Annotated in this window: 53 protein-coding genes and 1 tRNA gene; 27 read left to right on the forward strand and 27 right to left on the reverse strand. The window is 62.5% G+C overall.

The features are described 5' to 3' along the window. Positions 1–153: 153 nt before the first annotated feature. Positions 154–819 carry a DUF4159 domain-containing protein gene (locus tag I2H31_RS06285; RefSeq protein WP_196292146.1) on the forward strand — a complete coding sequence of 222 codons (666 nt, stop codon included), beginning with the start codon at positions 154–156 and terminating at the stop codon, positions 817–819. 25 nt (positions 820–844) lie between these two features. On the opposite strand, the gene I2H31_RS06290 is transcribed toward I2H31_RS06285, so the two are convergent. The 5 genes from I2H31_RS06290 to I2H31_RS06310 form a co-directional block, all read right to left on the reverse strand. Further along, positions 845–1,399, reverse strand: coding sequence for a hypothetical protein (locus I2H31_RS06290; protein WP_196292147.1), 555 nt, complete (start codon positions 1,397–1,399; stop codon positions 845–847). 39 nt (positions 1,400–1,438) lie between these two features. After that, positions 1,439–2,011, reverse strand: coding sequence for a 1-acyl-sn-glycerol-3-phosphate acyltransferase (locus tag I2H31_RS06295; RefSeq protein ID WP_230687504.1), 573 nt, complete (start codon positions 2,009–2,011; stop codon positions 1,439–1,441). Positions 2,012–2,122: 111 nt separating this feature from the next. Then, a complete protein-coding gene (locus I2H31_RS06300; RefSeq protein WP_196292148.1) occupies positions 2,123–2,887 on the reverse strand; it encodes a patatin-like phospholipase family protein in 765 nt (254 codons plus the stop codon). 97 nt (positions 2,888–2,984) lie between these two features. Continuing rightward, complete coding sequence (locus I2H31_RS06305; RefSeq protein ID WP_196292149.1) at positions 2,985–3,833, reverse strand: MBL fold metallo-hydrolase; 849 nt, start codon at positions 3,831–3,833, stop codon at positions 2,985–2,987. Positions 3,834–4,020: 187 nt separating this feature from the next. Next, positions 4,021–4,968 (reverse strand): acetyl-CoA carboxylase carboxyltransferase subunit alpha, encoded by a 948-nt coding sequence (locus tag I2H31_RS06310; RefSeq protein ID WP_196292150.1) that lies wholly within the window; start codon positions 4,966–4,968, stop codon positions 4,021–4,023. 297 nt (positions 4,969–5,265) lie between these two features. Here I2H31_RS06310 and I2H31_RS06315 point away from each other — a divergent pair. Then, a tRNA-Asp gene (locus tag I2H31_RS06315) sits at positions 5,266–5,339 on the forward strand. Between the two features lie 165 nt (positions 5,340–5,504). Here the strand turns inward: I2H31_RS06315 and I2H31_RS06320 are convergent. Further along, a complete protein-coding gene (locus I2H31_RS06320) occupies positions 5,505–5,936 on the reverse strand; it encodes a recombinase family protein (protein WP_262895759.1) in 432 nt (143 codons plus the stop codon). 954 nt (positions 5,937–6,890) lie between these two features. Here I2H31_RS06320 and I2H31_RS06325 point away from each other — a divergent pair. Together I2H31_RS06325 and I2H31_RS06330 are read left to right on the forward strand one after the other, a co-directional pair. Next, positions 6,891–9,224, forward strand: a complete 2,334-nt coding sequence (locus I2H31_RS06325) for a T9SS type A sorting domain-containing protein (RefSeq protein WP_196292152.1) — start codon at positions 6,891–6,893, stop codon at positions 9,222–9,224. Between the two features lie 44 nt (positions 9,225–9,268). Beyond that, complete coding sequence (locus I2H31_RS06330; RefSeq protein WP_196292153.1) at positions 9,269–11,221, forward strand: IPT/TIG domain-containing protein; 1,953 nt, start codon at positions 9,269–9,271, stop codon at positions 11,219–11,221. Between the two features lie 59 nt (positions 11,222–11,280). On the opposite strand, the gene I2H31_RS06335 is transcribed toward I2H31_RS06330, so the two are convergent. Continuing rightward, positions 11,281–11,604, reverse strand: a complete 324-nt coding sequence (locus I2H31_RS06335; protein WP_230687506.1) for a MaoC/PaaZ C-terminal domain-containing protein — start codon at positions 11,602–11,604, stop codon at positions 11,281–11,283. Between the two features lie 163 nt (positions 11,605–11,767). Here I2H31_RS06335 and I2H31_RS06340 point away from each other — a divergent pair, with 163 nt between their 5' ends. Beyond that, on the forward strand, positions 11,768–12,253 hold the full coding sequence (locus tag I2H31_RS06340; protein WP_196292155.1) for a hypothetical protein: 486 nt from the start codon (positions 11,768–11,770) through the stop codon (positions 12,251–12,253). Between the two features lie 124 nt (positions 12,254–12,377). Here the strand turns inward: I2H31_RS06340 and I2H31_RS06345 are convergent, their stop codons facing one another. Beyond that, positions 12,378–12,728: a 4Fe-4S dicluster domain-containing protein gene (locus I2H31_RS06345; protein ID WP_196292156.1), complete on the reverse strand. Its 351-nt coding sequence runs from the start codon at positions 12,726–12,728 to the stop codon at positions 12,378–12,380. A 194-nt stretch (positions 12,729–12,922) separates the two neighbouring features. On the opposite strand from I2H31_RS06345, the gene I2H31_RS06350 reads away from it, so the two are divergent. Further along, positions 12,923–13,936, forward strand: a complete 1,014-nt coding sequence (locus tag I2H31_RS06350) for an acyl-CoA reductase (protein WP_196292157.1) — start codon at positions 12,923–12,925, stop codon at positions 13,934–13,936. Between the two features lie 370 nt (positions 13,937–14,306). Here I2H31_RS06350 and I2H31_RS06355 read toward each other — a convergent pair whose 3' ends face one another. From I2H31_RS06355 to I2H31_RS06375, 5 genes are all read right to left on the reverse strand, one after another. Further along, on the reverse strand, positions 14,307–15,179 hold the full coding sequence (locus tag I2H31_RS06355; protein ID WP_196292158.1) for a nucleoside phosphorylase: 873 nt from the start codon (positions 15,177–15,179) through the stop codon (positions 14,307–14,309). Between the two features lie 138 nt (positions 15,180–15,317). Next, entirely contained in the window at positions 15,318–16,262 is a 945-nt protein-coding gene (trhO, locus tag I2H31_RS06360; RefSeq protein ID WP_196292159.1) for an oxygen-dependent tRNA uridine(34) hydroxylase TrhO, read from the reverse strand. 107 nt (positions 16,263–16,369) lie between these two features. Next, positions 16,370–17,002 carry a NeuD/PglB/VioB family sugar acetyltransferase gene (locus I2H31_RS06365; protein WP_196292160.1) on the reverse strand — a complete coding sequence of 211 codons (633 nt, stop codon included), beginning with the start codon at positions 17,000–17,002 and terminating at the stop codon, positions 16,370–16,372. 66 nt (positions 17,003–17,068) lie between these two features. Beyond that, the gene (locus tag I2H31_RS06370) at positions 17,069–18,427 is read right to left on the reverse strand and encodes a hypothetical protein (RefSeq protein ID WP_196292161.1); all 1,359 of its coding nucleotides are present in this window, start codon (positions 18,425–18,427) and stop codon (positions 17,069–17,071) included. Continuing rightward, complete coding sequence (locus tag I2H31_RS06375) at positions 18,424–19,725, reverse strand: DUF2851 family protein (RefSeq protein ID WP_196292162.1); 1,302 nt, start codon at positions 19,723–19,725, stop codon at positions 18,424–18,426. The genes I2H31_RS06370 and I2H31_RS06375 overlap by 4 nt, the downstream gene beginning before the upstream one ends. A gap of 62 nt (positions 19,726–19,787) precedes the next feature. Between I2H31_RS06375 and I2H31_RS06380 the strand changes: the two genes are divergently transcribed. Next, positions 19,788–20,615, forward strand: coding sequence for an SEL1-like repeat protein (locus I2H31_RS06380; protein ID WP_196292163.1), 828 nt, complete (start codon positions 19,788–19,790; stop codon positions 20,613–20,615). A gap of 87 nt (positions 20,616–20,702) precedes the next feature. On the opposite strand, the gene I2H31_RS06385 is transcribed toward I2H31_RS06380, so the two are convergent. The 3 genes from I2H31_RS06385 to xerD form a co-directional block, all read right to left on the reverse strand. Beyond that, positions 20,703–21,347 carry a LolA family protein gene (locus tag I2H31_RS06385; protein WP_196292164.1) on the reverse strand — a complete coding sequence of 215 codons (645 nt, stop codon included), beginning with the start codon at positions 21,345–21,347 and terminating at the stop codon, positions 20,703–20,705. Positions 21,348–21,541: 194 nt separating this feature from the next. After that, on the reverse strand, positions 21,542–24,502 hold the full coding sequence (locus tag I2H31_RS25060) for an FtsK/SpoIIIE family DNA translocase (protein ID WP_230687507.1): 2,961 nt from the start codon (positions 24,500–24,502) through the stop codon (positions 21,542–21,544). Positions 24,503–24,723: 221 nt separating this feature from the next. Continuing rightward, a complete protein-coding gene (gene xerD, locus I2H31_RS06395; protein WP_196292165.1) occupies positions 24,724–25,623 on the reverse strand; it encodes a site-specific tyrosine recombinase XerD in 900 nt (299 codons plus the stop codon). A gap of 158 nt (positions 25,624–25,781) precedes the next feature. On the opposite strand from xerD, the gene aroQ reads away from it, so the two are divergent. From aroQ to I2H31_RS06425, 6 genes are all read left to right on the forward strand, one after another. Then, positions 25,782–26,228 carry a type II 3-dehydroquinate dehydratase gene (gene aroQ, locus I2H31_RS06400; RefSeq protein ID WP_196292166.1) on the forward strand — a complete coding sequence of 149 codons (447 nt, stop codon included), beginning with the start codon at positions 25,782–25,784 and terminating at the stop codon, positions 26,226–26,228. Positions 26,229–26,652: 424 nt separating this feature from the next. Continuing rightward, on the forward strand, positions 26,653–27,720 hold the full coding sequence (locus I2H31_RS06405; protein ID WP_196292167.1) for an aminotransferase class V-fold PLP-dependent enzyme: 1,068 nt from the start codon (positions 26,653–26,655) through the stop codon (positions 27,718–27,720). A 105-nt stretch (positions 27,721–27,825) separates the two neighbouring features. Next, a complete protein-coding gene (locus tag I2H31_RS06410; protein WP_196292168.1) occupies positions 27,826–28,386 on the forward strand; it encodes a MarC family protein in 561 nt (186 codons plus the stop codon). 156 nt (positions 28,387–28,542) lie between these two features. Further along, positions 28,543–29,013 carry a ribonuclease HI gene (gene rnhA / locus I2H31_RS06415; protein WP_196292169.1) on the forward strand — a complete coding sequence of 157 codons (471 nt, stop codon included), beginning with the start codon at positions 28,543–28,545 and terminating at the stop codon, positions 29,011–29,013. Positions 29,014–29,025: 12 nt separating this feature from the next. Continuing rightward, complete coding sequence (locus tag I2H31_RS06420; protein ID WP_196292170.1) at positions 29,026–29,502, forward strand: hypothetical protein; 477 nt, start codon at positions 29,026–29,028, stop codon at positions 29,500–29,502. 7 nt (positions 29,503–29,509) lie between these two features. Further along, positions 29,510–30,235: a tRNA1(Val) (adenine(37)-N6)-methyltransferase gene (locus tag I2H31_RS06425; RefSeq protein ID WP_317192186.1), complete on the forward strand. Its 726-nt coding sequence runs from the start codon at positions 29,510–29,512 to the stop codon at positions 30,233–30,235. Between the two features lie 84 nt (positions 30,236–30,319). Here the strand turns inward: I2H31_RS06425 and I2H31_RS06430 are convergent, their stop codons facing one another. The 3 genes from I2H31_RS06430 to I2H31_RS06440 form a co-directional block, all read right to left on the reverse strand. After that, on the reverse strand, positions 30,320–31,012 hold the full coding sequence (locus I2H31_RS06430; protein WP_196292171.1) for an ATP-binding cassette domain-containing protein: 693 nt from the start codon (positions 31,010–31,012) through the stop codon (positions 30,320–30,322). 61 nt (positions 31,013–31,073) lie between these two features. Further along, positions 31,074–32,027 (reverse strand): hypothetical protein, encoded by a 954-nt coding sequence (locus I2H31_RS06435; RefSeq protein ID WP_196292172.1) that lies wholly within the window; start codon positions 32,025–32,027, stop codon positions 31,074–31,076. A 63-nt stretch (positions 32,028–32,090) separates the two neighbouring features. After that, positions 32,091–33,437 carry a saccharopine dehydrogenase family protein gene (locus I2H31_RS06440; RefSeq protein WP_196292173.1) on the reverse strand — a complete coding sequence of 449 codons (1,347 nt, stop codon included), beginning with the start codon at positions 33,435–33,437 and terminating at the stop codon, positions 32,091–32,093. A 220-nt stretch (positions 33,438–33,657) separates the two neighbouring features. Between I2H31_RS06440 and I2H31_RS06445 the strand changes: the two genes are divergently transcribed. Both I2H31_RS06445 and I2H31_RS06450 read left to right on the forward strand, forming a co-directional pair. Next, positions 33,658–34,155, forward strand: coding sequence for a cytidine deaminase (locus I2H31_RS06445; RefSeq protein WP_196292174.1), 498 nt, complete (start codon positions 33,658–33,660; stop codon positions 34,153–34,155). 40 nt (positions 34,156–34,195) lie between these two features. Then, complete coding sequence (locus I2H31_RS06450) at positions 34,196–34,846, forward strand: alpha/beta hydrolase (RefSeq protein WP_196292175.1); 651 nt, start codon at positions 34,196–34,198, stop codon at positions 34,844–34,846. A gap of 8 nt (positions 34,847–34,854) precedes the next feature. Here I2H31_RS06450 and I2H31_RS06455 read toward each other — a convergent pair whose 3' ends face one another. The 4 genes from I2H31_RS06455 to I2H31_RS06470 all read right to left on the reverse strand — a co-directional run bounded on the left by I2H31_RS06455 (position 34,855) and on the right by I2H31_RS06470 (position 39,581). Then, on the reverse strand, positions 34,855–35,601 hold the full coding sequence (locus tag I2H31_RS06455) for an SDR family NAD(P)-dependent oxidoreductase (RefSeq protein ID WP_196292176.1): 747 nt from the start codon (positions 35,599–35,601) through the stop codon (positions 34,855–34,857). An 80-nt stretch (positions 35,602–35,681) separates the two neighbouring features. Then, positions 35,682–36,485, reverse strand: coding sequence for a type IX secretion/gliding motility protein PorT/SprT (porT, locus tag I2H31_RS06460; protein ID WP_196292177.1), 804 nt, complete (start codon positions 36,483–36,485; stop codon positions 35,682–35,684). Next, the gene (gene ubiE, locus I2H31_RS06465; RefSeq protein ID WP_196292178.1) at positions 36,434–37,162 is read right to left on the reverse strand and encodes a bifunctional demethylmenaquinone methyltransferase/2-methoxy-6-polyprenyl-1,4-benzoquinol methylase UbiE; all 729 of its coding nucleotides are present in this window, start codon (positions 37,160–37,162) and stop codon (positions 36,434–36,436) included. The genes porT and ubiE overlap by 52 nt, the downstream gene beginning before the upstream one ends. A gap of 175 nt (positions 37,163–37,337) precedes the next feature. Further along, positions 37,338–39,581 (reverse strand): OmpA family protein, encoded by a 2,244-nt coding sequence (locus I2H31_RS06470; RefSeq protein WP_196292179.1) that lies wholly within the window; start codon positions 39,579–39,581, stop codon positions 37,338–37,340. 434 nt (positions 39,582–40,015) lie between these two features. On the opposite strand from I2H31_RS06470, the gene yihA reads away from it, so the two are divergent. From yihA to I2H31_RS06485, 3 genes are all read left to right on the forward strand, one after another. Then, positions 40,016–40,636, forward strand: a complete 621-nt coding sequence (gene yihA / locus I2H31_RS06475) for a ribosome biogenesis GTP-binding protein YihA/YsxC (protein WP_196292180.1) — start codon at positions 40,016–40,018, stop codon at positions 40,634–40,636. Positions 40,637–40,717: 81 nt separating this feature from the next. Beyond that, entirely contained in the window at positions 40,718–41,179 is a 462-nt protein-coding gene (locus I2H31_RS06480; RefSeq protein ID WP_196292181.1) for an energy transducer TonB, read from the forward strand. Positions 41,180–41,302: 123 nt separating this feature from the next. Then, a complete protein-coding gene (locus I2H31_RS06485) occupies positions 41,303–41,938 on the forward strand; it encodes a DUF5606 family protein (RefSeq protein WP_196292182.1) in 636 nt (211 codons plus the stop codon). Positions 41,939–42,010: 72 nt separating this feature from the next. Here I2H31_RS06485 and fbp read toward each other — a convergent pair whose 3' ends face one another. Further along, positions 42,011–43,084 (reverse strand): class 1 fructose-bisphosphatase, encoded by a 1,074-nt coding sequence (gene fbp, locus I2H31_RS06490; RefSeq protein ID WP_196292183.1) that lies wholly within the window; start codon positions 43,082–43,084, stop codon positions 42,011–42,013. 410 nt (positions 43,085–43,494) lie between these two features. Here fbp and I2H31_RS06495 point away from each other — a divergent pair, with 410 nt between their 5' ends. The 5 genes from I2H31_RS06495 (at position 43,495) to rsgA (ending at position 48,601) form a co-directional block, all read left to right on the forward strand. Continuing rightward, positions 43,495–44,799, forward strand: coding sequence for an aspartate kinase (locus I2H31_RS06495; RefSeq protein WP_196292184.1), 1,305 nt, complete (start codon positions 43,495–43,497; stop codon positions 44,797–44,799). An 84-nt stretch (positions 44,800–44,883) separates the two neighbouring features. Beyond that, complete coding sequence (locus I2H31_RS06500; RefSeq protein ID WP_196292185.1) at positions 44,884–45,657, forward strand: enoyl-CoA hydratase-related protein; 774 nt, start codon at positions 44,884–44,886, stop codon at positions 45,655–45,657. A 103-nt stretch (positions 45,658–45,760) separates the two neighbouring features. After that, positions 45,761–46,345 carry a peroxiredoxin gene (locus I2H31_RS06505; protein WP_196292186.1) on the forward strand — a complete coding sequence of 195 codons (585 nt, stop codon included), beginning with the start codon at positions 45,761–45,763 and terminating at the stop codon, positions 46,343–46,345. A gap of 46 nt (positions 46,346–46,391) precedes the next feature. Further along, the gene (locus I2H31_RS06510) at positions 46,392–47,645 is read left to right on the forward strand and encodes a 3-deoxy-D-manno-octulosonic acid transferase (protein WP_196292187.1); all 1,254 of its coding nucleotides are present in this window, start codon (positions 46,392–46,394) and stop codon (positions 47,643–47,645) included. Then, complete coding sequence (gene rsgA / locus I2H31_RS06515; protein WP_196292188.1) at positions 47,642–48,601, forward strand: ribosome small subunit-dependent GTPase A; 960 nt, start codon at positions 47,642–47,644, stop codon at positions 48,599–48,601. The genes I2H31_RS06510 and rsgA overlap by 4 nt, the downstream gene beginning before the upstream one ends. A 194-nt stretch (positions 48,602–48,795) precedes the next feature. On the opposite strand, the gene I2H31_RS06520 is transcribed toward rsgA, so the two are convergent. Next, the gene (locus I2H31_RS06520; RefSeq protein ID WP_196292189.1) at positions 48,796–49,428 is read right to left on the reverse strand and encodes a fasciclin domain-containing protein; all 633 of its coding nucleotides are present in this window, start codon (positions 49,426–49,428) and stop codon (positions 48,796–48,798) included. A 175-nt stretch (positions 49,429–49,603) separates the two neighbouring features. Between I2H31_RS06520 and I2H31_RS06525 the strand changes: the two genes are divergently transcribed. Further along, positions 49,604–50,065, forward strand: a complete 462-nt coding sequence (locus tag I2H31_RS06525) for a peptidylprolyl isomerase (protein WP_196292190.1) — start codon at positions 49,604–49,606, stop codon at positions 50,063–50,065. 100 nt (positions 50,066–50,165) lie between these two features. Here the strand turns inward: I2H31_RS06525 and I2H31_RS06530 are convergent, their stop codons facing one another. Together I2H31_RS06530 and I2H31_RS06535 are read right to left on the reverse strand one after the other, a co-directional pair. Further along, a complete protein-coding gene (locus I2H31_RS06530) occupies positions 50,166–50,744 on the reverse strand; it encodes a DUF3109 family protein (protein ID WP_196292191.1) in 579 nt (192 codons plus the stop codon). 44 nt (positions 50,745–50,788) lie between these two features. Further along, positions 50,789–51,079, reverse strand: coding sequence for a hypothetical protein (locus tag I2H31_RS06535; RefSeq protein ID WP_196292192.1), 291 nt, complete (start codon positions 51,077–51,079; stop codon positions 50,789–50,791). Positions 51,080–51,235: 156 nt separating this feature from the next. Here I2H31_RS06535 and I2H31_RS06540 point away from each other — a divergent pair, with 156 nt between their 5' ends. The 3 genes from I2H31_RS06540 (at position 51,236) to murA (ending at position 55,883) form a co-directional block, all read left to right on the forward strand. Beyond that, positions 51,236–53,479: an ATP-dependent helicase gene (locus I2H31_RS06540; RefSeq protein ID WP_196292193.1), complete on the forward strand. Its 2,244-nt coding sequence runs from the start codon at positions 51,236–51,238 to the stop codon at positions 53,477–53,479. Positions 53,480–53,694: 215 nt separating this feature from the next. Further along, a complete protein-coding gene (locus I2H31_RS06545) occupies positions 53,695–54,429 on the forward strand; it encodes a DUF4290 domain-containing protein (protein WP_196292194.1) in 735 nt (244 codons plus the stop codon). 149 nt (positions 54,430–54,578) lie between these two features. Further along, the gene (murA, locus tag I2H31_RS06550) at positions 54,579–55,883 is read left to right on the forward strand and encodes a UDP-N-acetylglucosamine 1-carboxyvinyltransferase (RefSeq protein ID WP_196292195.1); all 1,305 of its coding nucleotides are present in this window, start codon (positions 54,579–54,581) and stop codon (positions 55,881–55,883) included. Positions 55,884–55,923 lie beyond the last annotated feature (40 nt).

The raw sequence follows: 55,923 nt of genomic DNA on the forward strand, positions 1-55,923 counted from the left end.
GCTAAAAGTACCAGCTGGCGCGCCAATTGCCGTCGGCGCCGCGTCCGCAACTCGCCCAGCCGGCGGGCCGTCCTTTCCGCGCCGTTTGCCCTGAACTTTCCCGTTCGGCCGTTACTTTATAGCCCCGGCGGGTTTGGCCTGCCGCCAACATTCATGCTGAAACAACTGCTTCTCACCGCGGCCCTGCTGCTCACGCTCACCGCCGCCGGCCCTTCGTCCTACAGCTTCCGCATCGCCAAGCTGCACTACGGCGGGGGCGGCGACTGGTACGCCAACAAAACCTCGCTGCCCAACCTCATCAGCTTCTGCAACCAGGCGCTGAAAACCAACATCGCGCCCGACGAAGCCTCCGTGGAACTCGACGCCCCCGAGCTCCTCACCTACCCCTTCGTGCACATGACCGGGCACGGCAACGTGAGCTTCACCGCCGCCGAGGCCCGGAACCTGCGCCGCTACCTCACCGGCGGCGGTTTTCTGCACATCGACGACAACTACGGGCTCGATAAATTCATCCGGCCCGAGATGAAGAAAGTATTTCCCGAGCTGGAATTCGTGGAGTTGCCCTACTCTCACCCGATTTATCATCAGAAATACCAATTTCCCAAGGGGCTGCCCAAAGTGCACGAGCACGACGGCAAGCGCGCCCAGGGCTTTGGGCTGGTGTACAAAGGCCGCCTGGTGTGCTTCTACAGCTACGAATGCGACCTCGGCAACGGCTGGGAAGACGTGGGCACCTACCCCGAAGACTCGCCCGCTACCCACGAAGCCGCCCTGCGCATGGGCGCCAACCTCGTGGCCTACGCCCTGACGCAGGACTGATTCCGCGGCGGCTGCCACGGGCGGCTTACTCGTATTTGCGGGTAAAAATTTCGCTCAAAATGAAGGCGGCCCGTACGCTTTCGGGCCGACGCAGCATTTCGCGCACCACGTCGGTGGTGGCAGGGGGTGTTGGCTCGGATTTTAGCTGCAGGGGCCGTTGCCTGTCAGCCCTTGTCAGGCCGGAGGAGCGCTTGGCCGGTGGCGCGGGGGCGTTGTGCGGGCGGGCCGTAGTGGGTGCTTCCAGGGAGCGTTGCGGCACCGAAGTGCGCTCCTGCGAGCGAGTCGGGCGGGCCACTTCGTGCGGCATGGGGCGGCCGCCCAGCGTACGGGGCGCCGCCGGTCGGGGCACATCAGGCACCACCACGGGCCGGCCGGTGTCGGGCTCGGCGGCGTTGCGGGCCTGCATTTGCCGCAGCATTTCCTGGAAGGTGGCCGTGGGCAGGGCCGGGCTGGAGGCCTGAGGGCGGCGCGGGCGTTCCTGCGTTTCGCGGGCGGTGGTTTCCTGGGCCTTTTTTATCAGCCGAAACACAAAGGCGCCGAGCGCGAAGAGAATCCAGAGGAGTGTGGCCAGCTTTTCCATGGCCAAAAGGTACGGGCCCGCGCCCGATTCCGCACGCGCCTAGCGCACGCCCTTCTCGGGGAAGCGGCCCGTCACGTTGCGGTAGAAGGCCTTGATTTTGGCTTCGTCGGCTTCGTAGTCGCCGGTGGGCCACACGGCCTCGCCGATGCCGGCTTCCTTCTTCTTATAGTCCAGATAGCCCAGCCGAATAGGCACCTGGGCACCTAGGGCCGCGAAATAGTAGCCCTTGCGCCAGCGCGGCTGGTAGGCGCGCGTGCCCTCCGGGGTGATGAGGATGACGAGTTCGTCGTGCTCGTTAAACAGCTTTACCATGCCGTCGACGAGGCTGTTGTTGCGGCTGCGGTCCACGGCCAGCCCGCCAATGGCCTTCACCAGCCAGCCGAGGGCCCAGTTATCGGTCCACTCCTTTTTCACGGTGAAGCGCACGGGCACGCCCATCAGGTAGAAGGCCGCGCGGGCCAGAATGATGTCCCAGTTGCTGGTGTGCGGCGCCGCAATCATCATGCTCTTCCGGATGTCCGGGTTATGTATCTCGCCCAGGTGCCAGCCCGCTACTTTAAAAACGAGCGTGGCCATGGTGTACCAGAAAGGGGATTTTTCGCGGGGAGTCATGCAGGGCAACGTAGTGGTAAGAGATGCCGACGGGCCAGAAAACACAATAATCCGCCAAGCGTTGGGGTACAAAGATGGGCAGCCGGCCCGAATGCTGCGCCACCCGCGCCGCTACAGCAGCGCCGCCAGCGCCCCCGCCTGCGCCAGTGTGTAGCGGTAGCCGATGTCGAACAGTTCGGCGCCGCTTTTGTAGCTCAGGGGGCGGTAGTGGCGCAGGTCGGGCGGTTCCAGCAGCAGGTCGCATTGCGCTTTGCGGCTGGTGGTGTTGGCGTTGATGGCCAGGTGCAGGGTCCGCTCGATGAGCCGGCGGAAGTTGGGAATGCGCGCCTCGGAGTTGATGGGGTTGCAGTTGACGCCCACCACGCGCAGGTCGGCCTGGCCCAGCAGCGGCTCCACGGGCAGGTTGTTGAGCAGGCCGCCGTCCACCAGTTGCCGCCCCTGGTACTCCACCGGCCGGTACACTATCGGCACGGCCGACGAAGCCAGCAGTGGCGGCAGCAAGGGCCCCGAATTGAAATACACCGACTCGCCGGCCATCAAATCAGTGGCCACCAACGTCACGGGCATCCGCAAATCCTCGAAGGCGGCCGTGGTGCCCAGGTGCCGGGCCAGTAGCTGCGCCACGGCATCTAGGTGCAGCAGGCCAAACCGGCTGAAGGCCGGCCGCGTCAGCCGCACCACGTTGGTTTCCTGGAGCAGCCGCAGTATTTCCCGGGGCGGAAAGCCGGCGGCGTAAAACACGGCCGCAATGGCCCCCGAACTCACGCCCGCCAGCTGCGCCACCGGCAGTTGCAATTCTTCCAAAGCCGCCAACACCCCCAAATGCGCAATGCCGCGCGCCCCGCCCCCGGACAAAGCCAAACCCAGTTGGGCCATTTCGTTCTTTGTTGTTAATGAAAAGAAACCGCTGAGCAACCAGCACCCCTTGTTTCTACCGATACGCAAAACCGGTCCTCAACAACTATTTGGCTGCCTACAAATCCGCCAGCCGCAGGGTTTCGGCCAGGCGCACGCCTTTGTCGGTGTGCTGCACGGTGCAGGCTTCGTGGGTGGGGTCGTGCTCCAGCAGCAGCACCCAGTTTTCGTCGGCGGCGCGGCGCAGCATGGCTTCTTTTTCGGTCATGGTCACCAGCGGGCGCATGTCGTAGCTCATCACGTAGGGCAGCGGAACGTGGCCCACGCTGGGCAGCAAATCAGCCATGAAGGCCAGCGTGCGCCCCTTGTACTCCATCACTGGCACCATCATCTTTTCGGTGTGCCCGTCGGCCATGATGATTTCGCGGAATTGCGGCAGTGCATCCGGCACGCCCGCGCTCAGGTCCACAAATTTCAAGTGCCCGCTTTCCTGAATGGGCAGAATGTTCTCCCGCAGGAAGCTGGCCTTTTCGCGCGGGTTGGGCGCCACGGCCCAGTTCCAGTGCGCCTCGTTGCTCCAGTAGGTGGCATTGGGAAAGGCCAGTTGCAAGGCGCCGTCGGGCCGGCGCTGCACCGAGCCGCCGCAGTGGTCGAAGTGCAGATGCGTCAGGAACACGTCGGTGATGTCGGCGCTGCTAAAGCCCAGCTTGCGCAGGGACTTCTCCAGCGTGTCGTCGCCATGTAAGTAAAAGTGCCCCCGAAACTTCTCGTCCTGTTTCTCCCCGATGCCGTTGTCAATCAGCAGCAGGCGGCCACCGTCTTCAATCAGCAGGCAGCGCATGGCCCAGGTGCACATGTTGTTGGCATCGGCCGGATTCAGCTTCTGCCACATGCTTTTGGGCACCACGCCAAACATGGCGCCGCCATCAAGTTTGAAGAGGCCGGTATCGAGGGTATGGATGGTCATGCTTTTTAGGGTATGAGGGTGGGAAGACATGGGGTAAGCAGGGCTCAGCAGCAAAAAGAACGTCATGCCGAGCGCAGCGCAGCATCTTGCCCGCCCTCACTAACTCAATCGTAGAAATTAGTCACGGCGGGCAAGATGCTTCGCTGCGCTCTGCATAACGTTCCAAGTGGTCGTTCCTGAGAAAATCCTACTCCACCACCACACCCATCGCCGAGAACTTATCAATGCGCTGCGAAATGCGCTCCTCGGCCGGGATGGCGGCCAGTTCCTTCAGCGTCTTGAGCAGCGTGGCTTTTAGGGTGTCAATCATTTGCTCGGGGGCGGTGTGGGCGCCGCCCAGGGGTTCTTTCACAATGCCGTCGACCAGGCCGGCCTTCTGCATGTCGGTGGCCGTGAGCTTAAGGGCTTCGGCGGCCTGCTCCTTATAGTCCCAGGAGCGCCACAGGATGCTGCTGCACGACTCCGGCGAAATCACCGAGTACCACGTGTTTTCCAGCATCAGCACCCGGTCGCCAATGGCGATGCCCAGGGCGCCGCCACTGGCCCCTTCACCGATGATGACGCACACCACCGGCACCTTCAGCATGAACATCTCCTTGAGGTTGCGGGCAATGGCCTCGCCCTGCCCCCGTTCTTCCGCTTCCAATCCGGGAAAGGCGCCGGGCGTGTCGATGAGCGTCACCACGGGCACGTTGAATTTCTCGGCCAGCTTCATCAGGCGCAGGGCCTTGCGGTAGCCCTCGGGGTTGGGCATGCCGAAGTTGCGGAACTGGCGCTGCTTGGTGTTGTGGCCCTTCTGCTGGCCGATGAACATGACCGTTTGGCCGTTAATCTCGCCGAAGCCGCCCACCATGGCCTTGTCGTCGCCCACGGTGCGGTCGCCGTGCAGCTCCACAAACTTCTCGGCCATGCCCTCAATGTAGTCGAGGGTGTAAGGCCGGTCGGGGTGGCGCGAGAGTTGCACGCGCTGCCAGCGGGTGAGGTTGGCGTAGGTTTCTTTCTTGAGGTCTTTGATGCGCTTTTCCAGCGCCGCCACGGCGGCGCCTACTTCCACGTCGCTGTCGGCAGCGAGCTTTTGCATTTCGAGGAGCTTGCCTTCGAGGGCAGCAATGGGTTGTTCAAAGTCGAGGAGCATGTGGCGCGAAGAGAATTGCGGGGAGTGGGAAGGCGAAAATAGCGGGCGGCGGGGTCCGGACGGGGCACGAACCCGCGACCTCCGCCCCCACCGGCCGCCACGAAAGCGGGGGGCAAAGGTAAAACATCCACCGTTGGGGCCGGGACGAAAAATTAATCCCCTTGAAAAACAACCCTCAAGCTCGCCAAGCCTGCCTTTTCGCAAAAAAACTTGGGCCCTGGCTTGCAGGCCGCAATTTTTCTCCCCTACCTTTGCAGCACCAAAACGGAAAACAGTCGCGTTTTCTGTCCGGCAAACGGTTTGGTAGTTCAGTTGGTTAGAATGCCGCCCTGTCACGGCGGAGGTCGCGGGTTCGAGTCCCGTCCAGACCGCTACCGTTTGCATAAAGGCCATTTCCAGCAAGGAAATGGCCTTTTTTTATTGCCCAGATAGAAAAGGGTGGCAGTCAAGCATTAGTTCGTGACATACTTGGCGACCATGCTAGGGAAAATTTTAAAGGTTCGGGCAATGAATCCGTTTGTTTTGCCCTCCCCCTTCTAACGTCCGGGCTGCTCTATAATGGCGGCTGATTTGGTCGGCGCACCAAGCTTGACGCCCGCGGCCTTCTTCCGGGCCAAAGCCAGCTTGGTATTTTCCGAAATCTTCACCAAGTCCTGAGCGGCGAGGGTGGACACGAGCGAAATCACCACGTCGCGGAAGGGGCCGGGCGTATCGAACCAGGGCTTGGAATACGACTTAGAGCCGGCCTTATAATCATCGAGCTTTTTCAGCTGCTCCAGCGTGGCCAGCGTCCCCTCGCGGCTGAAGCGGTCAAGTTTCCAGAACAACACCAGGCCGAAGCGCTTCTGGTATGCCTCCAGCATCAGTTCCTTGAATCCGCGGCGCTTGGAACTCTTGCCCGACTCGTCATCTTGGAATACCTTGTACAAGGTACCCACCTGAGCAGCGTGGTCCCGGAGCAGGTGCAACTGGTTCTACGCGTCCTGGCCTTTGTCGCGCGGTGACACGCGGGCACAAATGGCGACTCTCATGTCCGAATTTACCATCCAAAAAAGGCATCAAAAAACGACCCGGAAAACCTGCGTTTCCGGGCCGTTTGCGCGGCCGTCGAAAGGCTCCAGAAAACGAGCGTTTTTTTGGAGAGCTTGGAGTTTACGAAACTCATCACCCTCGTGCGTTTCTTAAACTTTGATTCGTAAACGAGTTTCTTAAACTTCGCCAGTGCCGTGGCGGCCAGCTAGCCACTTTTTGCCGAGGTGCTGGAGTGGTTTGATAAGCCGAGGTTTCATCCAGACAGTCTTCTGCTAGGGTAAACGGAGCAAAAACCAGAAGTGCTGGCCCGTGGTATGGTCGATTACTTCCACCCGGCTGCCGTTTTGAACCGGCTTGGACGGGTAGTCTGTGCTGCCGTATTCATACAAGGTCTGCTCCTGCGAAGCTACGTATTGCCGAATTGGTTGAACAGTGTGGCTAAACCGCTCGCGTACGCGGCCGCGTGGGGAGTACACCACCGGGGCGCAGTTGCCCCGCTTGGCGAGCGCCGCAGTTGTCGGTCGGGTCCACGCCACAACTAGGATGCCCCCGCTGGTGCAAGTTGCAATTGGCGTTTGTACCAGTGCACCGTGCGCCCCTTTTGCTCGTCTAGGGAGTTTATCCCGGTTACTCGTTCCTGGCAGGAGTCGTAATTCACGAGCGTTCAGCGAAGCGGCTTGGCTACCGAAATTATAGTCTGGATATACTTTTACATTTCGGCAAGCTGCTGATTCACTTATTGCACTTATATGACAATTTCTACCCTTATCCGCCTAGCTGGCTGCTTTCGCAGTCTCAGTGCACTTACGGTCCTGGTGCTGGTGATGGCACTCGTGGATACGCCCCTTGCCCTGGGCCGGCCCCAAGCCCCGTCTTCCCTAACCGACGCTTTGAACCCGGACGGAACTCTGCGGCCCGGCCTTGGCGGCTCGTTCGATGCCAAGGGCTACCACTTGTGCACCGCGCCGGATGGCCGCCCTGTGTTTCGGCCGGCCGGCACCCGGGGCGCCGGCGACGAGAAATGGCAGGACGGATTTGATTTCCCTGGGGCCAACGGTCCGGTTTGGGCGGTGGTCTTCAACGGCGCGGATATGTACATCGGCGGCGATTTTTCTGTGGTGGGCAACGCGACGGCCAGCAACGTGGCCAAGTGGAACGGCACGACGTGGAGCGCCCTGGGCAGCGGCGTCAACAACCGCGTGAACGCCCTGGCCGTGGATGGGAACGGCAACGTGTACGCCGGCGGCGACTTCACCCAGGCGGGCGGCGCGGCGGCCAGCCGCGTAGCCAAATGGAACGGCACCGCGTGGAGCCCGCTGGGCACGGGCATGAGCGGTTCGGTGACGGCCCTGGCGGCCCAGGGCACAACCGTCTATGCCGGCGGAGTCATTGCCCAATCCGGCGCTCTGACAACCAGTGCCGTAGCCCAATGGAATGGTACTGCCTGGCAGGCCTTGGGCACCGACATCAATGGCCCGGTGTTGGCGCTGGCCGTGCTGGGCGCCGACGTGTACGTGGGCGGCGCTTTTACTACTGCGGGGGGCGTGGCCGCCAGCAATGTGGCCCGCTGGAGCGGCAGTACCTGGGGCTCCCTGGGCCAAGGCACCAACAATAGGGTGTACGCGCTGGCGGTGAGCGGCGCCGACCTCTACGTGGGTGGGGCCTTCACCTCGGCCGGCACCACCGCGGCCCACTACGTGGCCAAGTGGAGCGGCGGGGCGTGGGCTACGCTGGGCCTGGGCACCGATTATGCCGTCTCGTCCCTGGCTGCTTCCGGTTCGGACTTGTACGTGGGCGGCGGCTTTCTGACTGCCGGCACCACCCCGGCCAGGTACGTGGCCAAGTGGAACGGCAGCGCCTGGAGCAGCCTGGGCAGCGGCGCCGACGACCCGGTGAACGTGGTGGCGGCGTCCGGCACCACGGTGTACGTGGCCGTTAGAGGCCCTAACAACACCGCCACGAGCCTGGTCACGAACATCGCCCGGTGGAACGGCACGACGTGGCGGGCCGTGTCCGAGGGGCTCAACGGCTGGGTAACGTCGGTGGCCCTGGTGGGCACCGACGTGTACGTGGCCGGCTTCTTTTACGACGTCGGCCACGTGGCCGGCACCTGCGCCATTGCCAAATGGAACGGCCGCACCTGGAGCAGCGTGGGCGGTGGCGCCGACCCCTACGGCTACGTATGGGCGCTGGCCGTGTCGGGCACCACCGTGTACGCCGGCGGGGTCTTCACGAGCATGGGCGGGGTGCCCACCCGCAACGTGGCCCGGTGGAACGGCACGGCATGGAGCGCCGTGGGCGGCGGGTTGTCGGGCGAGGTGCGCGCGTTGGCTGTGTCCGGCACCGACCTGTACGCCGGCGCCAACGGGGTGCTGAAATGGAACGGAGCCACGTGGACCACCTTGGGCCAAGTGCCCAACAGCTACGTGTTTGCCCTGGCCGTGCAGGGCGGCAACGTGTACGCCGGCGGGCAATTCGAATACATCGGCTCCCTAGTCGTCAACGGGGTGGCTCGTTGGAACGGCAGCGCCTGGAGCGCCTTGGGCACGGGCGTCGACGGCCCGGTGAACGCCCTGACCTTCTCCGGCTCCGATTTGTACGTAGGCGGCAACTTCCGAACGGCCGGCGGAATTACCACCCGGAGCATTGCGGTATGGAGTGGCACCTCGTGGCGGGCCTTTGGCACGGGAGGACCAGGGTTTGACAGCTCCGTTTCGGCCATTGCGGTGCAGGGAACCAACGTGTACGTGGGCGGGGCATTCTTCTCGGCCGATGGAATGCCGGCTTACCGCATCGCGGCGTGGAATGGCGCGGCGTGGAGCAGCCTGGGCACCGGGCTCGATGCCGCCGTGCAGGCCCTGGCCGTGACAACCACCGGAGACGTGGTGGCGGGCGGTATTTTCCGCGCCGTAAACGACGGGTCCAAGGTGAGTTCGAGCTTTGGCATCTACCGGCCCAACTTCGTGGTGAGCAGTGCCACCGGCGCTTCCGCGCGCAACGCGCTGACGCTGTACCCGAACCCGGCGGGCGGCGAAACCACCCTGACGCTGGCGCAGGAGCCGCAGCCCCGCCTGGCGCAGGTGCTCGACGGGCTCGGCAAGGTGGTTCGCGTGCAGCGCGTGCCCGGCAATGCGTCGTCGGTGTCGCTCCACCTCACGGGCCTGCCCGCCGGCGCCTACACCGTGCGTTGCGGAACCGCCTCGACGCGTTTAATTATCAATTAAACCAGCGCATTGCGAAGCGCCCCTTCACCTAACTTGCTGCCCTTATGCGCCCACCTCTCCACTCGTTTGCGCCGGCCCTAGCTGGCTGGCTGTTCCTCCTTCTAGTTGCCGGCCTCGGCTCAACGCCCGCCCAGGCCCAGGCCCCGCCCTACACGTGGGCCGCCGGCGTGGGCACCACCACCCTCGGGCAAGTTGGCACGGTGGACCGCCACGACTGCGATGTCGTCGCCATTGCCACCACCGCGGGCGGGCAAACCTACGTGACCGGCAGCTTTAAACGGTCCGTGGAGTTTGGCGCCACCACCCTGACCAGCGCCGGCGACCAGGACATTTTTCTGGCCAAGCTCGACGCCGCCGGGCAGCCCCTCTGGGCCGTGCGCGCCGGGGACCGGGGCGATGACGCGGGCTTCACCGTGACCGTGGACCCGGCCGGCAACGTGTACGTGGCGGGGTACTTCCGGTATTCGGCCACGTTCGGCTCTTTCACGCTCAGCAGCGCCAGCACCTTCGGAAGTTTTATCGCCAAATATGACCCCCAAGGCGTGTGCCTCTGGGCGACGGCCGTCCCGCAAGCGGCTAACATCGGGGCCCTGGCAGTGGACGCCGCCGACAACTTAGTGGTTGGGGGCACCCTGGTGGGTGGCACGGTTCAGTTTGGGGCCATCACCGTGCAGGGGGTGCCCCAGGTTGAAAATGCATTTGTGGCCAAACGGAGCGCGCAGGGGGCGTGGCTGTGGGCCGTCCGCACCGGGAACCGTAGCGGCCGATTGGCGCAGGATGCGGCCGGCAACGTGTATTGCACCGGCAATTTTGGCGCGACGAATGCGTTCGGAAGCTTCACCCTCACGGCCAACGGCTTGCAGGACGGCTACATTGGCAAGCTGGACCCGGCGGGCAATTGGCTCTGGGTGCGCAGCGCGGGCGGGCCCGGCTATGACTACGCCGCCGGCGTGGGCGTGGACTACGACGGCAACGTGTTGGTTGCCGGGGGGTACGGCCAGCCTTCCGCCACTTTCGGTTCCATCACCATTCCCAACCGGGGCAACGGCAATTTTGATGGGTACGTGGTCAAACTCGACCCCAACGGCAACTACCTCTGGGCGCAGGGAATCGGCGGTACCGATAACGACGTGACCAGTGATTTGGTCGTTGATGACGACGGCAGTGCCTACGTGGTGGGGGAGTATCAAGACTACGGCATCGGGGCCACATTCGGCAGCATCCTGATGCCCAACCTGGGGCGGCGGTTTGGCCAATTCTTCGTGACCAAGCTGAGCCCCACCGGGGCCTTCAACTGGGTGGCGACCACCAGCAGCGGCACCTACGACGAGTTTGGTCAGGCCTTGGCCCTGGACCACCGGGGCGGGGTCTACGCGGCGGGTTATTACACCGGGCCCAGCATCGGGTTCGGCGGCACCACGCAGGTGGGCAACCCCGGCGCCCACACCGGATTTCTGGTCAAGATTGGCGACAGCCCCCTCCCCATCGTGGCGGGCTTATCGCCGGCGCAAGGGGCGGCCGGCACCCCCGTTGTCGTTCGCGGGGCGCGTTTGGCTGGCGCCACGGCGGTGTATTTCAATGGCGTCCCCGCAGCTTCGTTCACGGTGACTTCACCCACCACGCTCACCGCCGTCGCGCCACCTGGGGTCACGACAGGTCCCGTGAGCGTGCAAACGGCATCCGGTGCGGGTCCCGCAGGCTTGGTTTTTCAAGTGGGCATGGCGACGAGTGCCGTTGCCACCAGCACGTCCGGGCAAGGGTTCTGGCCAAATCCCGTTCCGGTCGGGGGGCGGTTGCAGTTGGGGGGCTACGGTGCCGGAAGGCCCTGTTTCCCGGCGCAGGCGACGCTGTACACGCTGTTGGGGCAACGACAGGCGACCTGCCCTGTTTCCCTCACTGGGGAAGTAGCCGTGGGAGGAGTGCCCCCGGGAAGTTACGTTTTGGTGGTGGGCACGCCCGGTCACCCGGTGTCCCGGTACCCGCTACGGGTGCAATAAAGCGCCGATTCCTGTGAGGAGACGGCGCCTTTCCGCAGTCAAAACACTTGGACAAGCCACTAGCACCAGCAAAGCCATGCGCCGCGCTGTTTATTAAAACGGTAGCTGCACCTGCTTGCGCTCGTCCGTCGCGCGCCGGGGCCCTGCCTGTCGAGCACCCGTGTCCTCACCGTCAGTGTCACCCCGATGGTCATGCCGGGGTACACGGGCTTGGTGAAGCGGCACTCGTCGGGGCCGTAGTTGAGCAGCACGGGGCCTTTGCGCGGGTCCACGAACATACCGGCGGCCTCGCTCAGGATACAGTAGCCGTGAGCCACGCGCTCAGTGAAGAGCGTGCCCTCCAGCGAGGTGGCGTCGACGTGGGCGTGGAAATTGTCGCCCAACACTGGGCAAAGGCCGTGATGCCAGCCTCCGTATCAGGCCTGGAAGGCAAAGCCGGGCTACGCCGACGAATCAGCTGTATAAATTTAGAAATCGACGCGTTATCCTCGGCTTACGATTCAGCTTTTCCGTATTACTGCCTCAGCCTTCACCAAAACTGACCGTATGCGCTACTGCCTGCTGCTGCCCCTGGCCCTTCTGCTGGGGTGCGCCTCCACCGACCGGCCCGCCACCGAAGCCCCCAACGTGCCCCCGGCCCTCACCATGAACCGCGCCTTCGACGTGCCGGCCCTGCTGGGCATGAACGCCGACCAGATTGCCCAGCCCCTCACCGGCCAAAGCATCCGGCCCGACCACGACCGCACGCCCCGCGTGGGGCCCTCCGGCGCCACCGAAGCCCTCTACACCTACTGGCGCGACACGACGGCGCTGGAAGTGAGCTACAACCCCGAAACGCTGCGCGTCAACAGCTTTTTTGTCACCACCAAGTCCGGGCACACGGCCAGCTACGAAACCCTGCTCAAGCTGGCCAACGTGAGCCGCTTCGACAAGCGAATGAGCATCGAGCCCATAGCTTCGGTGAGCAACCCGCAGCAATTCACGGGCGTGAAGCTGACGCCGCAGCAGGCCTCGGCTGAGGCGTCGCAATAATTTGTAAAAAGTCGATGAACGGGATAGAGACGCAAAATACTGCGTCTCTATCCTTTTTTATCACTTCCTACGAAAAAGGCCGCTCCATTGGGAGCGGCCTTTATTCTTTAATCCAGTAGAGCGCCTAAGCGGCGATGTGCAGCCACTCTTTCTTTTCGAGCAGGCGCTCGCGGGTTTCGCGCAGGTCGGGGTCGTCCACGCAGCAGTCAACGGGGCACACGGCGGCGCACTGGGGCTCTTCGTGGAAGCCCACGCACTCGGTGCATTTATCCGATACGATGTAGTAGTATTCGTCGGAAACCGGGGTTTGCGGGGCCGTGCCCGACACCACGGCGCCGTCGGCGGTGGTCACTTCTTTCAGGGTGGTGCCATCGGCCCAGCGCCACTGGGCGCCGCCTTCGTAAATGGCGTTGTTGGGGCATTCCGGCTCGCAGGCACCGCAGTTGATGCACTCGTCGGTTATCATGATGGCCATGGGGCGTCGGGGGTCAAAGTTGTGGGAGGAAACCAAAGCAATTCGCGCAGGCTTTACGTAAAAAAGCGGGCCCGCGCCGGGCTTCGGCGGCACAAAATTAGCCTACGCCGGCCGGGTTTGTATGGTTTGACCCAATTTTGCCGACAATTCTCCCGCCCGCGTGCCGCATCGGCCCGCCGGGCCATCCCTTTTGCATGAACCACTCCGAACGACTGGCCGCTTTTGTGGCCCTGGGCCAGCGCCTGGCCGCCCTCTCCCCCGACGAGCTCACGACCCTGGCCGCCCGCGCCCGCAACCAAAACGCCTGGTTCGACACCCCCAACGTGACGGCCGCCTTCGCCGGCCTCGCTCATATGCTGGCCGAAGAGCCCCTGCGCCGCTGGGCCGGCCGCTACCCGCCCGAGCCCACCGCCGTGCGAAAAATCGGCGTGGTGATGGCCGGCAACATCCCCATGGTGGGCTTCCACGACCTGCTCTGCGTGCTCATCAGCGGCCACGTGCTGCTGGCCAAGCTCAGCGCCGACGATACCGTGCTGATGATGTGGCTGCTGGAAGAGCTGACCCGCATCGAGCCGCGCTTCACGGGGTTCATCCAGGTGCTGCCGCGCCTCAATGCCGCCGACGCCTTCATCGCGACCGGCTCCGACAATACGGCGCGCTACTTCGAGTATTATTTCGGCAAGAAGCCCCACATCATTCGCCGCAACCGCACCAGCGTGGCCGTGCTCACGGGGCAGGAAACCAGCGAGGAACTGGCCAGACTCGGCCCCGACATCTTCCAGTACTATGGCCTGGGCTGCCGCAACGTGAGCAAGCTCTTCGTGCCCAAGGATTACAGCTTCGTGCCCCTGCTCGATGCCCTGCAACCCTACGAGGGCGTGCTGCACCATCACAAATACAACAACAACTACGACTACAACAAGAGCATCCTGCTGGTAAACCGCGTGCCGCACTTCGACAGCGGCTTTTTCCTCATTCGGGCCGGTGAGGGGCTGGTTTCGCCCATTTCCATGGTGTTCTATTCTGAATACACCAGCGAAATCGACCTCGTGGACCAGCTCACCGACATCGCCGCCCAAACGCAGTGCGTGGTGTCGGCCGGCGCCCGGTTTGCGGGCAGCCACCCGTTTGGGCAGGCCCAATCCCCGCCCGTGGACGAGTACGCCGACCGCGTGGACACCATGGAATTCCTGGCCGAGCTCCTCTGAAACAAGGATTTCGGCCGATTTTTCGGATTGCACGCATTTTGGGGGCACCTACCAAACCGGCTCCCGGCCAGTGCTTCATCAACAGAAAGGCCACCCGCTTGGGTGGCCTTTCTGGCTAATGCCCTTTTCACCCGTGCAACCTGAGCTTACACGGTGGCGAGTTCGTCAAACCGGTCTGCGAGTTGCCCGAACGGGTGTGCAACTTCGTCAACCGAGTTTGCGAGTCACCCGAACGGGTGTGCGAGGTCGCCAAATGGGTATGCGACCTTGTCAAACGAGTGTGCGACTTCGTCAAACGGGTGTGCGAGTTCGACGACACGGCCTGCGACGCCAGTTTACACGCCTGCTAGCCCACGGCAACCGCCGGGCCTCACACCAGGCGTTGCAGGGTTTGCTCAATCATAGCATCGACCACGGCGCCGGCGTTTTCGGCGAACTCGCCGGTGGCGCGGTTGGCCACGATGGCGTTTAGGGAAAGCACTTCGTGGTTCAGCAGGCGGCCCAGCGAGTAGTAGCCGGCCGTTTCCATCTCGAAGTTGCTGAGGCGGAACTCGCCCTCGGCGCTTTGGTGACGGAAGTTTTGCAGGCGCGCAATGTAGTCCGGAATGCGCAACTCGATGCGCAGGCTGCGGCCCTGCGGACCGTAGAAACCGGGGCAGGTGAGCGTGTTGCCCATCACCATGCCGGCGCCCAGCTGCTCGCGCAGCAGGTCGGAGCCGCGCACCACGTAGGGCGCGTAGGGCAGGCCGAGGGACTTTTGCAGCTCGGTGGCCACTTCGGTTTCCAGCCCGGTTTCCATCAAGGGGTAAAACTGGGCCAGGCTGTCGAGGCCCACGGCGTGCTCGGTGGCCAGTATGGCGCCGAGGGGCACGTCGGCCTGCAGGCTGCCGCTGGTGCCCAGCCGGATGATGCGCAGGCTCATGCGCTCCTCCTGGGGCCGCACCGTGCGCGACACAAAGTCGATGTTGACCAGCGCGTCGAGCTCGTTCATCACGATGTCGATGTTGTCGGTGCCCATGCCGGTGCTGAGCACCGTGATGCGCTTGCCGCGGTAGTAGCCCACGTGGGTCACGAACTCGCGGTGCGCGGTTTCAAACTCCACCGAGTCGAAATGCCGGCTCACCTGGGCCACCCGGCCGGGGTCGCCCACGGTGAGGATGGTGTCAGAAATGTGGTCGGGCAGCAAGTTGAGGTGGTAAATGCTGCCGTCGGGGTTCAGGATGAGTTCGGAGGAGGGAATCATATTTTTAATGAGGAATGAAGAATGAAGTCGTCTGTCATCCTGAGCGCAGCGAAGGACCTTATCAAGCAGAAACAAGTCGTTCAAACGTGAGAAGGTCCTTCGCTGCGCTCAGGATGACAGACGCCTAGGCGATTAAGCCTATGACTTGGCGTAGGACGCAAGGCCTTGCGCAGGGTTGTAGTGGTTGCTGAGCTTGGGGTAGGAGCCGGTGCCGTCGTAAGCGCGCTTGTCGGGGTGGGCAGCGCAGGCTTCGGAGCAGGCGCCCTGCAGCTGTTCGCCACAGGCTTCGCACAGGGGCAGGTGGGCGTTGCAGTGCGGGTTGGCGCAGTTGATGAGGCGGTTGCTGGGCTGCTGGCAGTGCTGGCAGCGCGAAATCACGGTGGGGTTCACGCGGTTCACGTCCACGGCCACGCGGTTGTCGAACACGTAGCACTGGCCGTCGAAATCCTCGCCCCCGGCCTCAATGCCGTACTTGATGATGCCGCCGTGCAGCTGGTACACGTTTTCGAAACCCTGCTCCAGCAGGTAGGCGCTGGCTTTTTCGCACTTCACGCCGCCGGTGCAGTACGTCAGAATTTTCTTGTCTTTGAACTCCTTGAGGCGCTCCACGCGCTCCGGGAAGTCGCGGAAATTCTCGATGTCCAGGGTCACCGCGTTTTTGAAGCGGCCCAGGTTGTACTCGTAGTCTGAGCGCACGTCGACCACCACCACGTCGTCGCGGTCCTTCAGCGCCTTGAATTCTTCGGGCGAGAGGTGCTGGCCGGTTTTCTCGTGGGGCCGCACGTGGCGCAGGCTGCTGTGCACTATTTCGGGCTTCACGCGCACGTGCAGCTTCTGAAACGTGTGGGCCGCCACGTCGTCAACTTTAAATTCCAACGCGGCGAAGCGTGGGTCGGCTTTCACGGCGGCCATGTAGCGGGCGCAGCTTTCGCGCGTGCCCGACACCGTGCCGTTCAGCCCCTCCGCCGCCACGATGATGCGCCCGCGCAGGTCCAACTCCAGGCACAGGCGGTGGTGTTCTTCCCGAAATTGCTCCGGGTTTTCGAGGGGCGTATAGCAGTAATAAAGAAGAACCTGATACATTTTTAATTATGAATTATAAATTATGAATCATGAATTACTTGCCTGGCGAGGTCAGCAGGTCGTTTTCCTGAACAGCCAATTTCTAATTCATAATTCATAATTTTTAATTAAACCTTCACCGCGGGGTTGCCGAAAACGGTCTGGCCGTTGGGCACATCGGCCACCACTACCGAGCCGGCGCCTACCCGGGCCTTGTCGCCGATTTTGACGCCGGCCACCACCACGGCACCGGCGCCCACAAAGGCCTGCTCGCCCACCTGCACGTCGGCCCCGATGAGGGCGCCGCTGCCCAGTTGGGCAAAGCTGCCCACGGTGGCGCGGGCTTCCACCACGGCGTTGCCGCTCACCAGGCAGCCATCGCCGAGGGTGGCGATGGCAGCTACCACGGCGTTGGGGCCCACGTAGTTGCCGTGGCCCAGCGTGGCGTGGTTTGAGACGCTGGCGCGCTGGTGAATGGCATTCACGGGCACGGCCTCGTACTCGTTGCGCAGCATCTCGGTGAGGCTGCGGCGGCTGGCGGTGTCGTCGGTGGCCACGAAGACTTCGCACTTTTTGCCGAGCAGCTTCAGCAGCTCGCCGTCGTCGGTGTTACCCATCACGGGCACGTCGAGGAGTTCGGTGCCTTGCAGCTTTTTGTCGTCGTCGAGCAGGCAGTACACCACCACGTCGTTGGAGAGAAAGGCGTCGAGGGCAGCGGTGCCCACGGTTTGGGCACCAAGAATGATAACGGGATTTTCCATTGAGGGAGTTGCGAATGACGGGGCGAAGCGCGGCGCCACGGCTGGGTGCGGCAGCTTCGCCAGGATTTACAAAGGTACGGCAGCCGTTGCGGGAGCTGCCACCGAGGGCGGCGACTCTGCCAGGGTGTCATCGGAGCGGCGTTCCAAGCCCAGCCGACGCAACGCCAGCGCGGCATAGTCGTTCTGCAGCAGCAGAAACACGAGGTACGGCAGCACGGCGCTCCGGTAGCGGTTCAAGGAGCCAAAGTTGGGTGTGCTCAGCCCCAGCAGCACGGCCAGCACGAAGCAGAAAATGCTCAGAGCCGCCACTAGCCCAAAAGGCAAGTGCCCCCAACGGCGGCGCCAGCCAGCAAAGAAGGTGGTGGCAAAAAGGCTGACAAGCACTAGGTTTTCCAAGGCGGCGGCCACGTATAACGGCTGCCACGACTCCCCTAGCCAAGGCCGGGTGAAGGCGTTCAGGGCCGCCTCCGGCGAATGGCGCAGAAAGCTTTCGGCCGTGGGCCGCAGCGCCGGGTATTCAATGTGCGCCTTTGCAGCCGACATTTCCAGGGAGTGCGCGTAGATGCGCATGGTTTGGTTCGTGAATTTATTGAGCCGGAACGCCACGCTTACTTCGGTGGCTACCCACCCTCCCGCGGCCAGCACCGCCACCATCACCAACACCTGCGCCCAGCGGCTGCGCGCCCAGCCCAACTGCTGAAACACGCGCACCACCACTAGGCCCACTAACGCGCCTAACAACGGTGCAGCGAAAAAATAGCGCATAAAAAAATGAACATACGCCAACACCAGCAAGCCCACCACCGTGGCAACGCGCGCCCTGGTCGTCGACGAATCAGGCCCGTACAAGAGTTGCAGGTACAGCGCCACCAGCCACGTCCCGCTGCCCAGCAGCAAGGGCTCTTTGGCCACCCCGGCGGCCCAGAACACCACCGTTGGCCACGCCACAAAAGCCACCGTGGCGGCAGCGGGCGGTGTGGCCGGAAACAGTTTCAGGCAAGTTTTCGCCAACTGCCAACACCCCACGAAGCTAAACAAGCTCAGGTACACGCCGTTTAGCCAACCGCTGTTCATCGAAGCCAGGTTGACCCACGCCAGGATTTTGGCCATGAACAGGGTGTTGGACATCCCGTAATACGTAATGATTTGGTGGCGCCAGCCGACCTCATCCGTGAACAGCGCCTGCCAGAAATGGCTGGGCCCCGCCAGTATCATCCGCGTGACAGAATTGGCCTGCTGGCTGATGAAGTCGGCGTCGTCGGCGAGGCGCCAGCCGCGCCACGCCCCCACCAACAACCGGCCGCCGAGGCCCCACGCCAGCATGGCACGCGCCCACGTCGGTGCTTCGCGCCACTGCCGAAGCACCCACGGCAGGAGCACAGCCAGCAGCACGCCGTTCAACAGCAAAGCAATAACTATTCTCATCGAATAACGCGGGGTTGGTGCACCAGGCGGCTGCCGATGGCGCAGTGCAGGCAGCGCCGCGGCGCGCAGTAATTCTTGTGCAGGGCCAGCAGGCCCTGCGAGTCGGCCGCGGTGCGGTGGGCAAAGCCCAGGGCCTCGTACGCGTCGGTGTACTGGTTGTGCTCGGCGGGCAGCTGGCTGAGCAGGGCTACGCTGCTTTCCACCACCGCCGGCTGGCCCACGTGGCGGGCGTAGGCCACGCGCAACGGCACCACCACGTTGGTGATGAGCAAATCGGTACTGCTTTTGCCCAGGGCCGGCACCTTGCCGGGGCGGCCGGGGCGGAAGTGGGTGCGCCAGTACAGCGGTACCGGCGCCTGAAAAAACTCGGTAAGGGCCGCCACGCTCTGCGCCGTCAGCAGGGCATCGAACAGGGCGGGGCGCGCGTGCAGCAGGCCAGCCAGTTGCCCCAGGCGCACCGGCGGAAAGTTGGCCGGCCGCAGGCGCAGGTAGTTCCACTCGTGGGCATGCAGAGCAGCTTCGCCCAGCCCGTATTTGTGGCTCAGAAACGCATGCTCCTGCCTCAAGTCCCGGATGTAGTCGTCGGCCACTGTTTCCTCATTTTCAACCAGAAATCCGGCCTGCCCAAACAACAACGCTTCGAGCTGGCGCTGGTCGTGCCGGTGCCGACGCAGCACGGCCACGGGTACCGATTTGGCCAACCGGGCCAGCGGCTCACTGTTTTTCTGGAAGCCGAATGCGGCCATCAGCGCGTGGTAGGCGGTGGCTTCCCAGTCCTGCCCCAGGCCCTCGTGCAGCGTCATAATGGCGTCGGCCTTGCGCTCCACGCGTTCCAGCAGGGCGCGCTCGGTCATCATCGTTTTCGTGATTTCGGGCACCAGCGGCAGCAGCGGGGCGCAGGGCAAGGGCGCGGCCGCGGGCGCTTCCACCAGCGCCTGGTAGCGGGCCAGCAGCTCGGGCGCCACCCGGGCCTGCAGGGCCAGCGCGGGAATGAGGCTGCCGTTGGTGCGCGTCACGTCGGCGTCGGCACTGCCCACTACGTGCAGAATCACCTGGTCGTATTTCGGGTCAATCTGGTGGTGGTGGCGGGCCCAGTCGGAGGCGCGCAGGTGGATTTCCACCGCACCGTTCCACTCCACTTCGCCCAGGCGCAGGCGCGCGTTCAGGAAGTCGGGGCCGGCGTCGGCGTTGCGGTGGCCGGGGCGCAGCACCTGGATTTCCTCGCCCGCCGTGGTGCGCAGGTCCAGCTTGTCGAAGTACTGGTGCTGCCAAACGTAGTGGAGGAAATCTTCTTTCATAACTTGCGTTTACGCCCGTAAACTTACTCCGATTCCGCTCAGACTTTATAAAGCGCCCGTTATTGCCCATAGCAGCTACCCACCCCGCCACCAAGCGGCTGATACAAATAATTAACCGCGCCAACTTCGGCCGCTACGCCACCAATCGGTTCATCGGCCAGGTGGCTCAGCTGCTCAGCCAGCCCACCGACGCGGGCGATGCCGTGGCCACCTACTGGCTGGGCATGCTGCACTGGGACGGCTGGGGCATTCCCCAAAACCGGACGCAGGCCCTGGTGCTGCTGCGGGCCGCCGCCGAAAGTGGCCACCGCACGGCTCAATTCAACCTCGGCGTGGCCCACGACAACGGCTACGAAGTAGTGAAAACCCGTTACGAGGCCTTTCGCTACTTTTCGCAAGCGGCCCGGGGCGGCTGCAAAGAGGCCATGCACTGCGTTGGCAGTATGTATTACCACGGCCAGGGCACCGCCCAGAACTACGCCCGGGCCCGGCACTGGTACCGCAAAAGCGCCAAGCTCGGCTACGTCGAGGCCATGTGCGACCTGGCCCGGTGCTACCAGCGCGGCGTTGGCGGCCGCCGCAACCACCACCGGGCGCTGTTCTGGTTCAGGCGGGCCGTTGACGCCGGCAACGCCCGCGCCATGACCTGGCTGGGTTTGGAATACGCCCAGGAACCCACCGAAAACTGGGAGCAGGCACACTACTGGCTGGAGCAGGCCGCCGAGCGCCGGCAGGCCCACGCCATGTACCTGCTGGGCGTGTGGGCCGAATCGGGCTGGACGGGCGCTGAAAACCTGGCCGATGCCCTGTTCTGGTTCAAAATGGCGGCCGACCAAGGCCATGCGAAAGCAGCGCTGTGCTGGGCGGAGCTACAAGGCGAGCAGTTCTGACGGAACGTAAAACGGCCCGCCTCTCTCGAAGCGGGCCGTTCTGCCGCCGGCCTAACGACCGGCAACGAGCAGCTGACGCCTAAGCCATTAGCGCAGGTCGACTACTTTCACGCCTTTGTACTTGGCTTTGTCGAAGGCAAAGGTGTTGGCGTCGACCGGCGGGTTGGGCTTGAAATTTTTGATGAGGAAGGTGTACTGGTTGCCGTTTTTCTTGAACATCTGCCAGCTTTTCACCGAAGCGTCCTTCTTGCGCACTTTCAGCCGCACCTTGAATACGTCATTCTGGCGGTTTTCGGGGGCCAACTCGATGACGTCGAGGGGTTCGCCGCCTTCCGTCACTTGCTGCACGTAGGTGTACTTGTAGCCCTTTTTGTACATCGTGTAAATCTGCGAGGGCGACATATCCTGCGAATCCGGGTCCGAATCGGAGATATTGACTTCGTTCTCGTTCTTAAGGTAAGTCCAGGTGGTGGTGCCGTTGTTGATGACTTCCTGGCCGCTGATTTTCAGGCGGAACTTCTGGCCGCTCACCACAATGTCACCGTTGATGTTCTGCTTCACCTTGGCGCCGGGGTTTTCCAGCGTCTGGGTGAAAGTGGCCTGGAAGGCTTTCAGCGCCTGGTACTTGGCGCTCATCTGGTCGAGGATTTTACCAGCTTTGGGGTCCTGCTGCGCGGCGGCGGGCAGCGCCAGCGTGGCCGAGAGCAGCAGAAAAGAGAGGTATTTTTTCATTAGAAGGGGGAAACTGAGCGTGTAACGAATACGCTCTGATGGCCTGATACGGATTCCGTTTAACAAACGACCGGCCAAAATGCGGATGAAGCCGCGATGAAGGGAAAAAAGTTGGAGCCGGCCGCGTGTACCCCGGAGTTGCGCTTCGGCCCGCCTGGACTGTTCGCGCGGCCGAAACGCAGCTTCGGGATGCATTATTTCATCGAATTCAGCAGTTGCTCCAGCTGGTACTCGTCGGGAATAAGCACGTCGCGGGCCTTGCTGCCCTCAAACGGCCCCACGATGCCGGCGTGCTGGAGCTGGTCGATGAGTCGTCCTGCCCGGTTGTAGCCGAGCTTGAGCTTGCGTTGCAGCAGCGAGGTGCTGCCCTGCTGGTGCAACACAATGCAGCGCGCGGCTTCCTCAAACATGGTGTCGCGCTCGGAGGGGTCCATTTCTTCGTTGCCCCCGCCGTCGCCGTCGGCCCCGGCCACTTCGGGCAGCAAATAGGCGTCGGAGTAGCCCTGCTGCTCGCCGATGTAGTCGCAGACGCGGTCCACTTCCGGCGTGTCGATGAAAGCGCACTGCACCCGAATCAGGTCCGAGCCGGCCGAGAAGAGCATGTCGCCCTGGCCGATGAGCTGGTCGGCCCCGCCGGTGTCCAAAATGGTGCGCGAGTCGATTTTGCTCGTCACTTTAAAGGAGATACGGCAGGGGAAGTTAGCCTTGATGATGCCGGTAATCACGTTCACGCTCGGGCGCTGCGTGGCCACGATGAGGTGGATGCCGATGGCGCGGGCCAGCTGCGCAAGGCGCGCAATGGGCGTTTCCACTTCCTTGCCGGCCGTCATCATCAGGTCGGCCAGCTCGTCAATCACCAGCACGATGAAGGGCAGGAAGCGGTGGCCTTTCTTGGGATTGAGGCGGCGCTCGATGAACTTGGCGTTGTACTCCTTGAGATTGCGGCAGCCGGCTTCTTTCAGCAGGTCGTAGCGTCGGTCCATCTCCATGCACAGCGAGTTGAGCGTGTTCACCACCTTCTTGGTATCGGTGATGATGGGCTCTTCGGTGTCGGGCAGCTTAGCCAGGTAGTGGCGCTCAATCTTGTTGAAGATGCTCAGTTCCACCTTTTTGGGGTCGACGAGCACAAACTTCAGCTGCGCGGGGTGGCGCTTGTAGAGCAGCGAAGCCAGAATCACGTTCAAGCCCACCGACTTGCCCTGGCCCGTGGCGCCGGCCATGAGCAGGTGGGGCATTTTGGCCAGGTCGGCCACGAACACCTCGTTGGTGATGGTGCGGCCGAAGGCAATGGGCAGGTCCATTTCGGTTTTGGCAAACTTCTCCGAACCCAGCACCGAGCGGATGCTCACCATCTCCTTTTTGGTGTTTGGCACCTCGATGCCGATGGTGCCCTTGCCCGGAATGGGCGCGATGATGCGGATGCCCAACGCGGCCAGGCTCAGGGCAATGTCGTCTTCCAGGCTCTTGATTTTGGAGATGCGCACGCCCACTTCGGGCACGATTTCATAGAGCGTGACCGTAGGCCCGATGGTGGCCTTGATGCTGGCGATGCCGATGCCGTAGTGGCCCAGCGTTTCCACGATGCGGTCCTTGTTGGCTTCCAGCTCCTCCTTGGTGACCTGGGCTTTGGGGGTACCGTAGTCGTTGAGCAGCTCCAGCGTGGGAAACTGGTAGCGGGACAGGTCCAGCGTGGGGTCGTAGTTGACGTTGGGCATGGCGTCGGCGTCTTCGTCCTCATCGGCCACGGCGGCGATGTCGGCGCCGGCGTTGGGGTCAAGGTCGTCGCGGCCGGGCACGGTGATTTCGAGCGGACGGGTTGCGGCGGTAGCGGCCACGGGCACCGCGGCGGGCATGTCGCCATCGGCCAAATCGGCCAGCGAGAGCGGCGTGGGAATGGTAGCTACCGGCGCACTGGGCGCCACTGCCACGGGCTCTTCGACGGGCATTTCAATGGAAAAAGCCGGGCCGGAAGCCACCAGCGGCACGGCCGCTGCAACGGCCGCAGCCCCCGTAGCCACTGCCGTAGCCGCGGGCGCCACGGCTGCGCTGGCCACGCTCAATGCCACGCCGGCGCCGATGCGCGGCGCGGGCTCGAACTCTACGGGCGCGGCTTCGGGCTCGTCGGCGTCCAGCTCTAAATCCAGATTCTGCGCGCCGGCGGCGGCGTTGGTGGCGGCCGAAGCCACGGCCACTTCCGGCGCGGAGGGGCGCGTTTTGAGCGTCATTTGGGGCACGGCCGGCGCGGGGGCCACGGGCACCGTAGCAGCGGCTTGCTCGGCTGCGATTTCGGCTTCCAGCTCGGCGTCTTCGTCGGCGTCGTCCTCGGTGCTGAGGCGGCGGAAGCTGCCCAGGTTGAGGCTGGTGACGTTGAAGAAGAACACCACGAACGAAATTAAGGCGAAGGCCAGCAGCAGCACCGTGCCCCAGCCGATGAGGCTGTCGAGCCAAGAGGCGGCCTCGAAGCCCACGCCACCGCACAGGAAATCGAGGCGGTGGGCCAGCACCGGGTCGGCGCCGGGCGCGGCCAGCGTCACCACCACGTAGCCGAGCAGCACGCTCAGCCAGGCCATGCTGAACAGGCCCAGCGCCAGCACGTAGCTCACCGAGACCTTGGCGGTGCGAAACACGATTTTCGCCCCCAGAAAAAACACGATGGGAATGAGCGCAAACGCCGCCACCCCAAACAGCTTGTAGATGAACAGCTGCGCGGCCCAGGCCCCCAGCAAGCCCAGCCAGTTGCCGGACTCCTGCCCGGCATCTTTCACCGGCACGGTGCCCAGCGCGGCCACCACGCTCTGGTCGGCGTGGCCCGTGAAGAGGAACGAGGCAAAGGCAATGGTGAGGTACAGGCTGGCCAGCAGCAGCCCGAACCCGATGAACAGGTGGAAGCGCCGGTCGCGCAGCAGTTCCAGGAGCTTGCCCACGCCGGGCAGCGGGCCGTGGGGCTCGCGGGGCGGTTTAACGGGTTTGGGGGGCGCGGCCGGGCGGGCGGCTTTGGGCACGTTGGCGGCGGCCGGCCGGGGCTCGGCGCGGGCCGGGGCGGGCTCGGGAGCCGGTCCGTTGGGGCGCGGCTCGTTGCGCCGCGTGGGCCGGGGCTCGGCGGGGCGGTTAGCCGAGGGGCCGGCGGGAGTATTCTTATAACGGTTATCGGCCATTCGACGGAAGCATAAAGGCCAAATTTACGCACTGCGGGCGGGAGTTAGGGCATGAGGATATGGGAGCAAGCGGGTAGGCGTCCGTCATCCTGAGCGCAGCGAAGGACCTTGTCACGCCCGGAGGTTTGAATTTATTGCAAGCCGTTCAAACCTGATAAGGTCCTTCGCTGCGCTCAGGATGACAGACGTTTCCCTTCCCTACACCCTCCATCCCTCCTCCCCTAGCTGCGCGGGTGAAACTCGGTGATGACCTGCCGCAGGTAATCGCGGTCCAGATGGGTGTAAATCTCGGTGGTGGTGATGCTGGCGTGGCCCAGCATTTCCTGCACGGCGCGCAGGTCGGCGCCGCCCTCAATCAAATGCGTGGCGAAGGAATGCCGCAGGGTGTGCGGGCTGATGGTTTTGCGCAGGCCCGCCTGCTCGGCCAGCTTTTTGAGCGTGGTGAAGACGGTGATGCGCGAGAGCGGCCGGCCGCGCTGGCTCAGAAACACAAAGTCTTCGGCTCCGCTTTTGATGTCGAGGTGCCCGCGCACGCCGCTGAGGTAGAAATTGAGGTGCTTGAGGGCTTCGCGGCCGATGGGCACGAGGCGTTCCTTATTGCCCTTGCCCACCACTTTGATAAAGCCCTGGTCGGCGTACAGGTTACTCAGGCGCAGGTCGCAGAGCTCGCTCACGCGCAGACCGGAGGAGTACATCACTTCGAGCAGGGCGCGGGCGCGCAGGCCGTCGTCGGTGCTCAGGTCGATGGCGGCCAGCAGCTGCTCAATCTCGGGGTAGCTGAGGGTATCGGGCAGGTGGCGGCCGGTTTTGGGGGCTTCCAGGGTGTCGGTGGGGTCGAGCTTCAGCAGGTCTTCCATGATGAGGAAGTTGAAGAAAGCCTTGAGGCCGGACAGCGTGCGGGCCTGCGAGGTGGCGCCCAGGCCCAGCCCTTGCAGCGTGGTCAGGAACTCGCGCAGGATTTCGGTGGTGACTTGCAGCGGGCCCACGGGCAGCTTCTGAAACACCAGAAACTGCTGCAGCTTGGTGGCGTCGCGCACGTAGGCCTCCACCGAGTTGGGCGAGAGGGATTTTTCGAGGCGCAGGTAGCCGTCGAATTGTTTGAGGGCTTGGGACCAAGTCATGGGAAAGGCAGATTGATTACTCAAAGAACGTCATGTCGAGCCTGTCGAGACATCTCGCCTGCCGTAGCAACTAAATCGATTGGATTAGTGGTGGCAGGCGAGATGTCTCGACAAGCTCGACATGACGTTCTTTGGACTTTGTACTACCAGCTTCAACAATGGACCTTCTCATCATCAACGGCCCCAACCTCAACCTGCTCGGCCGCCGCGAGCCCGGCATCTACGGCACCCGCTCGTTTGAGGACTTTTTCCCCGAGCTCGAAGCCGCTTTTCCCGAGCACGCGCTCACGCAGTTTCAGAGCAACCACGAGGGCGGGCTCATCGACAAGCTGCACGAAGTGGGGTTCACGCACCACGGCATCGTGCTCAACGCCGGCGGCTACACCCACACCAGCGTGGCCCTGGCCGATGCCGTGGCCGCCATTGCCACGCCCGTGGTGGAGGTGCACCTGAGCAACCTGCACGCCCGCGAAGATTTCCGCCAACGCAGCCTGCTGGGCCGCCACTGCGCCGGCAGCATCAGCGGCTTCGGGCTGGAAAGCTACCGGCTGGCCGTGCAGTGGTTCGTGAACCAGCAGCCCAAGCGCGTCGGGTTTCGGGTGTGAGTGGGCTCGCCTAGCACGGGTTTCCGGTCCGGACGAAAGGTTTGTGGTTCCGGCCGAAGGTTTCCTGTCCAGGCAGAAGGTTTGTGGTCCGGTCCGAAGGTTTCCTGTCCCGAAGCCTTAAGCGGGGCTCCGGAGGCAAGGTTTGTGGTCCCGAAACGGTTGGCGGGCGTCCGGAAGCGGCTGGCGGGCGTCCGGAAGCGGTTGGCGGGCGTCCGGAAGCGGTTGGCGGGCGTCCGGAAGCGGTTGGCGGGCGTCCGGAAGCGGCTGGCGGGCGTGCGGAAAGGTGAAAACGTGCGGCGGAGCAATGGAACCGGGTTCGGCGCGTTTGGACGCCCGCGCGGTTGGTGCAAAATCCTTCCGCGGGCGGTTTGCGTAGCCGCTACCTTTGCGCCGGCGGCGCCCCACTTCCTTGACGTTCCTCCCCATGTATACCTTCAATCCCGGCCCTTCGGCCGTATATCCGGCCGTGCGCCAGTACCTCACCGATGCGTTTGACGAGGGCTGGCTCTCGGCCCCGCACCGCTCCGAAAAAGTGACCTCGCTGGTGCGCCAGACCGTGGCCGACCTCAAAGCCAAGCTCAACGTGCCGCAGGACTACACCGTCCTGTTCACCGGCTCGGCCACCGAGTGCTGGGAAATCCTGGCCCAGAGCCTCACGCCCCGCCGCTCGTTTCACCTCTACAACGGCGACTTCGGCGAGAAGTGGCTGAAGTACGCCCAGGCCGTGCGGCCGGCCAGCGCCGGCAAGTCGTTTGGGCTGGACGAGGTGCCCGACCTGGCGGCCCTCCCCTTCTCGGCCGAAGACACCGACCTGGTGTGCATCACCCAGAACGAAACCAGCACCGCCACCCAGCTGCGCGAGGGCTTTATCCTGAACCTGTTCAACCGCCTCAACGGCACCCTGCTGGCCGTGGACGCCACCAGCTCGCTGGCCGGCCTGAACCTGAAATACATCAAGGCCGACGTCTGGTTTGGCTCGGTGCAGAAGTGCTTCGGCCTGCCCGCCGGCCTGGGCGTGATGATTTTGTCGCCCCGCGCCGTGGCCCAGGCCAAAGCCGTGAACGACCGGGCCCACTACAACGCCCTGCCCGCCATGCTCAGCCAGATGCTGAACTACCAGACCAACTACACCCCCAACGTGCTGGGCATCTACCTGCTCAGCCGCATGCTGGCCGACCGCGAGCCCATCAAAGCCGTGCACCAGCACCTCGTGGACCGCGCCGAGAAGCTCTACGCCTTCTTCGACCAGGCCACCCCGCTCCAGCCCTTCGTCACGAACCCCGAAACCCGCTCCACCACCGTCGTGGGCCTGAAAGGCGACGCCGCGCTCATCGAAGAAATCAAGCAGAAAGCCAAGGAGGCTGGCCTGCACCTGGGCAGCGGCTACGGCCCGCTGAAAAACACCACCGTGCGCATCGCCAACTTCCCCGCCGTGCCCGACGCCGCCTTTGAGGCCCTGGTGCAGTTTTTCGCAAAGGAATACCCGGGGTAATGGTTAATTATGAATTAGAAATTATGAATGATGAATTGGGCCAACGCCTTGCCCATCCTCAACCGAATTCATGATTTCTAATTCATAATTCATAATTAAAACGCCGTGTTCAATTTCCAGCACATTCTGTCCGTCACGCTCACCCTGTTTGCCGTCATCGACATCCTGGGCTCCATCCCGATTATCATCCAGATTCGGCAGCGCGAGGGCGAAATCAAGGCCGAGCTGGCCACGGTGGTGGCGGGCTGCCTCATGGTCACGTTCCTGTTCGTGGGGCAGAGCCTGCTGGGGCTGCTGGGCGTCGACAACCAGAGTTTTGCCCTGGCCGGCGCGGTGGTCATCTTCCTGATTGGCCTGGAAATGATACTCGGCATCGAGCTGTTCAAGTCCGACATGTCGGGCAGCACGGGCTCCATTGTGCCGCTGGCGTTTCCGCTCATCGTGGGGGCGGGCACCATGACCACGCTGCTCTCGCTGCGCGCCGCCTACTCGGTGCCCAACATCCTGGTCGGCATCCTGCTGAACCTGGTGTTTGTGTACGTGGTGCTCAGAACCAGCCCCTGGCTGGAGCGCAAGCTCGGCAAGGGCGGCGAAGACATTCTGCGCCGCGTGTTCGGGGTGATATTGCTGGCCATTGCCATCAAGCTGTTCAAAACCAATTTTTAACTCTCTTGACCGTCCTTGAACGTCATGTCGAGCTTGTCGAGACATCTCGCCTGCCGTAGTATTCCAATCGCATGTAATTAGCGGTGGCACGCGAGATGTCTCGACAAGCTCGACATGACCGTTCTTTTCCATCCGTCTCTATTTCCCTCTGTCCCCTTGATACACCTCTTCACCGACGGCTCGGCCCGCGGCAACCCCGGGCCCGGCGGCTACGGCGCCATCCTGCGCTACGGTCCCCACGAAAAGGAGCTCACCCAGGGCTTCCGCCTCACCACCAACAACCGCATGGAGCTGCTGGCCGTCATCGTGGGCCTCGAAGCCGTGACCCGGCCCGAGTTGCCCATCCGCGTGGTGTCCGATTCGAAATACGTGGTCGACGCCGTGGAGAAAAAATGGGTGTTCGGCTGGGCCAATAAGCCCGATTTCGGCAAGAAGGCCAACGAGGACCTATGGCGCCGCTTCCTGCGCATCTACCAGCAGCGCAAAGTATCTTTCCACTGGATAAAAGGCCACGCCGGCCACCCCGAAAACGAGCGTTGCGACGTGCTGGCCGTGCAAAGCGCGCTGGGCAAAGGCCTGCTCGTGGACGAAGGCTACGAGGCCATCAGCGCAAAGTCGGTCCTGTAAGCTGCCCTGGCCATGCGACGCTGTTTCCTTCCGCTGCTGCTGGCTTTGGGCCTTTCATCGGCTGCTTTCGGCCAGTCGCCCGCCCCCCGGTTCCAGGATTATCCCGTTTCTGAGCGGTACCACGGCCCCCAGGCGGCGCCCAGGCTGATGCCGGGCACGCCGGCCTGGTATTTCCGCACGCGCATCCGGGAAGCGGCCCGGCAAAAGCCCAATTTCGCCGGGCGCTACGTGCTGGCCGCCTGGGGCTGCGGGGCCGAATGCCTCAGCAGCGCCATCATTGACGTGAAAACCGGCGCCGTGTTTTTTGATGACACGAGCGTTTGCTGCTGGTTCAGCCCGGCCCTTCCGGAAAAGCCCGAGAACTTTGAGCCGGTGGATTTCAGACTGAACAGCCGACTCGTCATCATGACCGGGATGCTGAACGAAGCGGGCCGCAACGCGCCGCACTTTTTCAAATTCGAGCGGGGCAAACTCGTCGCCATCCGCTAAAAAGAACGTGCCCAACGACTACTTCCGGTTCCAGCAGTTCCGCATCGAGCAAAGCCAGTGCGCCATGAAAGTGAGCACCGATGCCTGCCTGCTGGGCGCCGCGGCCGACCTCACCGGCGCCACCCGCCTGCTCGACATCGGCACTGGCACCGGCCTGCTGGCCCTCATGGCCGCCCAGCGCCACCCCACCGTCGAAATAGAAGCCGTGGAAATTGATGCGGCCGCGGCAGCCCAGGCGGCAGCCAACGCGGCGGCCAGCCCGTGGGCGGGGCGCATTCGGGTGCACGCCCTCAGCCTGGCCGAATTTGCGGCCACGCAGCCGGCGCCCTTTAGCCACATCATCTGCAACCCCCCGTTTTTCCGGGAGTCGCTGCGCTCGCCCGATGCGGCGCGCAGCACCGCGCGCCACACGGCCGCCGACACGCTTTCCTTCGACGCTTTGGCAGCTTTTGTGGCCGGGTTTCTACAGTCAGACGGCTTGTTCACGGTGCTGCTGCCGCCGCTGGAAATGCAGGCCTTGGCCGCTGAGATGGCGACCGTGGACCTGTTGCCCGCCACCCAACTGGTAGTCCGGCACCGGCCGGGAAGCCGCGTGCTCCGGCACATCACCGGCTTTCGGCGCGAAGTAGGCAGCACCTGGGAAACCGGGATTACCATTCGCGAAGCGGGAAATAACGAAGATTATTCAACCGAGTTTAAAGAGCTGCTGGCGGGCTTTTATCTGGCGCTGTAAAGACGCATCCTTGCGTCTCGCCGTTGAACGAGGCGCCTGCAAAGGCTGAACTGCGCGGACGACGAGACGCAAAATTTTGCGTCTCTACAGCAGCGCATCCAGCAGCCCCAGCTTCTCGCGGTGCAGGCTGTCGAGCAGGTCTTGCTCCAGGGTGCCGAATTCGGCCGCGGCGTAGTGACGCTGAATCCGGCCGGCCATGAGCACCGAGATTTCATCGGCCGTTTCGGTGAGGGCGCCCAGCAGGTGCGACGTCATCAGGATGCCGGTGCCGCGGTCGCGCAGCCGCTTCAGCACGGCCTTGAGCAGCAGGTTGGCTTCAAGGTCGAGGCCGTTAAAGGGCTCGTCGAGAATCAGGTAATCGAAATCCTGCACCAGCAGCGCGAGCAGGGCCAGCTTCTTGCGCATGCCGGCCGAATATTCGTCGGCGTACTGGTCGAGGGGCAGCTCCAGCAGCTGGTTCCAGCCCGTGAAATCCACCACCGGCCGGCCCCGCGCCTGCAGGCAGAACTCCAGGTACTCGCGCCCCGTCAGGCGCGGGTAGAAGTAAGGCTCGTAAGGCAGCAAGCCGGTGCTCTGGCGCACGGGCACGCCCGCCGTGTCGCGCACAGTGCCACGAAAACCCTTTTCCAGGCCGTACAAGCAAGTTATCAGCGTGGTTTTGCCGGCGCCATTGGCCCCCACCAGCCCGTGAATGGTGCCGGGTCGCAGGGTCAGGTCGACGCCGCGCAGCACCTCGTGGGCGCCGAAAGCTTTGTGGAGGTTCAGGACTTCGAGCACAGCTTGTTCAGTTAACTGGTTAAAAGTGAAGAAGCCAAAGGACCGGTTGAGCTTTTGGCTTTTACTGCTCAACCTTCTGCTCATCTTCCCCCAGCACCGCCCGCATTCGGCGCTGGCTTTGCCAGATGAGGCCGCCCACCGCCACCAGCAGCAGCACGGGGTATACCGGGTGGCCGGGCAGCAGCAGCGCCACGCCCACCACCAGCGCCTGAATGCTGCGAATGTGCGTAGCATTGGGGTAGAAGGCGTATTTGGTCAGAATAATCAGCCCCACCAGCCCCAGCCAAAACACCCCCACCGCCACCGCGCCGCCCGGCCCCGCCGGCCCGCTGCCCAGCAGCCACAAAAACGGCGCCGCCGAAAGCGCCGCATAGCCCAGGCCCAACGCCAGCTGCCGCCGCAGCAGCTGCCGGGGCGTGCGGGCCAGCAGCACCAGCATGGTCACCGGCTCGGGAGTGCCGTAGAAAGCCAGCAGCACCAACAGCCATAGCACCAGCGCCACCACCGGCCCCAGCGGCGAGCTGTGGCCCCACATCGCGCCGGCCAGCAGCACCGGCCACGCCCACAGCCCGCCCGTTCGCATGCCGCTCACCCACTCGAAGGCTTCGCTGCGAAACAGGCTGCGGGCCTTGTGGCGCGAGCTGCGGCGTTCCTGCTTCGGGGGTAACACGGCGGCCCCGGGTGCCAACCCCAGCACAAGCAGGGCGGCGCCCCAGTCCTGAAACAGCATCAGCACCAACGCCACGGGCAATGCCAGCAGCGCATATTCCACCGCCAGCCACCGCCGATAGTGCGGCGCACTGATGGCCAGAAAACGCAAATCGGCCCGCTGCCGGTGGGCCGAAGCCAGCAGCAACGCCACCAGGACCGGAACGGCCCATTGGCCCTGCGGGTGCGGCGCCGCCAGCACCAGCGCCCGGCTCGTCACTATCAGCACCACCGGCGCCAGTATGGCCATTCGCACCCAGCCTACCTCCACCAGCAGGCGCCAACCCAAGCGAAGTCGAAGACGCAAATAAGCCCGAAGAGGAAGCATAGGAACGCCTAACGTGGGCGCTGACCGTCAGATTGCACCAGCTTACTTTTCCGCTTCTAGGAAATGAATCCCGTACTCCGCCGCCAGTTCGTCCAAAATGGGTTCGTACAAGTCCGCCTCCACCGGAATTACTACGCCGCGCTGGGCCAGCTCACCGCGCACCAGCCGGCGCACGGCCATGCCCAGGGGCAGGCCCACGGTTTTGGCCATGGCGGTGTGGGTGGCGTCGTCGCCCACCACGGCCAGCGAGGAAGTGTGGCGGTGCGCGGTGCCGTTCAGCTCGTACTCGAAAAGGTGCTGCATCACGATGAGGTCGTGGTCGTGGGGCTGCAGCTGCCATTTCTCGCTGAGCAGGCGTTCCAGCAGTTGGGCCGGGGTGGCGTGGGCGTGGCCCACCGGCCGGTCCGAGAACAAGCCCAGCCAGTTCAGACGGCCCATTTCTTTGCTTTCCGGGGTCAGGCCGAGGTACTGAGCCACGCGGGTGGGCAGGTCGAGACCCGGCAGGTGCGGCGTGGGCAGGTAGGCGGCCACCAGCTCGGCCCAGGTCAGGCTTTCGGGGTTGTCGAGGTTCACCGCGTCATCGGTCAGGCCGAGGCGCACCAGGGCGTGCCAGGCGGCGCAGTAGCCCGGCCGCCGCAAGGTGCCCCGCAAGATGGTCGGAATGTCCTCAAGACCATACGGCGCCCGGTAGCTGAGCGAGTCGCGGTTGGCGTAGCCTTCAAACTCGCCGTAATCGGGCACCGTCACCGTTTCGGTGCGGGCAAACAGCTGCTGGTACGGAATAAAGCGCGGCCGGCCGTTTTCCAGAAACTTGGCCGTGCTCTGGCCGGCCAGCACCACGTTGCGGGGGTTCCAGGTAAACTTGTATTTCCACGGGTTGTCCCCTTCCGCCGTGGGCGCCAGCAGGCCGCCGCAGTAGCTTTTGAACGACGTAATGACGCCGCCCCGCGCCCGGATATCGGCAATAACCCGCATGGCCGACATGTGGTCGAGCCCCGGGTCGAGGCCGCATTCCATGAGCAGGGTTACGCCGGCGGTTACCGCCTCGTCGTGCAGCTCGCCGATGGCCGGGCTCACGTAGCTGGCCGTGGCCAGGTGCCGGCCGTGGCGCACGCAGGCCCGCGCCACCACCGGGTGCAGCAGGGCCGGCAGCATAGAAATCACCACGTCGGCCTGGGCCACCAGCCCGTCCAGCCCGGCTTCGTTGGCGGCATCAAACGGCACGGCCCGGGCGTATTCGGAATGCGCTGCCAGCACCGGCGCGAGGTGGGCCGGGTTGGCATCGGCCACGGTCAGAAACCAGGACTCGGTGGGCGCGTGGCGCAATAAATACTGGATGAGCGACGAGGCCGAGCGGCCCGCGCCAAGAAGCAGGAGGCGGGAATTCATGCCGCAAAAGTAGGGCCGGACGTCGGGGGTTGCCGCGGAGGGGAAAACGCTCGTGCCGCCGGACGTCATGCCGAGCGCAGCGAAGCAGCTTGCCCGCCACCAGTAAACCCAATCGATTGAATTAGTTGCTGCGGGCAAGCTGCTTCGCTGCGCGCTGCATGACAGACATTTCCCATTCCGCCCAGCGTGATTACCTTCGCCGCCCCTCCATCAAACCCGCATGGCCCGCATTTCCCGCCAGCAGCTCATTACCTACGAAGAGCTGGACTCCCCCACCGACCTGACGGCCGCCGAGCAAGCCACCTGGCAGGCCGCGCACGACGCCACCCGGCACGCCTACGCGCCCTATTCCGGCTTTCAGGTGGGGGCGGCGCTGCTGCTGGCCGATGGCACCCTCTTCCGGGGCACCAACCAGGAAAACGCGGCTTACCCCTCCGGCCTGTGCGCCGAGCGCACGGCTCTGTTTGGCCTCGCCGCCAACACACCCGAACACGCGCCCATCGTGGGCATGGCCGTGGCCGCCCGGCCGGCCGGGGGCGCGTTTGGCGCCGCTTTCCCCTGCGGCGCCTGCCGCCAAGTGATGCTGGAGTACGAGTCGCGGCAGGCGCGGCCCATTGCGCTGCTGCTGCCCAGCCGGGCCGGCACCATCCTGCGCTTCAACTCCGTCACCGACCTCATGCCCTTCAACTTTTCGGCCGACGACCTGCCGATGCTGTAGCCGCGCCGCAACTCACTCCGGCCCCCGCCCCTTCCGTTCCATGACCGAGCACCACCTCACCGTCGCGCGCACCGCCCGTTATTACCAGTTGGGAGAATTATCGGCAAGCACCAGGCGCGTGTGGTTTGTGTGCCACGGCTACGGGCAGCTGGCGGCGTATTTCTCGCGGCATTTTGGGTTCCTGAACGACGCCGACCCGCGCACGGTAGTCATTACCCCCGAAGGCCTTTCCCGCTTCTACCTCAGCGGCAACGGCGGCCGCGTGGGCGCCAGTTGGATGACGCGAGACGACCGCCAGCACGAAATCCACGACCACGTCAACTTCCTCAACCAGCTGGCTGAAAAAGTGCTGGTCGAATGCCTGCCCGACGTGGAGGTCACGGTGCTGGGCTTTTCACAAGGCACGGCCACCGTGGGCCGGTGGCTGACGCAGGCGTGGTTTCGGCCCGCGCACCTCATCCTTTGGGCCGGCGGCTTTCCCGAAGATTTGGCCCCCGAAATCGCCCGCGAGCTGTTGGAAGGGCTGCGCCTTTCCGTGGTCGTTGGCACCGAGGACGAGTACATCGACGCCGGGAAACTGGAGGCGCAACTGCAGCAGCTTCGGCAGCTGGGCGCCATGCCCACCGTGACCACTTTCGCCGGCAAGCACGAATTAAACCGCGCCGTGCTCGCTCAACTGGCGGCACAATAACTCCGCTTTTATTTGCGCGCAATGGTGGTAGCTGCGCCCTGCGCCCCGGCCAGCACCAGCACTTCGGCAATGGTGACGTGCGGCGGCCGCGTCACCATGAACGCGATGATGTCGGCAATGTCTTCGGGCCGCAAGGGCTCAAACCCTTCGTACACTTTGGCGGCCCGCGCCTCGTCGCCCTTGAAGCGCACCCGCGAAAATTCGGTTTCCACCGCGCCTGGGTTCACCTCGGCCACGCGCACGCCGGTGGGCAGCAGGTCGAGCCGCATGGTTTTGGTGAGCATGCCCACGGCCGCTTTGCTGGCGCAATACACGTTGCCGTTGGCATAAGCCTCCTGCCCGGCAACGGAGCCGATGTTGAGGATGAAGCCGGTTTGGCGGGCCGTCATGCCCGGCAACAGGGCGTAGGTCACGTTCAGCAGGCCGCGCACGTTGGCGTCCAGCATCTGGTCCCAGTCGTGGGGGTCGCCGCTTTGGATGGGGGCCAGCCCGTGGGCGCCACCGGCGTTGTTCACCAGCACGTCGGGCGCCTGCAGCTCGACCGGCAACGACGCCACGGCCGCGCTCACGGCCGCCCGGTCGCGCACGTCAAACGTCAGCACGTGCACTGGCACCGGCGCCAGTTGCGCGGCCAATTCGTCAAGGCGTTCGCGTCGCCGCCCGGTCACCACCAATTGAAACCCCGCCCCGGCCAGCGCCACCGCCGTAGCCCGGCCAATGCCCGACGAGGCGCCGGTGATAAAAGCAGTTTTCATAAGCGAGATGGGGAGTGGTGCGTTTGATGTTTTACCAGCACTACCAGCGCCGGCGGACAATCAAACTCACCATTTCACCTTTAGTTCTGAATATTGATGTACAGCGTCACCGAGTTGGTGGTCAGGCTTTGCAGGCTTTTGCTGATGGTGCCGCCGTGCGGTTCCAGCACATTGCGCAGGCCGTGCGAAAAGCGCAGCTCCGGCGCCAGCTTAAACAAGGGGTAAAACAAGTCCAGCCCCACGCCATATTCCAGCGTCAGGTCGCTGTTGATGGCCCGCAACTGGTTGCGCAGGGGGTCGCTGCGCCGGTTGCTGGCCGTGAGGCTGGGGCTGAGGCCCGCAATCATGTACATGCGGGTGTTGCGCCGACGGTCCGACTGATACTTAAGCAACACCGGAAACTGCACCACCGTCGAGGTCACTTCCTGCGTCAGAATGGAATCGGGGTAAGCAAATCCGCGCGGCTCGTACTCCACTTTGCGCGTGAGAAAGCTCACGCCCGGCGCAAACCGGAAGATGAACGGCGAGTTGGGCCCGCCGATGCGCGCATCGCCGATGAAGCCCACGCCCAGCGTCGGGCTGATGATGGAATTGGCCGTTACGTTGCGGTTGGCAACGTACCAGGCCGATTGCTCGATGTCGAACCGCGACGCCGTGAGGGCGATGTACATGCCCGGGTGAAACCACCGCTCGTCGTACGAAGGCAGGTTCTGGGTGGTGATGGATTTCAGCGTGCCGTTTTTGCCGCGGTTGGCCTTCGAGCGGGCTTTGCGCTGCGCCAGCGCCACGGAAGGCAGCAGCAACACCAGCAGGCCCACCAGGGCGAGGCGCTTTACTTGTGCGCCGTATAGATGGAGCTGATGCCGAAAGTGAGGGGTTGCCATGCAGGTTCTTTAAAGCCGACTTTGGTGAGAATGGCCAGGAAATCGGGGCCGTCGGGGAATGCCTGCACCGAAGCGGGCAGGTAGGTGTACGCCGATTGGTCTTTGGAAATAAGCTTGCCAAAAACCGGCAGCACCCGGCGAAAATAAAAATTATAAGCTTGCTTGAGCGGAAAGGCCGTGGGCTTGCTGAATTCCAGAATCACGAGCTTGCCGCCGGGCCGCAGCACGCGGCGCATCTCGGCCAGCCCGGCCTCCAGGTGCGCAAAATTGCGCACGCCAAACGAGGCCGTCACCGCGTCGAACTCGCCATCGGCAAACGGCAGGTTTTCCGAGTCGCCCAGCTCCAGCTGAATGCGGTGGCCCAAGCCTTTGGCGGCCAGCTTGCGGCGCCCCACTTCCAGCATGCCCTCCGAGATGTCCACGCCCGTCACCTGCGCGTCGGGCGCGGCCGTGCGCAGGGTTTCGATGGCAAAATCGGCCGTACCGGTGGCAATGTCGAGAACGCGCGCCGGGCGTAGCGCCTTCAATTCATCCACCGCCTTGCGCCGCCAATAAATGTCGGTGCCCACGCTGAGGAAGTGGTTGAGGAAATCGTACTTGCCCGCGATGGAGTTAAACATCTGGGCAACCTGCGATTTCTTATCGTCGGAATTGTCTTTGTAAGGTAATACGGCCATGAGCGGGCGCAAAGAACGGTAAGGTTGCGGGAAAATTGTTTTCACCCAACGCCCCACGCGGCGGGTTTGTTAGCAGAACGAGCGATGAATTTGGCAGTAGCCGAAAACCCACGCCATAAAAAAGCGGGCCGGACAAACTGCCCGGCCCGCTTCCCGAATGTTTAAGCGTCAACGACTACTCGTTTTTGGCTTTGATTTTCGTCTTTTCGCCGCTGGCGTCTTTGGCTTTGCCTTCCAGCTCACCGTTTTTGGTGGTGGTTTTGGTTTCGCCGCTGGGACCTTTGGTTTTCACCTTCACTTTGTCCGAATCCTCGTCCACTTTGGTTTTCACCTTGGTGCCGTCGGCCATTTTCACCTTGCTCTTGCCAGGGGTCAGCGGAGCCGCCGTGGTGGTGGAAGTGCCGGTGGTCGTGGTCGAGCCCATGCCGGTGCCAGTAGCACCACCGCCCATGGTGCCGGTGGTGGGTATGCCGCCTACCACTTTGAACTCGTCGCGGCGGTTAAGCTGCATGTTCTCGGGCGAATCGTTCGGCGCGGCCGGACGACGCTCGCCGTAGCTTACGGTGCTCATGCGGGTTTCGGTGATGCCCTGCTTCTTCAGGTAGTTGAAGGCGGCCGTGGCGCGGTTCTGGCCGAGCACCATGTTGTACTCGTCGGTGTTGCGCGAGTCGCAGTGGCCTTCAATCGAGATGCTGATGCCGGGCTGAGCCGTCAGAATCTGGCTGATTTGGTTCAGGGTCGTAATCGACTCCGGACGCAGCTTATACTTATCCGTATCGAAGTAGATGTTCTTGCCAGCAAAGAGGCCAGTGCTAGCCGTGTCGATGTAATTCACGTAGAAATTCTTGACGATGGTCGTCGAGTCGTTGGTCGACACCGGCACCGGGAATTCCTGCGTTTCAATGTTTTTGCCATCCTTGCTCACGGCCACCTGGTAGGTGCGACCCGAAAGCACGGCCACCTGGTACGAGCCATCGGGCTTGGTGATGTCGCGGAAGCTCAGGGCCGTTTTGTCGGCCTGCGTGCCGCTGAACACCAGCTCCACGCCCGGAATCACCGTGGTGCTGTCCTTCGCCGAGAACACTTTGCCTTTGATGTTGGCGTTCTTGATGTAGTTGATGGTGTAGATGTCCTTCTCGCCGTAGCCGCCGATGCGGTACGAGCTCAGGTAAGCGTACGAGCCGTCGGGGCTCAGGCGGTAGTAGGAGTCGTCGTCCGGGGTGTTCACGGGGTAACCCATGTTCTGAGCGGCGCCCCACTTGCGGCCCACGCTGTCCCACTCCGACTTGAAGATGTCGTAACCGCCCATCGTGTTGTGGCCGCGCGAGGAGAAGTACAGCGTCTTGCCATCCTTGCTCAGGTAGGGGCTGTCGTCGTCAAACTTGGTGTTAATGTTGGCACCGAGCGATTTGGCCGGGCCGAAGTCACCGCCGTCCGCGCGGGTGCTGTAGTACAGGTCCAGCGTGCCGTCTTCGGAGTAGCGGCCCGTGGAGAAGTAGATGGTTTTGCCGTCCGGCGTGATGTAGGCGTCGCCTTCGTACGACTTCGAGTTGATGTTGCTGTCCAGCGGCTTGGGAGCGCCCCAGTCACCACCCGACTTATCCGACACGAAAATGTCGCCGTTGTTGTCGTTGCGGTACATCAGCAGCTTGGTGTCGTTGTCGAAGAGCTGGGTCGAGGCGTCATGGCCTTTGCCGTTGAGCACGCCGCTCAGCGAGCGGGGCTTTTCCCAGTTCTCGTCGTCGATGCGGCGCGCTTCGAAGATGTCTTCGTAGTACTCGCCGTCGGCCGCAATGGCTTTGTTTTTCTTGTCGCTGGGCTTGCCCGAAGCCCCCGTCACGTTCTCACCGCGCGAGGTATAAATGAGCAGCTTGTCATCCGACGAAATAACCGGGCTGTGCTCCGAGTACTGCGTGTTGATGGTGGGGCCCAGGTTCTTCACGAAGATGTCCTTGGGCGAGTTGAACTGCACCTTGGCGTTCTGGCTGTGCTTAATCAGCTGCGCGATTTCTTCCTTGCGCTGGTCGTTTTTCTTCAGCGTGGCGTTATAAGCCTGGAAGTGGGCCTGGGCCTCGTCGAAATTGTAGTTGAGGTGGTCGACGCGGCCGAGCCAGTACTCCACGTCCTTCGAAACCTTGGGTTTCAGCTTCTGCGCTTTGTAGATGTAGTCGCTGGCTTTCTCCTTGTCGAAGGACATGTAGGAAATACCGGCGTTGAACAGCGCCTTGGCGTTGTTGGGGTCTTTCGCCAGCACTTTTTCGTAGTACGGAAGGGCGGCGCGGTAATTTTCCTGCTCGAAGAACTTGTTGCCGGTTTTGAGGTCTTTACGCGTGCTTTGTGCCTGCGCCGGAGCGGCCACGGTGGCGGTAAGGGCAACGGCGCACGACGCTTGCAGTAACCTTCTGGATAAGTTGTCCATTGGAGGAGATGTTTGAAAAAAGAAATTTCTGAAGGGGTTGGACGAGGGAATGAGCCCGGGCAAGGGCCGCGGCAGCAAACTATATTTTGGGCTTATACTGAAAAACCACGGCAGGGTTAGGCTTTAATCCCCATTTGCGAAGAAGGTAACCGTAGCGAACCGCCGGCTGGCCGCCCAAATTCCCGGAAGGTGCCGGGCTGCTGGCGGGCAAAGATAGGTTTTTTGCGTGCTAAAAGCGGTTTTCGGCGAAATTACGGCCATTCAATGACGGTCGGGTGCGGCGGCAGCGGCCCGCTGGAATGGCGGGCATGCCGCGCAAATATAGAAGCACCAATGAAATAGCCACTAATTCAACTTCTTTTATTTGTTCGGGGCCCGCGGGCTTTCGGACGTAATTTTGCCGTTCGCCGCAATTCTTTTATTTCCTTGTTTTAATGATTATTCACGACGCCCGTTTTCTAACCAGTAATTCGCGGGCGGAGCTGTGCCCCGCCCCCACGCTGCCCGAATACGCCTTCATCGGACGCTCCAACGTGGGCAAATCGTCCCTTATTAATATGCTGACCGAGCGCAAGGCGCTCGCCAAAACGTCTTCTTCGCCGGGCAAGACGCAATTAATAAATCACTTCGTCATCAACGACGCGTGGTACCTGGTGGACTTGCCGGGCTACGGCTACGCCAAGGTAAGTAAAACGTCGCGGGCTGAATGGGCGCGCATGATTAACTTTTACCTGCGCCACCGGACCAACCTCATGTGCGTGTGTGTGCTCATCGACTCGCGCCACCCGCCGCAGGCCGCCGACCTGGAATTCATGGAGAAGCTGGGCGAGGAAGGCATTCCCTTCGTGATGATATTCACGAAGGCCGACAAGCAGTCGACGGCCCAGACCAAGGCGCTGCTGGCCGACTACCTCAAGAAGATGAGCGAAATCTGGGACGAGCTGCCGCGCTACTTCCTCACCTCGGCCGAAACCGGCCTGGGGCGCGAGGAGGTCCTGGCCTTCATCGCGGAGGTGAACCAGCAATGGGTGGCCGATGCGGCGCCCAATTCGTAGATTGGCCCCTAAATTGCCAACCGTGGCCCGGCCCGTAGCGGGCCGTTTTTTCCCTTGTTTCCCCGCCCCCATTTTTTCATCATGACGAAAACCCATTCCGTTTCGCTGCTGGCCCTGGGCCTGCTGCTGGCCGCCGCCGCCCCGGCGCTGGCCCAAACCACCCCCAACACCACGCCCGCCGCTCCGGCGCAGGGCGAAAAAGGCACCGGCATCGGCGGGGTGGGCAAGCACATCGCGGTGGCCGAGTACTACGAAGGCGGCCAGGACGCCATGTACGCCTTCATTGCTCAGGAACTGAAGTACCCGGTGATGGCCAAGCGCAACCGCATCCAGGGCCAGTGCATCATCAGCTTCCAACTCAACGCCGACGGCACCATGCAGGACATGCGCATTGTGAAGCAGCTGGGCGGCGGCACCGGCGAGGAAGCCCTGCGCGTGGTGCGCCTGCTGAAATTTAAGAAGCCGGAACTGCCCATCCGGGCCAGCCTGCCCATCGTGTTCAAGCTCGGTCAGACGGCCTCGAACGCGACGGATGCGCAATAATCCGTAGTTTTGCCTTGTCGAATGAAGCATGAGGAATGGGGAATGAAGAATGGCTTTCCGGCCGGCATTCGTTTTTCGTTCCTCATTCTTCATTCCTCGTTTTTCATTCTTCATTCCCAAAAAATGCCCTACGAATTGCAAGAGTTGGCCGCCATCAGCGGCATGCCCGGCCTGTACCGCCTGGTGCGCGCCGCGCGCCACGGCGTCCTGGTTGAAAGCCTCGACGAAAAAGCCACCCGGACCCTGGCCCCAGCTCGCAACAAGGTGTCGCTGCTGTCGGAAATCTCCATTTATACCCAGGACCCCGACGAAACCGTGCCCCTGACGGAGGTATTTGAGCGCATTTACCAGAAGCACGGCGCGGCGTCGCCTGTCACGGCCAAGTCGAGCGAAGGCGAGCTGACCGACTTTCTGGCCGGCGTGATTCCCGACTACGACCGCGACCGGGTGTATTTGTCCGACATCAAGAAGCTGGCCACCTGGTACGGCATCGTGAGCAAGCACCGCCCCTACCAAGAAGCCGCCGCGCCAGCACCGGAAGCTACGGCCGCCGAAGCTGCTGCCCCGGAAGCGCCCGCCGCCGAAGAAACCGCCGCCCCGAAAGCCAAGCGCAAATCGGCCAAAGCCGCCGAAGAGCCCGCCGCTGATGAGCCGCTGAGCACCGGTGGCGTCATCGGCGCGGCCGACGAAGCGCCGACGGCCGCCGGTAACCCCGAAGCCGCCGCGCCGGCCAAGAAAAGCCGCAAAAAAGCCGAGTAAGCGCCGGCTACCGATACCAAAAAGGCCGCTCCTGATTGCAGGAGCGGCCTTTTTTTGTAGGCTTCACGTCGATTATTTGGCTACGGCTTTGGGGGCTGCCTTTTCTTTAACGGGCGCTTCGTTGGACTGCTTTTGGCTGGCTGGTTCAGTTTCTTTGGCCAGGAAGGCTTCGGCCTGCTCCACCAGCTCTTTGCTGCCGATGAAGACGGGGCAACGCTCGTGCGGCGACTTGGGCTCGATTTCCATGGTGCGCTGGTGGCCGTTGGAGCTTTTGCCGCCGGCCTGCTCCACGATGAAGGCGAGCGGGTTGCACTCGTACATGAGGCGCAGCTTGCCCTGGGGGCTTTTGGCGGTGGCGGGGTAGATGTAGATGCCGCCCTTGAGCAGGTTGCGGTGGAAGTCGGCCACGAGCGAACCGATGTAGCGGGCCGAGAAGCTGCAGTCTTTGCAGTGCTTCACGAAGGCGGCCACGCCGGGCGAGAACGACTCGGAGCTGCCCTCGTTGATGGAATAGATGTTGCCGGTTTTGGGGGTGGAGATGTCGGGGTGCGAGAGGAAGAATTCGCCCAGCGAATGCTCGTAGGTGAAGCCATTAACACCATTTCCGGTCGTGTACACCAGCATGGTGCTGGAGCCGTAGATGACGTAGCCGGCGGCCACCTGGTGGGTGCCGGGCTGCTGGCAGTCGGCGGCGGTGCCTTCGCGGCCGGTGGGCGACACGCGGCGGTAGATGCTGAAAATGGTGCCGATGCTGACGTTGACGTCGATGTTGCTGCTGCCGTCGAGCGGGTCGATGGCCACCACGTACTTGCCTTGGTTGTTGCCGGTCTGAATCATCTCATCATCCTCTTCGGAGATGATGGTGCAGACTTCGCCGCCGTTGCGCAGGGCCCGGATGAAGCGGATGTTGGCGATGACGTCGAGCTTCTGCTGGTCTTCGCCCTGCACGTTCTGGCTGCCGTAGGCGCCGGCGATGTCGATGAGGCCGGAGCGGTTGATTTCGCGGTTGACGATTTTGGCGGCCAGCGCGATGTCGCGCAGCAGCTGCGAAAGCTCCCCGGTGGCATAGGGAAAGTCCTCCTGCTTGCGCATGATGAAGCGGTCGAGGGTGGTGCCGACGGGCAGGGCGAGTTTATGGTGGTCCATATAATAAGGTTGGTGGGGACAGCGGGTGACAAATTTACCTGCAAATCGGTCAGGAAACCAGCGCGGCGGGCCGGCAACTTGTGCCCGGTGGGTGGCGGCCGGCTGGCGGAGCGTGTCGGAACCGTGGCGGAGCGTCTCGGAGGCTTGGCGGAGCGTCTCGAAACGTTGGCGCATTGCCTCGGAGCGATGGCGCACTATCTCAAAACCGTGGCGCAACGTCCAAAACGGTGGCCCACCACCTCGGAACCGTGGCCCGCCACCTCAGAGCGATGGCGCACTATCTCGGAGCGATGGCGCACTATCTCGGAGCGATGGTGCACTATCTCGGAGCGATGGTGCACTATCTCGGAACCGCGGCCCAACGGCTGAGAAAAGCGCATTTGCAGCCGGGGGCCCTACTTTTGGGGCCTATGGAAGAATTGCAAGGGCTTCAGGTGTACAAATTCGGGGGCGCGTCGGTGAAGGACGCGGCGGCCATTCTCAACCTCTGCCGCATCGTGCGGGACTTTGGGCCGCAGGGGCCGCTGGTGGTGGTGGTGTCGGCGATGGGCAAAACGACCAATGCGCTGGAGGAGATTTATGATTTGGCGTACCGGGGGGAAGATTATTCGGCGCAATTGGGGGCAGTGGAAGCTTACCATCATCGGGCTGCAACCGAACTGCACTCCTATTTTGCGCAGCCTGATGATACGATGGTGACCCAACTCCCCAATTATTTTCAGGAGTTGCACCAGACGTTGCAATCCATTAATTCGGTAGGTAGCTACGATGAAGGCTACGACCAAGTCGTGAGCTTTGGAGAGTCCTTATCGGCCTATTTGGTAACGTGGGCATTGGGCAATGCCCTACCCAAGCAGGTGCTTTACAACGGCGCCCTGGTGGCTACGGATACTACTTGGCGAGAAGGTCGCGTTGACTGGGTCAAGACCGAAGAGCGGACCCAAGAAGCTCTGCACGGTTTACTCAATGACTGGAGAGGGCGCGTTATGGTCACTGAGGGATTTGTGGGTCAAGTCCAAGTTGATGGTTTTACTAGCACCACCACCCTAGGCCGCGAGGGCTCCGACTATACGGCCGCCATCCTGGCCTACTGCCTGCGGGCCGAGCGCGTGACCATCTGGAAAGACGTGGCGGGCCTGCTCAACGCCGACCCCAAAATCTTCCCGGACACGGTGCGCTACCCCGAAATCAGCTACCGCGAAACCATTGAAATGGCGTACTACGGCGCGTCGGTGATTCACCCGAAGACGCTGAAGCCGCTGGCCGACCGGGGCATCCCGCTGTACGTGAAGTCGTTTTTGGACCCCGCGGCGGCGGGCACCGTCATTCACGAGTGCCAGCACCCGGCGCTGGCCCCGGCCTTTATTCGCAAAACCGACCAGTGCCTGCTGTCCTTCGCCAGCAAGGATTTTTCGTTTATCTCGGAAGAAAACCTGGCGGTGATTTTCAGTGCGCTGGCGCAGGCCAAGCTCAAGATTAACGTGATGCAGAACTCGGCCATCAGCTTCTCGGTGTGCGTCGATTTTTCGGAGCGGCGGGTGCACCAGCTGCTCGATTTGTTGCGCGAGCAGTTCACGTTGCACTACAACACCGGGTTGATGCTTTTCACCATCAAAAACTACGACGCGGCCAGCATTCAGCAGCTGACTACGGGGCGGGCGCTGCTGCTGGAGCAGCGCACCCGCAGCACGTTTCAATTCGTGTGCAAGGCGTAGCGCGGACTTTGTAGTCCGCGTCCCCGCGCCGTTTTTTCCTTCTCTCACCAACGCGGACTACAAAGTCCGCGCTACATTTCCCTCATGGAATTCCTACTCATCACCCCGCAGGCGCGGCCCGGCGTGGCCCTCGTGCAGCTCAACCGGCCCAAGGAATTGAATGCCCTGAATGGCCAGTTAATCCGCGAAATCCGCGATGCCTTGCAAGCCCTCGATGCCGATGAGGCGGTGCGCGTGGTCATTATTACGGGCAATGAGCGGGCCTTCGCGGCGGGGGCCGACATCAAGGAAATGGCCGGCAAGACGGCCGTGGATATGTTTCTGGACGACCGGTTTGCCACGCTGGAGCAGATTCGGCGGTTTCGCAAGCCGCTGATTGGGGCCGTGTCGGGGTTTGCGCTGGGCGGCGGCTGCGAGCTGGCCATGACCTGCGACCTGCTCGTGGCCTCGGAAACGGCACAGTTTGGGCAGCCCGAAATCCGCCTGGGCACCATGCCGGGTGCGGGCGGCACCCAGCGCCTGGCCCGCGCCGTGGGCAAGGCCAAAGCCATGGAAATGGTGCTCACCGGCGAGTTCATCTCCGCCCAGGAAGCCCACCGCCTGGGCTTGGTAAACCGGGTGGTGCCCGTGGGCCAATACCTGGAAGAAGCCTTCCGCCTGGCGGCTAGCATCGCGGCCATGAGCCCCGTGGCGGCCCGCCTGGCCAAGGAATCCATCAACCGCGTGTTTGAAACGCATTTGGAGGAAGGCTTGCATTTCGAGCGCAAGAATTTTTACCTCACCTTCGCTTCTGAGGACCAGAAAGAGGGCATGGCGGCTTTTGTGGAGAAGCGCAAGCCGGAGTTTAAGGGGCGGTAGAAAAGCTAAAACAATTCAGCAGAACGTCATGTCTCGGCAAGCTCGACATGACGTTCTGCTGAATTGTGCGTATACGCCGAACCATTCCCCTAAAAACACAGACATGGCAGTACTCGTCGGCAAGCGCGCCCCATCCTTTAAAGCCACCGCCGTCATCGACGGCACCTTCGAAGAAGACTTTTCGCTGGACCGCTACCTGGGCAAAAAGCACGTGCTTTTCTACTTCTATCCCGCCGATTTCAGCCGGGTGTGCCCCACCGAAATCCTGGCGTTCCAGGACCGGCTGGAGGAGTTTGAGAAGCGCGGCGTGGCCGTGGTGGGCTGCTCCACCGATACCCAATACGCCCACCTGGCCTGGGAGCTGATGCCGCGCGACAAGGGCGGCATTGCGGGCGTGAAGTACCCGCTAGTGGCTGATGCCACCAAAACCATTTCGGCGAATTACGACGTGCTGGGCGGCCACTACGACTACAACGAAGCGGGCGAAATGACCTTTGCGGGCTCGCCCCTGGCCTACCGCGGGCTGTTTCTCATCGACCGCGACGGCATTGTGCGCCACCAGCTCGTGAACGACCGGCCGCTGGGCCGCAGCCTCACCGAAGCCCTGCGCATGATTGACGCCCTGCAACATTTCGAGAAAAACGGCGAAGCCTGCCCGGCCGACTGGCAGGAAACCAAAGAGGCCTAAACCCGGCCGCGGCCGAAGCATGAGCACATTCGCGTAATTTTGGGGCTTGCTATTCCTGTATAACATCGGCCTGGGCCTCTATGGCCTGTTGCTGCGCCTGCTGGCGCCGTTTGTGCCCAAGGCGGCGGCGTGGGTGAACGGCCGGCGCGGCCTGCTGGCGCACATTCGCCAGACGCTGGGCGCGGATGCCGCGCCGCGGGTGTGGTTCCACTGCGCTTCGCTGGGCGAGTTTGAGCAGGGCCGGCCGCTGCTGGAAGCGTATAGAAAAGCCCACCCCGATACCAAGCTGGTGCTCACGTTTTTCTCCCCCTCGGGCTACGAAATCCGCAAAAACTGGCCGGGCGCCGACTACATTTTTTACCTGCCGCTGGACACGCGCGGCAACGCCCGGGCTTTTCTCGATGCGGTGCAGCCCCGGCTGGTGGTGTTTGTGAAGTACGAGTTCTGGTACCACTTCCTGACCGAGGCGCACCGGCGCGGCATTCCGGCGGTGGTGGTATCGGCCATTTTCCGGCCCGAGCAGGTTTTCTTCAAGCCCTGGGGCAGTTTCTTTCGCCGAATTCTCACGCGTTTCGCGCACATTTTCACCCAAAATGATACCTCGGCGGCGCTGCTGCGGCAGCACGGCATTGGGCGGGTAAGCGTGGCCGGCGATACCCGCTTTGATACCGTGGTGGCCACGGCCGCCGCGGCGCCCCGGTCCCTGCCCGTGGTCGAAGCTTTTGTGGCCGACGGCGTGCCGGTGCTGGTGGCCGGCAGCCTGTGGCCGGCCGACTTGCCGACCCTGGCTCCGCTCCTGCACAACCACGCCGGGCGCCTGCGCACCATTGTGGCCACCCACGAAATAGACGAGCCCACGCTGCTGGCCGTGGAAAATGCCTTTCCGGACGAGGTAGTGCGCTATTCGCAGGCCCGGCCGGAATCCATCGCGCAGGCCCGCATTTTGCTCATCGACAACATCGGCCTGCTCAGCCAACTCTACCGCTTCGGGCACTACGCCTACATCGGCGGGGCTTTTGGCAAGGGCCTGCACAACACGCTGGAAGCCGCCGCCTTCGGGTTGCCCTTGTTTTTTGGTCCGAACTACCAGCGGTTTCAGGAAGCCGTGGACCTGGCGAAACTGGGCTTGGCCTTTCCGGTGGAAAATGCCGCCGAGCTGGCGGCCAAATTTGCGCCGCTTTGGAAAAGCGAGAAACACCGCCTCAGCCTGCAGGACCAGTTGCTCGACTACGTGCACGGCCAGGCCGGCGCCACCCGCACCATCATGGCCGCGCTGCCCGGCCTCACTCCTGCCCCATGACCCCAGAGCTTTCTGCCAGCGCCAGCCCGTTGCTGCACGGCATCGTCGTTAAGTCGACGGGTTCGTGGTACCTCGTGCGCGCCGCTTCGGGCCAGCTTTACCGCTGCCGGTTGCGGGGCAAATTCAAAATGAAAGGCCTGAAAGCCAGTAATCCGCTGGCCGTGGGCGACCAAGTCGATTTCACCGTAGAGGCGCAGGCCGAGGGCGCGGGCGTCATCTCCCACATCGCGCCGCGCCGCAACTACATCGTGCGCCGCTCGGTGCACAAAACCGGCCACGTGCACATTGTGGCGGCCAACCTGGACCAGGCGCTGCTGGTGGTCACACTGGTGTCGCCGGCCACCTCGTTTGGGTTTATCGACCGATTTTTGGTCACGGCCGAGGCCTACCACATTCCCGTCACGCTGCTGTTCAACAAAACCGATTTGTACGACGAGAAAGGCTTCGAATACCAGGCCGAAATCGCGGGCATGTACGCCGGCCTGGGCTACCCCAGCCGCACCTGCGCCGCCAGCATCGGCGAGGGCGTGGCCCAAATCGACCAACTACTGGAAGGCAAGGTGAGCCTGCTGGCCGGCCATTCCGGCGTGGGCAAAAGCACGCTCATCAACGCCCTGGTGCCCGACCTCGACCTGAAAACCGCCGAAATCAGCGATTTTTCCGACAAGGGCGTGCACACCACCACCTTCGCCGAAATGCTGGAAGTGCGCCCTGGCACCTTCATCATCGACACGCCCGGCATCAAAGAACTCGGCCTCGTGGACCTGCCGCCCGCCGAACTGGCCGGCTACTTCCCCGAGTTCCGCGCCCTGCTGGGCCAGTGCCGCTACCACAACTGCCAGCACACCCACGAGCCCGGCTGCGCCGTGCGCGAAGCCGTGGACCAGGGCCGCATCGCCCTCCCCCGCTACGACAGCTACCTGAGCATGCTGGCCGGCGAGGACAACCGACATTAATGGCCTCTCGTCATTGCGAGGGCGCAGCCCGTGGCAATCCGTTCTGTAAAAGCCAGAAAAGGCCGGTAACCAGCAAGCCCCGGCACTGCGCAGTACCGGGGCTTTTTGATTGATTTTGTCACCATTTAAGGTTGGCCGCTGAGCACAGGACGGATTGCTGCGCTGCGCTCGCTCGCAAGGACAGGCGGAGCAGTCTACTTATTGAGCGGCAGCACCACGCCGTCAATCACGTGGGTGACGCCGTTGCTGGAAATCACGTCGGCGATTTGCACGGTGGCGGGGGCGTCTTTGCCGTTGCTAACCATCACTTTGCCGTCTTTCACCGAGATGTGCAGCTTTTCGCCGTTCACGGTGGTCAGTTCCTGGCCGTCTTTGAGGTCGGCGGCCACCAGCCGGCCGGGGATGACGTGGTAGGTGAGCACGCCTTTCAGGTTTTCTTTGCTGGCCGGGTCCATCAGGCCCGCCAGGGCGCCTTTGGGCAGCTTGTCGAAGGCGGCGTTGGTGGGGGCAAACACGGTGAAGGGGCCGGCGCCTTTCAGCGTTTCGACCAAGCCAGCCTGCTTCACGGCCGACACGAGGGTGCTCACGCTTTTGGCGTTCATGGCGTTGTCCACGATGTCTTTGTCGGCCGTCATGGCCACGCCATCCACCACCACGCCGCCGGGCTTGGCCATCCGGGCCGAGTCGCCGGCCAGGGCGGCGAGCGAGTCGGCGGGGTTGACGGTGCTGGCCGGCGTTTCGGTGGTCGCGGGCTTGTCGTTGCCACAACTGGCCATCAGAATGGTGGTAGCCAGCGCGGCCAGCAGGGGAGCAAAATGTCTTTTCATGAAAACGATTGTGTGAAAAAAAGCAGGAAGGGTATATGCCGATGTGGCGTTTGGGCTTACGAAGCAACTAGGCCGTAAGGTTGTTTCGGTACTGGCCGGTTTTCTTACCTTCGCGGCCCCGCCGGCAAGCGTTGCGGCGGGACAGTCATCCGTTAACCCGCAAATTTCGCCTCCCATGAAAACCGCAGAAATCCACACCAAGAAAGGCGTGATGAAGGTTGAGTTCTACGAGCAGGACGCTCCGAACACCGTCAAAAACTTCACCGACCTCGCCCAAAAGGGCTATTACGACGGCCTGAAATTCCACCGCGTCATTCCGAATTTCGTCATCCAGGGCGGCTGCCCCAACACCCGCGAGGGCGCCAAAGGCACGCCCGGCACCGGTGGCCCCGGCTACATGATTAAGGACGAAGTGAAAGGCAACAACCAGTACCACGACCGCGGCGTGCTGAGCATGGCCAAGTCTTCGGCCCCGGACACGGGCGGCTCGCAGTTCTTCATCTGCCACTCGCGCGACAACACCTCCCACCTCGACCGCGTGCATACGGTATTCGGCAAAGTAGTAGAGGGTCTGGACGTTATCGACCAGATTAAAGCCAACGACGAAATCGAGAAGATTGTGGTGAAAGAGGAATAGTCTTTCTTTCCATCATCCGGAACGCAGTGAAGGACCTTACCACGCTTAGCCGATTGCGCCAACGTGGTAAGGTCCTTCGCTGCGTTCCGGATGACGGGCATTACTTCTTCTCCGGCGTCGGGCTCTCGATTTCCTGCACCAGCTGCCCGTACCAGCCCTCGCCATACTTGCGAATGAGCGGCTCCTTGAGAAACTGATACACCTTCACGCCCAGCGAGCCACCGAATGTACAGGCCGGGTTGCAGATGCTCCACCGGTCATAATTCAGCGCGTCGAACCCTTCGTATTTCGTAATGCGAATGGGGTAGAGGTGGCAGCTGATGGGCTTTTTGAACGTGGTGGCGCCCGCCAGATAGGCCTGCTCGATGCCGCATTTCAGGATGCCGCGCTCGTCGTAGAGCGCGTAGGCGCACTCCTTGTCGTCAATCGTGGTGGTGCTGAAGTCGCCTTCCCAGTCCTTAATGTACAGGCCCTGGGCGCGGATGGCCGCCTTGCCAGCCTCGTTGAGGAAAGGCTCGATGTTGGCGTATTCCTGCTCCAGAATCCGCAGCTCGGCTTCTTCCAGCGGCGCGCCGAGGTCGCCTTCCACGCAGCAGGCACCTTTGCAGGCTTCGAGGTTGCAGACAAAAAAGTTGTCGGCGATGTCGTCGGAGATGACCGTTTCTTGAATAATAATCATTGGTTTCCAGAAGGAGGGCCGCAAAGATACCTCTTTGCGAAACGCTACCCGTTGTGCGTTGCGGTTAAAACCAGGGCCGTGATGCCGACGAGTAACAGCGAATGGGCGGCCAGCATTCCTTTTACCATCGCCGTTCGGTGGCCGACCAGATAGGCCAGAACCGTGACAACCGCCAGGCCCGCGCCAATAACCAGCGTAGCCAAGCCCGTGAAGAATGGCAGGCCGGGGTTGCACATGTCAGCCACTGGCACGAACTGGGCCAGTAGTGCGGTTCCGCCCAGGCCGAGGGCGTAGAAGAGCAGTACCCCCAATACCCCCCGTTGCAGTTGACTCATAGGATGAAGAATAGCCAAGCTCCAGGCACAAAAATGCAGTTGCTAAAGAACCGAAAGCGACCTAAATTTCTTAGTAGCTAAGGCGGCGCATTTCCGGGCGCATTTCCAAATGTAGTACCTTTGCCGCTATAGACCGGGGCTAGTTTTACTTGAATAATGGCATTAGATTATCTTTCCCTTCTGAACCCGTCGCAGGCCGCTGCGGTGCTCCAAATCGAAGGCCCGTGCATGATTATCGCGGGGGCTGGCTCGGGCAAAACCCGGGTGCTCACCTACCGCATCGCCAACCTGCTCGAAAAGGGCGTCGACCCGTTCAACATCCTCGCCCTCACCTTCACCAACAAGGCCGCCAAGGAAATGCGCGCCCGCGTGGAAAAGGTCGTCGGGCCCGCCGCCCGCAACCTTTGGATGGGCACCTTCCACTCGGTTTTTGCCAAAATCCTGCGCTCCGAAGCCGACAAAATTGGCTACCCGCGCAGCTTCACCATCTACGACACCCAGGACTCGAAAACCCTGATTGGCCAGATTGTGAAAGAACTGGAATTGGACGACAAGCTCTACAAGCCGAGCCTGGTGCTGGGCCGCATTTCGGCCGCCAAAAACAAGCTGATTTCGGTGAACCAGTACCTGCACGACCCGGCCATCAAGGCCGACGACGAAGCGGCGCTGCGGCCCAAAATCGGGGTACTCTACCAGCAGTACCAGCAGCGCTGCTTCAAGGCCGGTGCCATGGATTTTGACGATTTGCTATTTAATACGAACGTACTGTTTAAGGAACACACCGATATTCTGAATAAATACCAGAATATGTTCCGGTTTGTGATGGTGGACGAGTACCAGGACACCAACTATTCGCAGTATTTAATTACGCGCAAGCTGGCGGCTAAAGAGCGGAATATCTGCGTGGTAGGTGATGATGCGCAGAGTATCTACGCCTTCCGCGGCGCGGATATTACCAACATCCTCAATTTCGAGAAGGATTATCCGGAATTGCAGGTATTTAAACTGGAGCAGAATTACCGCTCCACGAAAAATATCGTGTGGGCCGCTAATTCGGTGATTAAAAACAACCAGGCCCAGCTGCGCAAGGACGTTTATTCCGAAAACGAAGACGGCACGCTCATTGAAGTAATTAAAGCCGCTTCCGACAACGAGGAAGGCAAACTGGTGGCCAATTCCATCTTCGAAGACAAGATGAACGGCCACTTGTCGTACGATAATTTTGCCATTCTCTACCGCACCAACGCGCAAAGCCGGGCGATGGAAGAAGCGCTGCGGAAATTAAATATTAAATACAAGATTGTTGGGGGCCTGAGCTTTTACCAGCGCAAGGAAATCAAGGATTTGGTGGCTTATTTGCGCCTGACCGTCAACCAGAACGACGAGCAGGCCTTGCGCCGGGTAATTAATTATCCAAAGCGCGGCATTGGCGACACCACCATCAGTAAATTAATTACCACCGCCGACGAGGCCAACCACACGCTGTGGGAAGTGGTGGCGCACGCCGACCAGTTCATGCCCGCGCGGGTATCGAACCCCGTGGTGGGCTTTGCCGAAAAAATCAAGAGCTACATGGTGGTGGCCGGCAAAGAAGACGCCTTTGAAGCGGCCAAGTTCATTGCCAAAAACTCCGGCATGCTGGAGGAGCTGTACGCCGACAAGAGCATCGAGGGTCTTTCCCGCTACGAGAACATCCAGGAGCTGCTCAACGGCATCAAGGAATACGTGGACGACCCCGAGCGCGAGGACAAAAGCCTGGCCGCGTTTCTGCAGGACATTGCCCTCGTGACGGATTCTGACCTGAAGGATGCCGCCCAGGAAGGCGAAGCCGTGACGCTGATGACCATTCACTCGGCCAAAGGCCTGGAATTCCGCAACGTGTACATCGTGGGCATGGAGGAAAACCTCTTCCCCAGCCAGATGATGATTACTTCGCGGGCTGACTTGGAAGAGGAGCGCCGGCTGTTTTACGTGGCCATTACGCGGGCTGAGAAAAAGCTGACTCTGAGCTACGCCACCTCGCGCTACCAGTGGGGAAACCTGCGCAGCTGCGAGAAAAGCCGCTTTCTCGACGAAATCGACCCGCAGTACGTCAACTTCAAGTTTGCGGCCGGGCCGGGCGAAGCCTCGCCGTTCCAGCACGTTTTTGAGCGGCGCTCGAACCTGATTCCAACCGCACCGCGTAAGGTGCAGGCCACGAAGTACGTGGCGCCCGCTGATTTTACGCCTTCGGACACATCCAAGCTGCAAGCCGGCCAGCGCGTGGAGCACGCCAAGTTTGGTTTCGGGGTGGTGAGCGCGCTCGAAACCCAGCAAGGCACCACCAAGGCCACCATCCTGTTCGAGGAAGTGGGCGAGAAAGTGCTGCTGCTGAGCTTTGCCAAGCTGCGGGTGCACTAGTGTTCCGTGACTGTCCAACTCAGTAGAACGTCATGCCGAGCGGAGCGAAGCATCTTGCCCGCCACCACTAAACCTAACCTTTGGGTTCAATTGCGCGGTAAAGATGCTTCGCTGGCGCTCGGCATGACGTTCTGTTGGTGCAGAATGGCTGCCTGAACACTAGGCCCTATCTTTGGCCTGAGCCTCGCCCCCGGCGGCCTCCCCTATTGTTTTTTATGACCGACATCACCTCCCTGCCCTTCCACCTGCAACTGCTGGTGCGCGAATACGGGCACAGCACCTACCAGCTCATCCAGGGCCTGGCCCAGATTGAAGACGTGGCCGAGCGCACCCGGCGCGCCGGGCAGATTGTGCAGCTCATGCTGCGCCTGCAGCCGGCCCTGCGCGAGCTGCCCGAAGTGCAAACCCGCCTCTGGAATCACCTGCATGCCATGGCCGGCGAGGAAGTGGCCCTGGAAGCGCCTGTACCGCTGCGCAGCCTCACGGTGCGCACCGAAAAGCCGGCCCGCGTGCCCTACCCGCGCACCGCGCCCCGGCTGCGGGCCTACGGCGCCGGCATTGAAGCGCTGATTGCCAAAGCCCTCACGCTGGAAGACGCCACCGAGCGCGAGCAAGCCACCGTGCAGATTGGCCGCACCATGAAGTTTCTCTACCGCCAGCACAACAAGGAAAACGCCAAGGACGTGACCATTCTGCGGCACCTGAGCGAGCTGTCGGGCGGGCAGCTGCGCCTCGACCCGGCCGTGGTGGACGCCGAAAACCTGTTCGAGATGCCGGCGGGCACCGGGCGCACGCCGGCTTTCATCGTGCCTCAGCCGGCGCAGCAGCGCGAGGGCCGCGACCGGCGCGACGGCCGCGACAACCGCGGGAATGGCAACGGCTTCGGGGGCAAAAACGGCAAGAAGCGCAAGAAAGGCCGCAGCCAGGAGCCCCAGCAGCCGCCCCAGTAACTTATTTCTAGGAACGTCATGTCGAGCGCAGCCGAGACATCTCGCGTGCCGCAGTAATCCAATCGACAGGAGTAGTGGCGGCAGGCGAGATGTCCCGGCTGCGCTCGACATGACGTTCTGGATTACCAGAATACTTAACACCCAAGCACATGGCTGCATTTGAAGTACGCGGCGGCAAACAGCTGCGCGGCGAAATCACGCCCCAGGGCGCCAAAAACGAAGCCCTCCAGATTCTCTGCGCGGTACTGCTCACCCCAGAGCCGGTCACCATCAGCAACATCCCCGACATCCGCGACGTCAACAAGCTTATCGAGTTGCTGCGCGACATGGGCGTGAAGGTGGGCAAGCTGGCTTCCGACACCTACGTTTTTCAGGCCGAAAACGTGAACCTGGATTACCTGGACACCCCGGAATTTGTGGCTCAGGCGGGCGCCCTGCGCGGCTCGGTGATGATACTGGGGCCGATGCTGGCGCGCTACGGCCGCTGCCAGCTGCCCAAGCCGGGCGGCGACAAAATTGGCCGCCGGCCCATGGACACCCACTTTCTGGGCCTCGAAAAGCTGGGCGGCAAGCTCACGCTCGAAGGCCTCGATTTCTACCGCATCAAGGTGGAAGGCAAGCTGACCGGCACGCACATGCTGCTGGATGAAGCCTCGGTGACGGGCACGGCCAACATTCTGATGGCCGCCGTGCTGGCCGAAGGCACCACCACCATCTACAACGCCGCCTGCGAGCCCTACCTGCAGCAGCTGTGCCGCATGCTGGTGCGCATGGGCGCCCGCATTCAGGGCATCGGCTCGAATTTGCTGACCATTGAGGGCGTAGACCGCCTCGGCGGCACCGAGCACCGCATGCTGCCCGACATGATTGAAATCGGCTCGTTCATCGGCCTCGCGGCCATGACGGGCTCCGAAATCACCATCAAAGACTGCCAGATTCCGGAGCTTGGCCTCATCCCGGACACCTTCCGCAAGCTGGGCATTCAGCTGGATTTCCGGGGCGACGACATTTACATTCCAGCCCAGCAGCACTACGAAATTGCCACTTACCTTGACGGCTCCATTCTCACGGTTTCGGACCACACCTGGCCGGGCTTCACGCCTGATTTGCTGAGCATTGTGCTGGTGGTGGCCTGCCAGGCCAAGGGCACGGTGCTCATTCACCAGAAGATGTTTGAGTCGCGCCTGTTCTTCGTGGATAAGCTCATTGACATGGGCGCCCAAATTATTCTCTGCGACCCGCACCGCGCCACCGTCATCGGACTCGACCAGCAAAAGCAGCTGCACGGCATCACCATGACTTCGCCCGATATCCGGGCCGGCGTGGCGTTGCTTATCGCCGCGCTGTCGGCCGAAGGCAAGAGCACCATCCTCAACGTAGAGCAGATTGACCGCGGCTACCAGTTCATCGACCAACGTTTGAACGCGCTGGGCGCCGAAATACGCCGCGTTTAATTCCTTGAAATATTGTACTTTACCTAGGTATTTATCAAAA

This window comes from Hymenobacter ruricola (genome assembly GCF_015694525.1).
GTDB classification, from domain to species: Bacteria; Bacteroidota; Bacteroidia; order Cytophagales; family Hymenobacteraceae; genus Hymenobacter; species Hymenobacter ruricola.

Coding starts and splice junctions, on each gene's coding strand:
- I2H31_RS06405 (WP_196292167.1), top strand. CDS start 26,653: ATGTATACCTTCAATCCCGGCCCTTCGGCCGTATATCCGGCCGTGCGC.
- porT (WP_196292177.1), bottom strand. CDS start 36,485: ATGGCAACCCCTCACTTTCGGCATCAGCTCCATCTATACGGCGCACAA.
- I2H31_RS06305 (WP_196292149.1), bottom strand. CDS start 3,833: ATGACCATCCATACCCTCGATACCGGCCTCTTCAAACTTGATGGCGGC.
- murA (WP_196292195.1), top strand. CDS start 54,579: ATGGCTGCATTTGAAGTACGCGGCGGCAAACAGCTGCGCGGCGAAATC.
- I2H31_RS06345 (WP_196292156.1), bottom strand. CDS start 12,728: ATGGCCATCATGATAACCGACGAGTGCATCAACTGCGGTGCCTGCGAG.
- I2H31_RS06355 (WP_196292158.1), bottom strand. CDS start 15,179: ATGATTCCCTCCTCCGAACTCATCCTGAACCCCGACGGCAGCATTTAC.
- I2H31_RS06530 (WP_196292191.1), bottom strand. CDS start 50,744: ATGATTATTATTCAAGAAACGGTCATCTCCGACGACATCGCCGACAAC.
- I2H31_RS06545 (WP_196292194.1), top strand. CDS start 53,695: ATGACCGACATCACCTCCCTGCCCTTCCACCTGCAACTGCTGGTGCGC.
- rsgA (WP_196292188.1), top strand. CDS start 47,642: ATGACCCCAGAGCTTTCTGCCAGCGCCAGCCCGTTGCTGCACGGCATC.
- fbp (WP_196292183.1), bottom strand. CDS start 43,084: ATGGACCACCATAAACTCGCCCTGCCCGTCGGCACCACCCTCGACCGC.
- I2H31_RS06290 (WP_196292147.1), bottom strand. CDS start 1,399: ATGGAAAAGCTGGCCACACTCCTCTGGATTCTCTTCGCGCTCGGCGCC.
- I2H31_RS06520 (WP_196292189.1), bottom strand. CDS start 49,428: ATGAAAAGACATTTTGCTCCCCTGCTGGCCGCGCTGGCTACCACCATT.
- I2H31_RS06340 (WP_196292155.1), top strand. CDS start 11,768: ATGCGCTACTGCCTGCTGCTGCCCCTGGCCCTTCTGCTGGGGTGCGCC.
- trhO (WP_196292159.1), bottom strand. CDS start 16,262: ATGTATCAGGTTCTTCTTTATTACTGCTATACGCCCCTCGAAAACCCG.
- ubiE (WP_196292178.1), bottom strand. CDS start 37,162: ATGGCCGTATTACCTTACAAAGACAATTCCGACGATAAGAAATCGCAG.
- aroQ (WP_196292166.1), top strand. CDS start 25,782: ATGGACCTTCTCATCATCAACGGCCCCAACCTCAACCTGCTCGGCCGC.
- I2H31_RS06310 (WP_196292150.1), bottom strand. CDS start 4,968: ATGCTCCTCGACTTTGAACAACCCATTGCTGCCCTCGAAGGCAAGCTC.
- I2H31_RS06375 (WP_196292162.1), bottom strand. CDS start 19,725: ATGAAAGAAGATTTCCTCCACTACGTTTGGCAGCACCAGTACTTCGAC.
- I2H31_RS06420 (WP_196292170.1), top strand. CDS start 29,026: ATGCGACGCTGTTTCCTTCCGCTGCTGCTGGCTTTGGGCCTTTCATCG.
- yihA (WP_196292180.1), top strand. CDS start 40,016: ATGATTATTCACGACGCCCGTTTTCTAACCAGTAATTCGCGGGCGGAG.
- I2H31_RS06440 (WP_196292173.1), bottom strand. CDS start 33,437: ATGAATTCCCGCCTCCTGCTTCTTGGCGCGGGCCGCTCGGCCTCGTCG.
- I2H31_RS06300 (WP_196292148.1), bottom strand. CDS start 2,887: ATGGCCCAACTGGGTTTGGCTTTGTCCGGGGGCGGGGCGCGCGGCATT.
- I2H31_RS06540 (WP_196292193.1), top strand. CDS start 51,236: ATGGCATTAGATTATCTTTCCCTTCTGAACCCGTCGCAGGCCGCTGCG.
- I2H31_RS06350 (WP_196292157.1), top strand. CDS start 12,923: ATGAACCACTCCGAACGACTGGCCGCTTTTGTGGCCCTGGGCCAGCGC.
- I2H31_RS06285 (WP_196292146.1), top strand. CDS start 154: ATGCTGAAACAACTGCTTCTCACCGCGGCCCTGCTGCTCACGCTCACC.
- I2H31_RS25060 (WP_230687507.1), bottom strand. CDS start 24,502: ATGGCCGATAACCGTTATAAGAATACTCCCGCCGGCCCCTCGGCTAAC.
- I2H31_RS06365 (WP_196292160.1), bottom strand. CDS start 17,002: ATGGAAAATCCCGTTATCATTCTTGGTGCCCAAACCGTGGGCACCGCT.
- I2H31_RS06385 (WP_196292164.1), bottom strand. CDS start 21,347: ATGAAAAAATACCTCTCTTTTCTGCTGCTCTCGGCCACGCTGGCGCTG.
- I2H31_RS06370 (WP_196292161.1), bottom strand. CDS start 18,427: ATGAGAATAGTTATTGCTTTGCTGTTGAACGGCGTGCTGCTGGCTGTG.
- I2H31_RS06455 (WP_196292176.1), bottom strand. CDS start 35,601: ATGAAAACTGCTTTTATCACCGGCGCCTCGTCGGGCATTGGCCGGGCT.
- I2H31_RS06495 (WP_196292184.1), top strand. CDS start 43,495: ATGGAAGAATTGCAAGGGCTTCAGGTGTACAAATTCGGGGGCGCGTCG.
- I2H31_RS06450 (WP_196292175.1), top strand. CDS start 34,196: ATGACCGAGCACCACCTCACCGTCGCGCGCACCGCCCGTTATTACCAG.
- I2H31_RS06485 (WP_196292182.1), top strand. CDS start 41,303: ATGCCCTACGAATTGCAAGAGTTGGCCGCCATCAGCGGCATGCCCGGC.
- xerD (WP_196292165.1), bottom strand. CDS start 25,623: ATGACTTGGTCCCAAGCCCTCAAACAATTCGACGGCTACCTGCGCCTC.
- I2H31_RS06295 (WP_230687504.1), bottom strand. CDS start 2,011: ATGACTCCCCGCGAAAAATCCCCTTTCTGGTACACCATGGCCACGCTC.
- I2H31_RS06505 (WP_196292186.1), top strand. CDS start 45,761: ATGGCAGTACTCGTCGGCAAGCGCGCCCCATCCTTTAAAGCCACCGCC.
- I2H31_RS06500 (WP_196292185.1), top strand. CDS start 44,884: ATGGAATTCCTACTCATCACCCCGCAGGCGCGGCCCGGCGTGGCCCTC.
- I2H31_RS06330 (WP_196292153.1), top strand. CDS start 9,269: ATGCGCCCACCTCTCCACTCGTTTGCGCCGGCCCTAGCTGGCTGGCTG.
- I2H31_RS06525 (WP_196292190.1), top strand. CDS start 49,604: ATGAAAACCGCAGAAATCCACACCAAGAAAGGCGTGATGAAGGTTGAG.
- I2H31_RS06480 (WP_196292181.1), top strand. CDS start 40,718: ATGACGAAAACCCATTCCGTTTCGCTGCTGGCCCTGGGCCTGCTGCTG.
- I2H31_RS06470 (WP_196292179.1), bottom strand. CDS start 39,581: ATGGACAACTTATCCAGAAGGTTACTGCAAGCGTCGTGCGCCGTTGCC.
- I2H31_RS06535 (WP_196292192.1), bottom strand. CDS start 51,079: ATGAGTCAACTGCAACGGGGGGTATTGGGGGTACTGCTCTTCTACGCC.
- I2H31_RS06445 (WP_196292174.1), top strand. CDS start 33,658: ATGGCCCGCATTTCCCGCCAGCAGCTCATTACCTACGAAGAGCTGGAC.